General features: G+C 60.1%; 52 protein-coding genes and 1 riboswitch (2 of these 53 running past the window's edge). Of the genes, 17 read left to right on the top strand and 35 right to left on the bottom strand.

All coding sequences use genetic code 11. The features are described 5' to 3' along the window. The 5 genes in view from E4P32_RS17725 to E4P32_RS17745 are tightly spaced (at most 8 nt apart) and all read left to right on the top strand, a layout consistent with a single transcriptional unit that may run on beyond the window. Positions 1-250, top strand: the 3' portion of a protein-coding gene (locus E4P32_RS17725; protein WP_116436530.1) for a class I SAM-dependent methyltransferase. Its footprint begins 761 nt before the window's first position; only the last 250 of its 1011 coding nucleotides appear in the window; its start codon lies beyond the left edge, outside the window; its stop codon occupies positions 248-250. Positions 251-256: 6 nt separating this feature from the next. Beyond that, entirely contained in the window at positions 257-1390 is a 1134-nt protein-coding gene (locus tag E4P32_RS17730; protein WP_116436531.1) for a glycosyltransferase, read from the top strand. Continuing rightward, positions 1387-2205 (top strand): class I SAM-dependent methyltransferase, encoded by an 819-nt coding sequence (locus E4P32_RS17735; RefSeq protein WP_116436532.1) that lies wholly within the window; start codon positions 1387-1389, stop codon positions 2203-2205. The genes E4P32_RS17730 and E4P32_RS17735 overlap by 4 nt, the downstream gene beginning before the upstream one ends. Further along, positions 2195-3175: a hypothetical protein gene (locus tag E4P32_RS17740; protein ID WP_116436533.1), complete on the top strand. Its 981-nt coding sequence runs from the start codon at positions 2195-2197 to the stop codon at positions 3173-3175. Before E4P32_RS17735 ends, E4P32_RS17740 begins: the two co-directional genes overlap by 11 nt. Positions 3176-3183: 8 nt before the next feature. Further along, the gene (locus E4P32_RS17745; RefSeq protein ID WP_116436534.1) at positions 3184-3957 is read left to right on the top strand and encodes a glycosyltransferase family 2 protein; all 774 of its coding nucleotides are present in this window, start codon (positions 3184-3186) and stop codon (positions 3955-3957) included. A 228-nt stretch (positions 3958-4185) separates the two neighbouring features. Here the strand turns inward: E4P32_RS17745 and E4P32_RS17750 are convergent, their stop codons facing one another. The 4 genes from E4P32_RS17750 to E4P32_RS17765 all read right to left on the bottom strand — a co-directional run bounded on the left by E4P32_RS17750 (position 4186) and on the right by E4P32_RS17765 (position 8464). Beyond that, positions 4186-4884, bottom strand: a complete 699-nt coding sequence (locus tag E4P32_RS17750; protein WP_158559758.1) for a glycosyltransferase family 2 protein — start codon at positions 4882-4884, stop codon at positions 4186-4188. A gap of 7 nt (positions 4885-4891) precedes the next feature. After that, positions 4892-6181, bottom strand: coding sequence for a hypothetical protein (locus E4P32_RS17755; protein ID WP_116436536.1), 1290 nt, complete (start codon positions 6179-6181; stop codon positions 4892-4894). Next, entirely contained in the window at positions 6178-7068 is an 891-nt protein-coding gene (locus tag E4P32_RS17760; RefSeq protein WP_116436537.1) for a glycosyltransferase, read from the bottom strand. Before E4P32_RS17760 ends, E4P32_RS17755 begins: the two co-directional genes overlap by 4 nt. A gap of 76 nt (positions 7069-7144) precedes the next feature. Continuing rightward, entirely contained in the window at positions 7145-8464 is a 1320-nt protein-coding gene (locus E4P32_RS17765; protein WP_233526769.1) for a flippase, read from the bottom strand. A 292-nt stretch (positions 8465-8756) separates the two neighbouring features. On the opposite strand from E4P32_RS17765, the gene E4P32_RS17770 reads away from it, so the two are divergent. Then, on the top strand, positions 8757-9575 hold the full coding sequence (locus tag E4P32_RS17770) for a symmetrical bis(5'-nucleosyl)-tetraphosphatase (RefSeq protein WP_116436539.1): 819 nt from the start codon (positions 8757-8759) through the stop codon (positions 9573-9575). Here E4P32_RS17770 and E4P32_RS17775 read toward each other — a convergent pair. The 16 genes from E4P32_RS17775 to polA form a co-directional block, all read right to left on the bottom strand. Beyond that, positions 9505-10314, bottom strand: a complete 810-nt coding sequence (locus E4P32_RS17775; RefSeq protein WP_116436540.1) for a lysophospholipid acyltransferase family protein — start codon at positions 10312-10314, stop codon at positions 9505-9507. The genes E4P32_RS17770 and E4P32_RS17775 overlap by 71 nt on opposite strands. Before the next feature lie 13 nt (positions 10315-10327). Beyond that, positions 10328-11608, bottom strand: coding sequence for a dihydroorotase (locus tag E4P32_RS17780; RefSeq protein ID WP_116436541.1), 1281 nt, complete (start codon positions 11606-11608; stop codon positions 10328-10330). A 41-nt stretch (positions 11609-11649) separates the two neighbouring features. After that, positions 11650-12609 (bottom strand): aspartate carbamoyltransferase catalytic subunit, encoded by a 960-nt coding sequence (locus tag E4P32_RS17785; protein ID WP_116436542.1) that lies wholly within the window; start codon positions 12607-12609, stop codon positions 11650-11652. Next, entirely contained in the window at positions 12602-13120 is a 519-nt protein-coding gene (gene pyrR / locus E4P32_RS17790) for a bifunctional pyr operon transcriptional regulator/uracil phosphoribosyltransferase PyrR (protein WP_116436543.1), read from the bottom strand. The genes E4P32_RS17785 and pyrR overlap by 8 nt, the downstream gene beginning before the upstream one ends. Next, a complete protein-coding gene (gene ruvX / locus E4P32_RS17795) occupies positions 13107-13499 on the bottom strand; it encodes a Holliday junction resolvase RuvX (protein WP_116436544.1) in 393 nt (130 codons plus the stop codon). The genes pyrR and ruvX overlap by 14 nt, the downstream gene beginning before the upstream one ends. 10 nt (positions 13500-13509) lie before the next feature. Continuing rightward, entirely contained in the window at positions 13510-14208 is a 699-nt protein-coding gene (locus tag E4P32_RS17800) for a YqgE/AlgH family protein (protein WP_116436545.1), read from the bottom strand. A 48-nt stretch (positions 14209-14256) separates the two neighbouring features. Then, entirely contained in the window at positions 14257-15672 is a 1416-nt protein-coding gene (locus E4P32_RS17805) for an amidohydrolase family protein (RefSeq protein WP_116436546.1), read from the bottom strand. A 6-nt stretch (positions 15673-15678) separates the two neighbouring features. Further along, complete coding sequence (locus E4P32_RS17810; RefSeq protein WP_116436547.1) at positions 15679-16470, bottom strand: ABC transporter permease; 792 nt, start codon at positions 16468-16470, stop codon at positions 15679-15681. Then, complete coding sequence (locus E4P32_RS17815; RefSeq protein ID WP_116436548.1) at positions 16451-17332, bottom strand: ABC transporter ATP-binding protein; 882 nt, start codon at positions 17330-17332, stop codon at positions 16451-16453. Before E4P32_RS17815 ends, E4P32_RS17810 begins: the two co-directional genes overlap by 20 nt. A 15-nt stretch (positions 17333-17347) precedes the next feature. Further along, positions 17348-18373 carry an aromatic ring-hydroxylating dioxygenase subunit alpha gene (locus tag E4P32_RS17820; RefSeq protein WP_116436549.1) on the bottom strand — a complete coding sequence of 342 codons (1026 nt, stop codon included), beginning with the start codon at positions 18371-18373 and terminating at the stop codon, positions 17348-17350. A gap of 96 nt (positions 18374-18469) precedes the next feature. Beyond that, the gene (locus E4P32_RS17825) at positions 18470-19495 is read right to left on the bottom strand and encodes a 2-oxoglutarate and iron-dependent oxygenase domain-containing protein (RefSeq protein WP_233526770.1); all 1026 of its coding nucleotides are present in this window, start codon (positions 19493-19495) and stop codon (positions 18470-18472) included. Positions 19496-19552: 57 nt separating this feature from the next. Further along, the gene (locus tag E4P32_RS17830; RefSeq protein ID WP_116436550.1) at positions 19553-20542 is read right to left on the bottom strand and encodes an ABC transporter substrate-binding protein; all 990 of its coding nucleotides are present in this window, start codon (positions 20540-20542) and stop codon (positions 19553-19555) included. 39 nt (positions 20543-20581) lie between these two features. After that, entirely contained in the window at positions 20582-21595 is a 1014-nt protein-coding gene (locus E4P32_RS17835; protein ID WP_116436551.1) for a PDR/VanB family oxidoreductase, read from the bottom strand. A gap of 408 nt (positions 21596-22003) precedes the next feature. Continuing rightward, positions 22004-22888: a dienelactone hydrolase family protein gene (locus E4P32_RS17840; protein ID WP_116436552.1), complete on the bottom strand. Its 885-nt coding sequence runs from the start codon at positions 22886-22888 to the stop codon at positions 22004-22006. 180 nt (positions 22889-23068) lie between these two features. Then, positions 23069-24727: a methyl-accepting chemotaxis protein gene (locus E4P32_RS17845; RefSeq protein ID WP_116436553.1), complete on the bottom strand. Its 1659-nt coding sequence runs from the start codon at positions 24725-24727 to the stop codon at positions 23069-23071. A gap of 429 nt (positions 24728-25156) precedes the next feature. Further along, the gene (gene polA, locus E4P32_RS17850; protein ID WP_116436554.1) at positions 25157-27946 is read right to left on the bottom strand and encodes a DNA polymerase I; all 2790 of its coding nucleotides are present in this window, start codon (positions 27944-27946) and stop codon (positions 25157-25159) included. Here polA and E4P32_RS17855 point away from each other — a divergent pair, their 5' ends adjacent. The 6 genes from E4P32_RS17855 (at position 27947) to E4P32_RS17880 (ending at position 33970) form a co-directional block, all read left to right on the top strand. Further along, positions 27947-28693, top strand: coding sequence for a TIGR00730 family Rossman fold protein (locus E4P32_RS17855; protein ID WP_116436555.1), 747 nt, complete (start codon positions 27947-27949; stop codon positions 28691-28693). It abuts the gene before it with no gap. Positions 28694-28900: 207 nt separating this feature from the next. After that, a complete protein-coding gene (locus tag E4P32_RS17860; RefSeq protein ID WP_158559759.1) occupies positions 28901-29953 on the top strand; it encodes a nuclear transport factor 2 family protein in 1053 nt (350 codons plus the stop codon). 145 nt (positions 29954-30098) lie between these two features. Further along, positions 30099-30518 (top strand): DUF2782 domain-containing protein, encoded by a 420-nt coding sequence (locus E4P32_RS17865; RefSeq protein ID WP_116436557.1) that lies wholly within the window; start codon positions 30099-30101, stop codon positions 30516-30518. A gap of 66 nt (positions 30519-30584) precedes the next feature. Further along, positions 30585-31553: a homoserine kinase gene (locus E4P32_RS17870; protein ID WP_116436558.1), complete on the top strand. Its 969-nt coding sequence runs from the start codon at positions 30585-30587 to the stop codon at positions 31551-31553. A 1-nt stretch (position 31554) separates the two neighbouring features. Next, positions 31555-32352: a BPSS1780 family membrane protein gene (locus E4P32_RS17875; RefSeq protein ID WP_116436559.1), complete on the top strand. Its 798-nt coding sequence runs from the start codon at positions 31555-31557 to the stop codon at positions 32350-32352. 55 nt (positions 32353-32407) lie between these two features. After that, entirely contained in the window at positions 32408-33970 is a 1563-nt protein-coding gene (locus E4P32_RS17880) for a PAS domain-containing methyl-accepting chemotaxis protein (protein WP_116436560.1), read from the top strand. Between the two features lie 87 nt (positions 33971-34057). On the opposite strand, the gene E4P32_RS17885 is transcribed toward E4P32_RS17880, so the two are convergent. From E4P32_RS17885 to E4P32_RS24145, 9 genes are all read right to left on the bottom strand, one after another. After that, a complete protein-coding gene (locus E4P32_RS17885) occupies positions 34058-35407 on the bottom strand; it encodes a sugar ABC transporter substrate-binding protein (protein WP_116436561.1) in 1350 nt (449 codons plus the stop codon). 127 nt (positions 35408-35534) lie between these two features. Further along, entirely contained in the window at positions 35535-37016 is a 1482-nt protein-coding gene (xylB, locus tag E4P32_RS17890; protein WP_116436562.1) for a xylulokinase, read from the bottom strand. Between the two features lie 31 nt (positions 37017-37047). Continuing rightward, positions 37048-38460: a D-arabinitol 4-dehydrogenase gene (gene dalD / locus E4P32_RS17895; protein ID WP_199525703.1), complete on the bottom strand. Its 1413-nt coding sequence runs from the start codon at positions 38458-38460 to the stop codon at positions 37048-37050. Positions 38461-38478: 18 nt separating this feature from the next. Beyond that, positions 38479-39594 carry a sn-glycerol-3-phosphate ABC transporter ATP-binding protein UgpC gene (gene ugpC / locus E4P32_RS17900; RefSeq protein WP_116436564.1) on the bottom strand — a complete coding sequence of 372 codons (1116 nt, stop codon included), beginning with the start codon at positions 39592-39594 and terminating at the stop codon, positions 38479-38481. 29 nt (positions 39595-39623) lie between these two features. Then, positions 39624-40319: an HAD-IA family hydrolase gene (locus E4P32_RS17905; RefSeq protein ID WP_116436565.1), complete on the bottom strand. Its 696-nt coding sequence runs from the start codon at positions 40317-40319 to the stop codon at positions 39624-39626. Between the two features lie 12 nt (positions 40320-40331). Then, on the bottom strand, positions 40332-41147 hold the full coding sequence (locus E4P32_RS17910; protein ID WP_116436566.1) for a carbohydrate ABC transporter permease: 816 nt from the start codon (positions 41145-41147) through the stop codon (positions 40332-40334). Beyond that, positions 41144-42109, bottom strand: a complete 966-nt coding sequence (locus E4P32_RS17915; protein ID WP_116436567.1) for a sugar ABC transporter permease — start codon at positions 42107-42109, stop codon at positions 41144-41146. Before E4P32_RS17915 ends, E4P32_RS17910 begins: the two co-directional genes overlap by 4 nt. A gap of 124 nt (positions 42110-42233) precedes the next feature. Continuing rightward, the gene (locus E4P32_RS17920; protein WP_233526780.1) at positions 42234-43442 is read right to left on the bottom strand and encodes a sugar ABC transporter substrate-binding protein; all 1209 of its coding nucleotides are present in this window, start codon (positions 43440-43442) and stop codon (positions 42234-42236) included. Between the two features lie 243 nt (positions 43443-43685). Further along, on the bottom strand, positions 43686-43856 hold the full coding sequence (locus E4P32_RS24145) for a hypothetical protein (RefSeq protein WP_158559760.1): 171 nt from the start codon (positions 43854-43856) through the stop codon (positions 43686-43688). Here E4P32_RS24145 and E4P32_RS17925 point away from each other — a divergent pair. Together E4P32_RS17925 and E4P32_RS17930 are read left to right on the top strand one after the other, a co-directional pair. Then, a complete protein-coding gene (locus E4P32_RS17925; protein WP_116436569.1) occupies positions 43850-44812 on the top strand; it encodes a sugar-binding transcriptional regulator in 963 nt (320 codons plus the stop codon). The genes E4P32_RS24145 and E4P32_RS17925 overlap by 7 nt on opposite strands. Before the next feature lie 53 nt (positions 44813-44865). Continuing rightward, a complete protein-coding gene (locus E4P32_RS17930) occupies positions 44866-45768 on the top strand; it encodes a carbohydrate kinase (RefSeq protein WP_116436570.1) in 903 nt (300 codons plus the stop codon). Positions 45769-46474: 706 nt separating this feature from the next. On the opposite strand, the gene E4P32_RS17935 is transcribed toward E4P32_RS17930, so the two are convergent. Beyond that, a complete protein-coding gene (locus tag E4P32_RS17935) occupies positions 46475-48772 on the bottom strand; it encodes a UvrD-helicase domain-containing protein (RefSeq protein WP_116436653.1) in 2298 nt (765 codons plus the stop codon). A 176-nt stretch (positions 48773-48948) separates the two neighbouring features. Between E4P32_RS17935 and E4P32_RS17940 the strand changes: the two genes are divergently transcribed. Both E4P32_RS17940 and E4P32_RS17945 read left to right on the top strand, forming a co-directional pair. Further along, positions 48949-50205 (top strand): MFS transporter, encoded by a 1257-nt coding sequence (locus E4P32_RS17940; protein ID WP_116436571.1) that lies wholly within the window; start codon positions 48949-48951, stop codon positions 50203-50205. A gap of 101 nt (positions 50206-50306) precedes the next feature. Beyond that, entirely contained in the window at positions 50307-50795 is a 489-nt protein-coding gene (locus tag E4P32_RS17945) for a Dps family protein (RefSeq protein WP_116436572.1), read from the top strand. Between the two features lie 82 nt (positions 50796-50877). Here E4P32_RS17945 and thiE read toward each other — a convergent pair whose 3' ends face one another. Genes thiE through thiC form a run of 5 tightly spaced genes read right to left on the bottom strand, consistent with a single transcriptional unit; the run spans position 50878 to position 55290 of the window. Beyond that, complete coding sequence (gene thiE / locus E4P32_RS17950; protein WP_116436573.1) at positions 50878-51507, bottom strand: thiamine phosphate synthase; 630 nt, start codon at positions 51505-51507, stop codon at positions 50878-50880. Next, complete coding sequence (locus tag E4P32_RS17955) at positions 51504-52322, bottom strand: hydroxymethylpyrimidine/phosphomethylpyrimidine kinase (RefSeq protein ID WP_116436574.1); 819 nt, start codon at positions 52320-52322, stop codon at positions 51504-51506. The genes thiE and E4P32_RS17955 overlap by 4 nt, the downstream gene beginning before the upstream one ends. A gap of 8 nt (positions 52323-52330) precedes the next feature. After that, on the bottom strand, positions 52331-53140 hold the full coding sequence (locus tag E4P32_RS17960) for a thiazole synthase (RefSeq protein WP_116436575.1): 810 nt from the start codon (positions 53138-53140) through the stop codon (positions 52331-52333). A gap of 18 nt (positions 53141-53158) precedes the next feature. Then, positions 53159-53359: a sulfur carrier protein ThiS gene (gene thiS, locus E4P32_RS17965; protein ID WP_116436576.1), complete on the bottom strand. Its 201-nt coding sequence runs from the start codon at positions 53357-53359 to the stop codon at positions 53159-53161. 17 nt (positions 53360-53376) lie between these two features. Continuing rightward, positions 53377-55290: a phosphomethylpyrimidine synthase ThiC gene (gene thiC, locus E4P32_RS17970; protein WP_116436577.1), complete on the bottom strand. Its 1914-nt coding sequence runs from the start codon at positions 55288-55290 to the stop codon at positions 53377-53379. Between the two features lie 90 nt (positions 55291-55380). Further along, a riboswitch (TPP riboswitch) is annotated at positions 55381-55493 on the bottom strand. Between the two features lie 235 nt (positions 55494-55728). Here thiC and E4P32_RS17975 point away from each other — a divergent pair. Beyond that, a protein-coding gene (locus E4P32_RS17975; RefSeq protein WP_116436578.1) for a valine--tRNA ligase crosses the window boundary here: on the top strand, positions 55729-57494 show its 5' portion. The gene runs 1045 nt beyond the window's last position; only the first 1766 of its 2811 coding nucleotides appear in the window; its start codon is at positions 55729-55731; the stop codon falls past the right edge of the window.

The following is a 57494-nucleotide window of genomic DNA, read 5'->3' on the forward strand; positions in this document are numbered from 1 at the left end:
TTGGTCCGTTCTTCAACTCCGTGCGATGGCTGAAAACACAACAGAAGGCCAGGCCTCCGGCGGATGGTCGTCCGGAAGTGTTGCGGCACAGCGCATCAGTTTCGTTACACGCGTCAAAAGGGGTCTCGCGCGCCGTATGAGCAAGCTCCTCACTTTTGCAATGATTGTCGTCAATCGTACCGTGGATATGCTGGGACAAGGTGATAGTCTGCTGGTTGAATTGCGTGCCCGCCCGGATACAAATAAATAACACATCATGCGTATCGCTATACTAGACACCTACTACGCCAAGTTTCTGAAGGCGCACTATCAGCGCAATAAAGGCCTCAAACATCAAAGTGCAGACGCACAGAGAGCCTCCCTGCTAGAGGCCGCTTTCGGCACATCGGATTTCTATTCTCGGCACCTTAACGAGATGGGGCACGAAGTAATCGATGTAATCGCGAATTGCGTACCTTTGCAAGATACCTGGGCCCGGGAGAACGCGGTGCCATTTAGCGCTTTCGCCCTTAAGCTCCCCCACCGCACTTTCCGGCTGCCAGTCATCGGCAGGCGATTGGCAGCGCTACCGGGTCTGATGGAGGTCGCGATTGCTCAAATACGGGCATTCAAACCGGACGTTCTATATTGTCAGGATCTGAGTTTTTTTCCGGGCGACGTTTTACGTGAATTGAAAAAAGACGTTGGTCTCATCGTGGGCCAGATTGCCTGCCCGCTTCCTCCGCAATCATTTCTCGATGGCTACGATCTGATTCTGACCTCATTCCCTCATTTTGTAGACCGGCTCAAGGCGCTGGGAATTGCCTCGGAATACTTCAAGATCGGTTTCGATACACGCGTACTTGATTTGTTGGGTAATGTAGACAAGGACGTGGATATAAGTTTTGTCGGCGGCATCAGTCGACATCATGGGAAAGCGATCCCTCTGCTGGAACATCTTGCAAAAACAACCCCGATCGAGTTTTTTGGTTACGGTGCAAAAACATTGCCACGCAATTCGCTGATTCGCAAGCGGCACAACGGTGAAGTCTGGGGTCTGAACATGTATAAGGCTTTGGCACGCAGCAGAATCACATTGAACCGCCATATCAATGTCGCCGAAAACAATGCCAATAATATGCGACTGTTTGAAGCAACAGGCGTAGGTACACTGCTCCTTACTGACCGCAAGGACAATTTGAGCGAGCTGTTCGAAGTCGGGAAAGAAGTTGTCGCCTACTCTAGCCAAGAAGAGGCGGCAGAATTAATCCGTTATTACATCGACCATCCTGCCGAAGCCAAGGCTATCACCCTTGCCGGTCAGAAACGTACGCTGTCCGAGCATACCTACGCCCATCGAATGAAAGAGCTGGCCCCCATTCTCGAGCGCCACTACCGGAGCAAACGATGACGGCATCGCTTCGAAAAATACTCGGCCGCTTCCCTCGGCTAAAGCAATTTTTGCGTAAAGTGCATCAGCGTTTATTCTCTGGGAGTTCAGTATCTTCGTCGTATGAACAGATTCAAGTGAGTCGCGTCGACCAGGAAACCAGTCGCTTGCGTTCTTCTTGGCAATCTGAATTATTGCCGGCACGGCAACGAGAACTGGTGGAGCGACAGCTAGCGGAATATCGCCGGGGTAAATCCATCGACGTATTCGACGTGATGGTTTCGGCCCTACAGAAAATCGCTGCGCAATCCAGCTGCAGAAGCCTACTGGAAGTTGGATGTTCGAGTGCATTTTATTCAGAAGTACTCAAGATCAAGCAACTACCCTTCGTGTATAGTGGATGCGATTATTCTCCTGCGTTTATTGATCTCGGGAGAAAATGCCATCCCGATATTCCGCTGTCGGTACAGGATGCGACGGCCTTGAGTTTCGGTGATGAGGCCTTTGACGTTGTTGTTTCAGGTTGCTGCCTGCTTCACATTCCAGAATTTGAAAAAGCAATCGCAGAAACCGCGCGGGTAGCGAAGGAATTTGCGATATTTCACCGAACACCTGTGGTCGAAGGCCTTCCCCATCAATATTTTCGAAAACAAGCTTATGGGGTGGAGACAGTGGAGATACATTTTAACGAGATAGAGTTGTTAGATATGCTCCGGCGTTATAGCCTGGAATGCATCGACACATTTACACTCTCTCGTGAGCCTGATCCTGCCACTGCCGGCGCATGGCACGCCAACCGAACCTATGTCTGTAGGAAAATGCACAATGCAAGTTAAGCCTCATTATTTTTGCACTTTGTTTGACAGTGGCTATCTGTTCAAAGGGGTTGCGATGTTGCGCAGCCTAGCTCAGCATTGCCCGGGCGCCAATGTCTTCGTGCTGTGCATGGACGAACAAACCCAACGCGTTCTGGAACGGCTTAACCTAACATTCATTACATGCATCCCGCTGCGCGACATTGAAAACGATGATCTCCGCAAAGCAAAGGCCGACCGGGGCGTAGCCGAGTATTGCTGGACGCTGTCGCCTTGTCTGCCGCACTATGTGCTTGAGAAGAATCCGGATATTGACTTCATTACTTATCTTGATGCAGATCTTCTTTTTTATTCTTCCATTGCACCTCTTTTTGAAGAAATAGGTAGCGCATCGATCGCCATCATCGAACATCGTTTTTCGCCTCGTTTGCAGGACCGAGAGGTCAATGGTCGCTTTTGCGTCGAATGGGTTAGTTTCCGCCGAGACGAGCAAGGCATGGCCTGTTTGAACCGCTGGCGCGAGCAGTGTATCGAATGGTGTTATTACCGCCTGGAAGAAGGCCGGATGGGGGATCAAAAGTACCTTGATGAGTGGCCTGAACGCTATTCATCCTGCCATATCTTACTGCACCCAGGCGCAGGAATAGCTCCTTGGAATTACTCGCAATATTATTTTGATCTTGACGAAGCCGGGCATATCACCGTAGATGGCAACCCATTGATTTTCTATCACTTCCATCAATTTCAGTTGCTGGAGAATCATAAGTTTGACCGGCTGTCGAGCTTCTACACCTCAGAGTGCAAAGAGCCTGAGTTGATCTACGATGCCTACGAACAAGAGCTTACAACCATTATTGGCGAAGTAACTACGCTGTTCCCCTCTTTCAAGGCTGGCCTAAAACCTATATCGACAGTTACCACCCGCCGCTGGATACAGCAATTCGTTCCGATGTGGTTCAAGGAAATCGCGCGAAAATTCATCCGCTATTGAAAACGCCAATGACACCAGTTGCACAAAAACCTCTCACCATCTCTGTCATCACGGTTTGCTTCAACAGCGCACAAACGCTTGAAACGGCGCTTCAGTCAGTCGTCGGCCAGACCTGGCCTCACGTTGAACACATCGTTATCGACGGTGGTTCCAAGGACGGCACTTCAGAAATCCTTGAACGGTTTCGTCCTCATCTGGCGCAGATCGTCAGTGAACGGGACAAAGGGATCTACGATGCGATGAATAAGGGCCTGGCCCGTGCAAGCGGCGATGTCATTTGCTTTTTGAATGCTGACGATCAGTACGCCTCACCGGAGGTGTTGTCTGACGTTGCCCGACTGATGGGCCCGAGCTCGTTGGATGCAGTGATGGGAGATGTGTCCTTCTTTCATCCCGAGAACCCCGACAAGATTGTCAGACGCTACAGATCAGATCGCTTCCATCCCGATCGTCTCGCCTACGGCTGGATGCCGGCGCACCCCGCGTTGTTCCTGCGGCGCAGTGTGACTGAACGCGTCGGGAAATTCAAAGACGACTATAAAATCGCTGGTGATTTTGAGTTTATCGTACGAGCCTTCACGGGTACAAACCTGTCCTATCGTCACGTTCCCGAAGTGATGGTGAAAATGCAGACAGGCGGAGTCAGCACCGCAGGCTTGCGAGCAAAGATTCAGTTAAATAAGGAAGTGTTGCGCGCGTGTCGGGAAAATGGCATCCGCACTAATATGCTGAAGATTCTATCCAAATATCCAGCCAAGCTTCTTGAACTTGTAATGAAGTAGTCCAGGATGCGTCTAGCGACGCTCCCCACCGCCTGCCGTCGCTGAAATACAGCCGCCAGGCAACCAACGATCTGATGTTGTTGGCACCATCAGATTCCTCCATTGCACTGCGTAGTTACTGCGGTTCGCAAACCATACCCTCACACAACCGGCATCCATTCAAGGCATTTATAGCCGTCCTGAACGGGCGTCGTCGTGTCTCGAAGGCGCCGTACCGGCAAGCACTTGCTACCGGAACAGCGACCGGGAAATTCCCAGGAAATAGATAACACGCGCGCGAAAAACCTTGGGCAAGCTGCGGCGGCGTGGGGGTGTCAAGTTACGGCCGTGGATCCGATGAAGAAGCCCGACTTCTTTCACGTGAATAATACGTCCGTGGATACATGCATTGAGCGCAATCCAGACATCATGTGCATCCATGGCCGCAGGAATCGGCAAGATGTATCTCTTGAAATCGCTGCGAAACATGAAGGTGCAGCCGAAATAACGCACGCGCCCCAGGAAAACCAAAAACAGTTGCCTGAACATCCATGAGGGCGACGGCCCCATTGCATGTACGGGTCCGGTCAACTCGCCAGCGTTATTGATTTCCGCGAAATCACCGACGACGAGGGAGAACGTCGGCGATGCCTCCAATGTTTCCAACATCCGGTTCAGCCGGTTTTCGACCCAGACGTCATCCTGATCGCTCAGAGCGATATATTTGCCGCGCGCCAAAGACATCAGCTTGGCGAAATTCTGCACGTGTCCCAGTGTGGAAGGATTCCGTACAAACACAATCCGTTCGTCCGAATAGGACGCGATAATTCCGCAAGTCTCGTCCGTCGATCCGTCATCGGCGATGATGAGCTCATCGTTCGGGCCGATCTGCGCCAGAATCGAGTCAAGTTGCTCTTTGATATACAAGGCACCATTGTATGTTGCCATGCATACGCTAATTCTGATCGCCATAGGTCAACATGAGTAGGTATTTGGTTTCAAGACAGACAAAGATAATAAAAAATGTCCCAAAGAAACTGAAAATGGAAGGATTGAAAAAATTAGCAGCGATGATCGCACAATAAAGCGCGTAGGGGCCTGCTGCAACTGCCATTCGGCGAGGTTCGAGCTTGCCCGCCGCAGCGCGGACATAAGAAAAAAGCAAATACGTTAGCGCAATCATTCCACCTATCCCCATTTTCATGATCAATGCGATGACCGCCAGTTCATAAGAAAACGGCGCCAACGGATCTCTGATATAGACAGCATGAGCTCCGAATCCGCTTCCAAAAAATGGAAACATACCAATATTCTGAAACAGTGATCGTAACTGATCCGATCGGATATTATCGGTTTCGCCACGCGAAAATACGTGCAAGAAGGAGCTATTCAGGTCGATCGTCGGCAAGAACACGAAAACCAATACGAACGGCGCGGCAATCAGCAGCCATAAATAAAAGTCATTCTTTACGCTGATCGGTTTATGTCGCTTAAACAGGTATGTCACAAAAAGAAATACGCCCGCAGCGATAAGCAGGCTGCGGGTCTGCGTAACGCCGATCGCAACGAGGCATACCAATAGCAGTGCAGTGCGCAGAAACTTGTTCCATCCCGACAGGCAAAAGAGCGAGAGATACAAGCTGATCAGCATCAGAAACGAAGAGGCAAAATTCACTCTGGGCCCCCATGGCTTGACACCGGTCAGAACAAACTTGTCTCCGAAAGTTGGCCAGGCAGGATCCCAGAAATCTCTCAGTCTGTTCGACTTGATCCACAATGTCTGCGGATCCATCAATCCGTCGACGTACAGAAAGATGTGAAACAGCGCATACAGCAGCAGCAGGAAAAACAAATACCCGCGGATTCTTTTCCAGAATTCAAGAAGCACTGCATCGTCGAACAAGGCAACGACCAGAGCGGCGCCAATCAGTGGTCCCGCATCGCGTAATGCCAGACCGGCTCCCTGCCCATACAGCCGAGGAATCAGGAATACCCAGACAGCGATGATCACGGCGCCAATCAAACCGGACTTCCAGTTGCCAATCTTGAACTGGTATTCTTTCGCTGCCAGTCGCACAACGCCCAGCGACACGAACGACGCCACGGTCAGCAGGAATAATAAACGGCGAATACCGATCCCTGAAATCATGATCATTTCCCCTGCACCACCCAGCATGATTTCACTCGTAAACAGCAAAAAACATACTACAGACAGCCATTCCAGGCTGCGCCGCATAAGCGTCATTTACCTTCCTCCACATACTTGCCCATGCGCCCCCGGATTGCGTGAGCACAACCTATTGCGATATTTTTGATACTGCTGATTTTTCGTTCATCCGAGACGATAGCCGATGCAGCCGAAAACAGGAATGATTTCACAAGAAAAGCTCTCTGCGCGCGGCTCCAATGCCTGTGAAACAGCAAGTAGGTCGTGTTTCTGGCGATATAGAATCGCCGTATGGGGTCATACGTATTGAATCTGAACTTCCCCAGGAATATTTTCATGCCTTTCGACAAGCGATGAGCCATCACCGCATCCTTCGAAACGTATACCTGATACTTTTCTGAGCCAAGTCGCCAGCACCATTCTATGTCGACCAAGTCGATAAACAGCTTCTCGTCAAAACCTCCGGACTCTCGCCACGCAACAACACTTGCCAGGCAACCTGAAGTGATGATGTACGAACGAGCCGCTCGCTCCGAACCGCCGGCGCCGCTCATGTCTCGCATCGCCTCCCCGCCTTCCGTCGCCGTGCTTCTGGGGTCGTAGAATCGAGGCCCTACTGCGGCAAGCTTGATGCCGGCGCGCTCCAGCACATTGAAGTCATTGATGAGGATTTCGAGCGTCTCCGCTTCCAAATTGCTGTCCTGATCAAAGCTGATCAAATGAGAGAACCCCGACTCTTCCGCCAGTTGAAAACTGAGATTCAGCGCCCTTGCCATTCCGACGTTGACCTGAGGATTGATGATTCTTACCTTATCGGAGAATGGCTTTAATTCTTCCGTATAGGCATCCAGTCCGCCATTATCGACAAGGATGACCATGCCGCACGTCCTCGCAAGAACTTGCAGCAAGCGCGTCATTCCCGTCATTTCCGGGAAATAGCAAATAATCACGGCAGCCAAATTCATGAATTGAGGTTCTCAGTTATTCGATGATGAGCATCACATGGCTGTCAAACCAGCCGGCATACGGTTGAGGCAGAACTCATCGTTCCGCACTACCGAGTCCATAAATTGATCTGGTATACCAATGCAACGCCAACGCATCGATCATTACCCTGATAGTCCATGCGGCAGCAGCGCCGGCAATGCCGAACATTTTGACGGACACCCACAGCAATGGCAGATAGACGACGACTTCAGCGAGGTGCAATTTCGCCGTAATATCGGAGCGTCCCCCTCCCTGCAGAAAGGCGAACGGTATTTGCGCAACGCCGTTGATCAAGACGCCGATAGTCAGAATCTGAAACACAAGCGTGCTCTCTGCCGAAAATTTTCCACCCAGCCAGAGATGCAGTATGTCGCTCGCGAACAGTTCAAAAACAAGAACCGCAGGCAACATCAGGATGACGGCATATTTACAGCTGCGGCCATATAGATTGCTCGCCTCAGCATGCGCCTGGCGCCCCAGCATATTGGCGACGGCAGGAAAACACACTCCGGCGATTGCGGCGGGAATGATCAGCAGTTTGGTGACCATCTCATAGGGCGTCGCGTAGTAGGCAACTGCTGCGACCGACATCATCGCGCCGATCAAAAACCGGTCCATCTGCACCATGATCGGACTCACGATGTTACTGACCGTCATCCAGCCGCCGAACCTGAGCAACTCCGGCAACACCGACTTTGAAAATGCAAACCGGGTAAAGCCGGGTACCGCGCGCCGGCAGAGCCAGAAGAACGCTATCGTCGTCAGCAGGCGTACCAGCAACAGCGACAAAAAGACCATGCCGAGGTCTTGGCTGTAAGGCAGTACACAGACCGGCGCGGCAAACATCAATACGCCCAGAGGAATGCGCACCAGATTGACCGCTTTGAACTCTTGTGTGGCTTCCAGCACGCCGCGCAGGCCCGAAGCGATCACAACCAGAGGAATGGTCGGCGCCAGCACATAAAGCGCCTGCCGGGTTTCGAATTGCAAATCGACCGGAATATTGAGTGCAACATCAACAATCCAGCGACTGGCGCCGACAATGAGCAGACTGGTGACAATTCCCAGTACCAGCATCACTAAAAGGCCGGTCCAGATAAACAAAGGGATGTCGCGACGCGCGCTGGAATCGGAATCGGCAGACAGTTTTGCGGCGATGATCTGCGTCAGCGCGCGGCCGATACCCAGATCGAACAGACTGAAGTAACCGATCAGCATCCAGCCAATCGTCAATATGCCGAACCGGTCAATCCCAAGTCCTTTGACAAGAAGCGGGATCGAAATCAACGCGGCCAACAAGGGCGCGCCTTGACCTATCAAATTCCATCCGATATTACGAACAAACTTTTGATATGGCCAGTTATCCCATTTCAACTTAATTCTCTGCAATTGGTCACCGTTTTGCTTTATGTTCCACTTTATACCGAAGACACAGAGACATTTTTCGCCATGCACACGTTCAAAGCTTATCTTCGTCGAAAATCAATCGACAAATCTGGGTAAGATACGTTATCTCTCAGTTAAATAAGTGTTTTGATAACCAGCGGGCATTTTATTCGCATTAAGCTCTCATGCGCACTAAGTTGTCATTAAAGACGCACTTTTTCTCTGACACCGTGGTCTATTGCTGCACCTAAACCTCATAAATACAAACAAATTCCAGCTCATGCCAACCTACGCAATAGGAGACATTCAGGGTTGCGACGGCCAATTGACGTCACTCCTTTCTCGTATTGATGCAAGTTCTCCGGACGCGCAATTGCGTTTCGTCGGCGACCTCGTCAATCGTGGACCGCAATCTCTTTCAACCCTCCGCCACATCCGCTCGCTTGGCGACCGCGCCCAGGCCGTCCTCGGCAACCACGACCTCCACCTGCTTGCCGTTTCTCAGGGCATCCGCCCGCTGCACGCCACCGACACCTTGCACGACATCCTGATCGCCCCCGACCGCGACGAGTTGCTCGACTGGGTGCGCCATCGCCCGTTGGCGCTGTTCGAGAACGGTCATCTGCTGTTCCATGCCGGCGTCTTGCCGGAGTGGGATGCCGGTAAAGTCATGGCGCTGGCGCATGAAGTCGAAACCATGCTGCGCGGCCCCGACTGGGTCGATTTCTTGCGTCAGATGTACGGAAACGAGCCTGCCGTGTGGAGCGACGACTTGCAAGGCCACGACCGGCTGCGCTGCATCATCAACACGCTCACGCGCATCCGTTTTTGCCGACCCGACGGCGGCATCGATTTCAAGATCAAGGAAGGCGCCGGCGCTGCGCCTGAAGGTTATCTGCCGTGGTTCGACATGCCGGGACGCAAGACTGCCGACGTCACGTGCGTCTTCGGTCATTGGTCGGCATTGGGATTGACGCTGCGTCCCAACCTGATCGGGCTCGACACAGGTTGTGTCTGGGGCGGAAAGCTTACTGCGATACGGCTTGAGGACCGGGCGCTGTTCCAGGTGGATTGTCCGCGGGCGGAGCAGTTTTTGTGAGATCGTCCGGCAAATAACCGAGTCCGTCGGCAACCACCTTGCGCGCCGTCACCGCCAGCTCGCGGCGATGCACACCCTCGGTCGGAATGCTCGGCAACTGCGTCAGCTCCGCCGTGATCGCACCGGCCTGCAACACGGCCAGAATGCTTTCCACAATGGTGGTGTCGCCGATGAAGTCGGCGGCGAAATGGTAATTCCCCTGCGCATCCAGATAGCGCAACGCGTAGGGTTGCACCGGCACTTTGGCGTCCAGCGCCGCTTCGAACAGGTTGGCGTGAAACGGCAGCAGCTTGCCCTGTGCGGCAGTCGTGCCCTCCGGGAAGAAGGCCACACGGTCGCCCGCTTCGATGCTTTCCACGATGCCCTTGAAAATGCGACGCACGTCGCTGGCCTTACCGCGCGAAATGAAGATCGTGCCGGTCTTGGCGCACAGCCAGCCGATGAAGGGCCAGCTGCGGATGTCCGACTTCGCCACGAAGCGGCACGGTTGCATCGAATTCACCACGAAAATATCGAGCCACGAGATGTGGTTGGCGACGATCAGCGCGCGCGGCGGCGCCGGCGTGCCGGGCAGCGCGCGCACCACCAGCTTGATGCCGCAAATGCCCAGCAACTGATGCGACCAGCGGCGGACAAGGCCTTCCCGGCGCGCCGGACCGACCAGGGGAAAGAGGAAGGCGCAGATCGCCATGCCGACGAACAGATGCACCACCATGCGCAACACGCGGAAAACGAGCATGGGACTTCCGTGTTTAACGTTCGAACGCGACGTGGCCCGACACGATGGTCGCCTGGACCTGGCCGCTCAGTTCATAGCCGAGGAAAGGCGTGTGCTTGCCTTGGCTGGCGAGCGCCTTGGCTTCGACGGTCCAGCGCGTCTTCGGGTCAAAAATGCAGACATCGGCGATGTCGCCCACCTTCAGGCTGCCGGCCGGCAGACGCGCCACGCGCGCCGCATCGGCGGTGACCTTGGCGACCGCCTTGCTGATGGCGTCGGTCGCACCGGTGTCTTCCGCCCACTTGAGCGACAGCGACAGCAGCAATTCCAGGCCGGTGGCGCCCGGCGAGGCTTCACCGAACGGCAGCAGCTTCTCGTCGTCGTCGACCGGGGTGTGGTCGGAGCAGATCGCATCGACCGTGCCGTCCAGCAGCGCCGCGCGGATCGCATCGCGGTCGCGTTGCGAACGGAACGGCGGATTGACGCGCGCATTGGAATCGAAGAAGCCGATGTCCATGTCCGACAAATGAATATGATGGGCGCCGACGTCACAAGTGACCGGCAAGCCTTCACGCTTGGCCGCGCGCACCAGTTCAAGCCCGGCGGCCGACGACATGCGGCACAGGTGGACGCGCGCGCCGGTAGAGCGCACCAACTCGAAGATGGTGTAGAGCGCAATCGTTTCCGACATCACCGGCACACCCGACAAACCCAGGCGCGACGCTGCCGGACCGCTGTGCGCGATGCCGTGGCGACCGAGATGCGGATCCTGCGGACGCAGCCACACGGTGTAGTCGAAGGTCTTGGCGTATTGCAGTGCGGACAGCAGCACCGTGGTGTCCAGCACCGGCTCGTCGGCTTGCGAGAAACCGACGCAACCGGCTTCGGTCAGTTCGGCCATTTCGGTCAGGGCTTTGCCCTTGAGGCCCATGGTCAATGCGCCCAGCGGATACACGTGCGCCTGGTTGAGCGACTTGGCGCGATGCTTGAGCATTTCGACCAGGCCGGGTTCATCGAGTACCGGATCGGTGTCGGGCGGGCACAGCAGGCTGGTCACGCCGCCTTGCATTGCCGCCTGCATTTCTGATTCCAGCGTGGCCTTGTATTCGTAACCGGGTTCGCGCAGGCGCGCGCTCAGGTCGACCAGCCCGGGAGCAACCACCAGGCCGCTCGCATCGATGGTCTTGTCTGCCGTGAATCCGGCCGGCGCCTGGCCGATGCCGGCGACTTTGCCGTCGGCCACGAAGACGTCCTGTTGCGCGTCGATGTTGTTGGCAGGATCGATCAGTCTGCCGTTCTTGATATGCAGTTTCATGCGCTCTGTTCCACTCTTGTCCGCGTTGAATTCGTTGTTGCTTAGTTGCCTGCGACGATGCTCATCACCGCCATGCGCACCGCGATGCCGAAGGTCACCTGCGGCAGGATCACGGCTTGCGCGCCGTCTGCCACCGCCGAGTCGATCTCGACGCCGCGGTTCATCGGGCCCGGGTGCATCACGATGGCGTCCGGCTTGGCCAGCGCCAGGCGTTCCGGCGTGAGGCCGTAGCTCTTGAAGAACTCCTGCGCCGACGGCAGCAGCGCGCCGCTCATGCGTTCGTTCTGCAGGCGCAGCATGATGATGACGTCGACGTCCTTCAAGCCTTCTTCCATGTTGTGGAAGACGCGCACGCCCATCTGCTCCAGACCATTCGGCAGCAAGGTGCGCGGACCGATCGCGCGCACTTCCGGCACGCCCAGCGTGGTCAGGCCGTGGATGTCGGAACGCGCCACGCGGCTGTGCAGGATGTCGCCGACGATGGCCACGCGCAAGTTGGTGAAATCCTTCTTGTAGTGACGGATCGTGTACATGTCCAGCAGACCCTGCGTCGGATGCGCATGGCGGCCGTCGCCGGCGTTGACCACGTGTACGTGCGACTGCTTGGTATCGATCAGGTGCTTGGCGATCAGGTAAGGCGCGCCCGATTGCGAATGGCGCACCACGAACATGTCGGCGTGCATCGCCGCCAGGTTGTCGATGGTATCGAGCAGCGACTCGCCCTTGCTGGCGCTGGAGGCGGAGATGTTGAGATTGATCACGTCGGCCGACAGGCGCTTGGAGGCGATCTCGAAGGTGGTGCGGGTGCGCGTGGAGTTCTCGAAGAACAGGTTGAACACGCTCTTGCCGCGCATCAGCGGCACCTTCTTCACTTCGCGGTCGCCGATGCTGACGAAGGACGAGGCGGTGTCGAGGATGTTGGTGATGATGGCTTTGGGCAGACCTTCGATGGTCAGCAGATGTTGCAGTTCGCCGTTCTTGTTCAGTTGTGGATTAAGCATGGACCACCGTCAGGGAAAATCGGCCGTCGTCGGCGCGTTGCAGTTGCAGGGATTGATCATCGGCGAGCGCAATCGTCTCGGCCAGGAAGTCGGCAGCGATCGGCAGCTCGCGGCCGCCGCGGTCGACCAGCGCCGCCAGCAGGATGCGCGCCGGGCGGCCGTAGTCGAACAGTTCGTTGATCGCCGCGCGCGTGGTGCGGCCGGTGTAGAGCACGTCGTCGACCAGTACGATGGTCGCGCCTTCGACGTCGAAGCCGATCTGGCTCGGCTTAACGTCGGCACGCAGGCCCTTCTCGGCGAAGTCGTCGCGATAGAAGGAAACGTCGATGAAGCCGAGTTTATCGGTTAGTTGCAGCTCTTTGGCCAGGCGCTCGGCCAGCCAGGCGCCGCCGGAATGGATGCCGACGATGGCGACCTGTTCGACGCCGTGCAAACCGGTTTTTACCTGCTGCGCCAGCCTGGCGTACAGCGCTTCCGCATCGAGCGGTAAGGAAGGGTTAGTTGTGCTCATGGGTATCGTCAAAATATTGCTGCAAAATGATGGCGGCGGCTTCGTCGTCGATATGCTCGCCGCGGCGCTGTTCGATGACGGCAGACGAATAGCGTTCGTCCACCAGCACCGTTTCGACGCCGAAGCGTCCGTGCAACTGATTGGCGAAGCGGCGGCAGCGTACGGTCATTTCATGCTCGGCGCCGTCCGGATGGCTGGGCAGGCCGACGATGCAGCGCGCCGGCGTCCACTCGCTGATCAGCTTGCCGAGTTCGGCGAACTTGCCGTCGTTGGTGGTCGCGCTGATGATGGTGAGCGGCTGGGCTTGCTTGATCAGGGTATTGCCGATTGCCACGCCGATGCGCTTTAAGCCGAAGTCGAAGGCCAGGAGCGTTTCCACGACGTTTCGCTCAGGCGCGGCCGAAATCGCCGCTGAGCATGACCGGGTCGATGCCCAGCAAGGCCAGCGCGGCGGTGAAGCGCTGCTCCACCGGCAAGTCGAAAATGATGGCGGGATCGGCCTTGACCGTTAGCCAGCCGTTGCGGCCGAGTTCTTCTTCCAGTTGACCGGCGCTCCAGCCCGAACAACCGAGGCTGACCAGCACCTGCTCCGGACCGTCGCCGTGCGCGACCGCTTCCAGCACATCCTTGGAGGTGGTCAGCGAAATGCCGTCGGTCACCTGCAGGGTAGACGAGAACTGATCCATCGCGCTATGCAGCACGAAGCCGCGCTCGACCTGCACCGGTCCGCCGAACATGACCTGGCTGCGGTACAGCTCCGGCTTGGCTTCGGGCGTGTCGTGGATGATTTCCAGCTTGAGATTGATGCGGTCGAACAGGACATCCATGGTCATGTCGGTCGGTTTGTTGATGACCACGCCGAGCGCGCCGTTCTGGTTGTGTTCGCACAGATAGACGACGGTGCCGCCAAAAACCGGGTCCAGCATCGACGGCATTGCTATCAGGAAATGATCCGTCAGGTCGAGTTCGGCCTTGAGCGGCGCGACTTTTTCCTGACTGGCAATAATATCGGAGGATTCCGGCGCGAGGGCTGCAGCGTCGGAACGGTTGGCGGGAGAGGCATTGCGTCGCTTGATCATGCCCGCCATTTTAGCAGTTTTAGCGCTGCGCCCCAAGCCGCCGGCTTGCCCGTGCGGCTAGTCCTCCAGCAGGCGTCGGGTGGCGGCGCGCGCCTCGCGACCCAGCGCCGCCAGATCGACACCCGCGATGACGTCATCCTCGACCACGGCCCTGCCGGCCACGTACAAGGCCTTCAGGAAGGGCCGGCCGCCGCCGACCACCGGCCCGAGCGCCGGGTCGTGCAGACCGAAATAACGCGGATCGTCCAGACGATACAGCGCGATATCGGCCTGTTGTCCGACTTGCAAGCCGTCGAGTCCACCCAGCCCCAGCACTCTGGCGCCGCCGGTCGTGCCCCAGCGCACCACGTCTTCCACCGTCGCCGCGTCGGCGCCGCCTTCGAAGCTGCCGCCGGCATAGGACGGCGTCGCCTCCTGGCCGCGCCGCGCTCGCTGCATCAGCCAGGCCGCATGCGTCTCCGACAGCATGTCGGCCGCCTCGTTGGAGGCCGCGCCGTCGACGCCGATCGAGACCGGCACGCCGGCCTCTTCGAGTTGGCGGATCGGCGCGATGCCGCTGCCAAGCCGGCCGTTGCTTTGCGGACAATGCGCGATGCCGGTGCCGGTCTTGCCGAGCAAAGCGATTTCGGACGGATCGAGTTTGACCAGATGGGCGAACCAGACATCGCTGCCGAGCCAGTCGCAGCGCTCGGCAAATTCCACCGGCGTGCATCCGTGCTTGCCGTGCGCGGTGTCCTGGTAGCCCACGGTTTCCGACAGATGGCTGTGCAGACGCACGCCGGCCCGGCGCGCGAAACCGGCCATGGTGCGCAGCTCTTCCGGCGTCGCCGAATACAGCGGCGTGGTCGGCGCCATCACGACGCGGCGCATCGCCGCCGGCGACGGATCGTGATAACGCTTGATCAGGCGCTCCATGTCGGTGAGGTAGACGTCCAGCGTCTCGGGACGCAATGCCGTCGGCAACTCCGCCTCCAACTGGCGCGTCTGCGTCGCGCCGCCACGGCACAGCACGAAGCGCAAGCCGAGCGCTTCGGCCTCTTCGAACAGAATCGCCGAGGTGTCGTAAGGCATGCCGGGGTAGTACAGATAGTTGTGATCAGCCACGGTGCCACAACCGGAACGCATCAGCTCCACCAGCCCGATGCGCGCCGCCAGGCGGAACAGCTTCTCGTCGAATCTGGCGCGATAGCGATACGGCGTCGCCGCCAGCCACGGCGTCAGCGACGCATCGATGCCTGCGGGATCGCCCTTGAGCATGGACTGGAACAAATGGTGATGCGTGTTCACCCACGACGGATACGCGATGCAATCGGTGGCGTCGACTACTGCCTCCCCCGGCAGGGGCGACAGCTTGCCGATGGCGCCGATGACGCCGTCAACCACGCGGATGTCCGGCCCGGCATGACGGACCGCCGCGCCGGGCAAGCCGGTCATGATGGCGTCGATGTTGCTGATCAAGAAAGAAGTAGTCATTTTTCTCTAACCCATTTCGCTTTCATGCCATCCGGCCAGCGCCACGCGCGACAAGGCCATCATGGCGAGGAACAACACGATCCCGGTCACGGTAATCAGGAACAGCGCTGCAAACAAGCGCGGAATATTCAGCTGAAACCCCGCCTGCAGAATCTGATACGCCAACCCTGACCCGGTGCCGCCGGTGCCGGCGACGAACTCCGCCACCACTGCGCCGATCAGCGCCAGCCCGCTGGAAATCCGCAAGCCGCCAAAGAAGTACGGCAAGGCGCTGGGGATGCGCAGCCGGCGCAAGGTTTGCCAGCGCGACGCCTTGTTCAGCTTGAACAGATTGAGCAACCCCGGATTAACGCTGCGCAATCCCAGCGTGGTATTCGAGATGATCGGGAACAGCGCCATGATCGTCGCGCAAATCACCAGCGCAAAGGTCGGTTCCTTGACCCAGATGATGATCAGCGGCGCGATGGCGACGATCGGCGTCACCTGCAGGATGATGGCATAGGGGAAGAAACTGACCTCGATGAAGCGACTCTGCACGAACACAAACGCAATCGCCACACCCAGCAGCACCGACAGCACGAAGGCCATGAAGGTGATTTTCAGCGTCACCAGCAACGAGTCGGACAGCAAGCCCCAATCCGCCGCCAGCGTCTTGGCAATCACCAATGGCGTCGGCACCAGATAGACCGGCACCTCCAGCGCCGTGCAGATCAGTTGCCACGCCAGCAGCAACACCACGCCGATCGAGAATGGTGCGGCAACCCGCAGAAATGTCGGATTAGTGATGAGCGGTGTCATGTGCTCCTCCTTGATTCTCTTGATTGGCCAGCGTCAGGTAGTCGGACAGTATCTTGCAATAGCCCATGAATTCCGGCGAGATGCGGAACGCATCGTCGCGCATGCCGCCGGCGCCCGGCGCTTCAATCGGCACGTCGGCAATCACGCGTCCCGGCCGCGCCGCCATCACCACCACGCGGCTCGACAGATACACGGCCTCGTAAATGCTGTGCGTGACGAATACCACGGTCAGGTCTTGCTGGCTCCATATCTTGCGCAGGTCGGCGTCGAGCTTGTTGCGCGTGAACTCGTCGAGCGCGCCGAATGGTTCGTCCATCAGCAGCAGATTCGGCTGCGTCGCCAGCGCACGCGCAATCGACGCACGCATCTGCATGCCGCCCGACAGCTCGCGCGGATAGGCATCATGAAAACGATCCAACCCCACCAACTTGAGCGCGTCACGTACACGCACGTCGCTGTCGGTGCGCGGCATGTGCTTGAGGTCAAGCGGCAGACGCACGTTCTGCTCTACCGAGGCCCACGGCATCAGCGTCGCTTCCTGGAACACCATCGCCAGCGTATGATCCGGCGTGCCAACCGTCGCCAGATTCTTGCCCCACCAGCGGATGTGGCCGTGCGACGGCTCTTCCAGCCCGGCAAACATTTTCAGCAGCGTGCTCTTGCCGCAGCCGGACGGCCCGAGCAGCGAGACGAACTCGCCGCGCCGGATATCCAGCTTCACCTCGTCCAGCGCGCGCGTGCCGTTGCGATAAGTTTTCTCCACCCGCTGCGCACTGAGCACCGCATCAATGGCGGATGCAGGATCGGCAGCGCCCTGCTCCCATGCCGCCAGCTGCGGCATCGCGTGATCGTCTCTTTTCATCATTGCTCCCGGCCTCTAGTCTTTGCTGCGAAAAACTTCGGATTCGCCATGCTCTTCCAGCAACTGCAACAGCATGCGACGCATGATCAGACCCGGACGGTCGGACGCCATGTGAAATTCCGCCTTGCGGCGCACGTCGATGCAGGCGTCGGGATCGGTGGCCTCCAGGATCTCGCGGTCTTCCACCAGAATCGGCGCATCCCAGGCGATCAGGTCGGCTTCGGCGCAATCCTCTTCGGTGTCGTTGCGGTACAGCCATTGCGCCAGCATGATGGAACCATCGTCGATCGGCGTGGCGCAGTTGTAGATGATGTGGTGGCGGCCCGAGCTCGGGTACTGGCAGCCGAAGCGACGCGAGAACGGCAGGTACCAGCGGTTGAACATGTGACGCATGGTGGTGTCGTCGGTGGTGCCGGTGACGCGATAGCTGGCCGGCACGTTCTTGATCGGCACCAGGGTTTCCGCTTCGAAGCCGTAGTCGGTTTCGTTGATCTCGTACTTCTCCGGCTTGGGCTGGTCGTACAGGCCGAAAGTGCCACGATGCACGTAGCTGAAGTGCGAATTGTCGAAGGAATTTTCCATCATGCGCAGCGCGCTGGTTTCCCAACGCTCATAGAACTGGAAGATGCGGCGGTAGCCCGGCGTGGTTTCTTCCGGGAAGAACGGGATGTCGCGCAACGGTTTCTCCAGCGCCACCCACACATAGCCGTAGCGCTCTTCGCAGTAATACGACTGCACCATCGCGCCGGCCGGCACCGAGCCATCGGTATTCTGCGGCACGCGCACGCAGGCGCCGGCGCAGTCGAAGGTCCAGCCGTGATAGCCGCAGACGATGTTGCCGTTCTCGACAAAACCTTTCGACAGTTTCGCGGTGCGATGGCAGCACCGATCCTGCAAGGCTGCCGGCTTGCCCGGCGACTTGAGCCAGACCACGATGTTCTCGCCCAGCAGTGTGAAAGGTTTCGGGCCGTCTTCCAGCATTGAAATTGGCATGACCGCGTACCAGAACTTGCGCAAGACTTTTTGTTTCGTAACCAGCATGATGCAACTCCTTTAAAACCAGCCGTGTCCTGCTCCTGCAGAGACATGGCCGAGCAGCCGGCGCGCCATCATGGTCGCCTTCGCCGCAGAATAAATTTACGACGCCGCAGCCAGTACGCTGGCGGCGCCAAAGGTTTCCTGTACTTTTTGTGCGAGGTAGTCGCCGATGGTGCACGGTGCATAGCGCGCGGGATGTTCATCGGAACAGCACGACGGCAGGCACGACACCGTCACCGCATGGTCGCCATCCATGAAAAACGGTAGCGAATAGCGCGGCACTGGATTGTCGTTGCGCACACGATGCGCATTGCTGTGATAAACGTCGTTGCTCCAGCGCTGCAGCAGGTCGCCGATGTTGACCACGAAGCTGCCATGAAGAGGCGTCGCGCGCACCCAGTCACCGTCGGCATTGCGCACTTCCAGACCGCCGATGTCGTCTTGCGCCAGGATGGTGACCAGCCCCCAGTCGGTATGCGCACCGGCGCCGATCTGGTTGTGCTGGGCGTCGGCGGGCTGCGGTGGATAGTGCAGCATGCGCTGTGTCGCGATCGGCGTGCCGAGTGCGAAATTGAAGAAGTCCTCAGGCAGTTGCAGCGACAGCGCAATGATCGCCAGCAGCCGCTGCGACAGCATGCGCATGGCGGCATGATATTGCCGTGCATGCGCGCGCATTCCGGACAACTCTTGCGGCCATAGATTGTGACCGTAGCGCAGCACGCCTTGCTGCACATAGGGATGATCCAGCGGCAGATCGGTGCCGAACTGGAAGCCCTCTTTGAGATCGGTCGGACCGTCATCAAGCGCCTGCGTACCGATGCGTTCATAGCCGAAACCGGCCGGCGACAGCGACATGTCGACTGCGCGCTTGACCGCATCCGACGCAGCAAAGAAACGGCGCGCCCAGTCGAACTGGCCGTCAACCAGGCTTTGCGGCACGCCGTGATTGACCAGATAAAAGAAACCGACGTCGCGGGCGATCTTGTGGATCTCCCAGGCGACGGCTTCGCGCTTGCCGAGGTCGTTTGAAAACGCATCGGCGAAGTCGATGACCGGCAGGCGCTGCGCGGTCTTGGGTGGTGTGTAGAGAATCATGGCGTCCTCACGCAAATGAACTTCGGACATCCGGTCTGCATCAATGAACGACGCAGACCGGCAAGCAATGATCAAATCATCGGGACATCAAGGCATCACATGCATGTCTTTGACGAACTGCGTGGTGTACGCCTTGTGCCAATCGACGTCGGCCTTCAGCAAACCGGTGGCGACCATGGTGTCGTAGGTCTTCTTCCAGCGTTCATCCGTCATGATGCCGATGCCTTGCCTGGCGGCGTCGCCGCCGGTGACGACTTTCAATTCCTTGAGCTTTTTGAGCGCGTAAGCCAGTTGCTCGTCGCCCATTTCCTTGTTGTCTTTCTTGATCAGCGCGTTACCCGCGGACGGATCTTCCAGATAGCTCTTCCAGCCTTCGGCGGTGGCCTTGACGAAGCGCTTCACCAGATCAGGTTTGGTCGCCACCATCTTTTGCAGCGTGATGATGGTGGTGCCGTAAGGCGGATAGCCCTCTTGCGCAAACAGGAAGAAGTTGGCCTTGGCGCCGGACTTCTCGGCCTGGAACAATTCCGACGACGGGTAGGCCTGCTGTACGGTGTTCGGATCGGCGAAGAACGGTTGCAGGTTGAAGGTGTAAGCCTTCGACTGCGCGTCGGTGTAGCCGTACTTGGCTTTCAGCCACGGCCACCAGCTCGATTGTCCGGAGCCGGCCACGAGAATCGTCTTGTCCTTCAGCGCGCCGAGATTGGGCACGTCGGCGTGCGTCATCATGCCTTGCAGATCGGATTGAAAAGAGGTGCCGACCGTCACCAGCGGCAAGCCCTGCTCGATGCCTTTCAATACGGTGAAGTCGTAGCCCATGCTAAAGTCGGCCTGGCCGGCCACCAGGATTTGCATGTTGTTGACTTGCGGCCCGCCCATCTTGATGGTGACGTCCATGCCGTACTTCTTGTAGATGCCCTTGGCGAGGGCCTGGTAGAAACCGCCGTGTTCTGCCTGGGCGTACCAGTTACTCAGGACGGTGACCTTTTCCTGCGCCTGCACGCCGGCTGCTGCCTGCAACGCCAGTGCGCCTATCATTGCTGCGGCAATGCGGATGAGGGATGTTCGCTTGCTCATGGCCTTCCTTTCAGGTGGGTTGTTGTACTTAATCGAAAATCAGATATCCAGCACCAGGCGTTCGCTGCGACAGCGCGATACGCAGGGCATCAGGCATTGGTTGCCCGCGCGTTCTTTTTCCGTCAGTACGCTGTCGCGATGATCGGGCACGCCTTCCAGCACACCGGTCTGGCAGCTGCCGCAAAAACCTTCGCCGCACGAGGTGCCGATCGCCACCCCGGCTGCCGCGGCGGCAGCAACGATGCTTTGTCCCGGCTGCACCATGCAGCGCACGCCAGAACGTTGCAGCACGAGTTCGAATACGCGGTCTTGCGTTGTGGGCGCATCGCTTGCCGGTGTCGTGGCGGCGAACAGTTCGAAGTGCACGTCGGCGTCGCGCCAGCCAAGTTGCGCAGCCTGCTCGCGCACCTGCGCAATGAAGGGCGCCGGACCGCAGATATACAAAGGGGTTGTGCGTGGCAACACGGTCAGCCTGGCGGCAACGACGCCACCGACTTCGTCCGCATTCAGACCGAAACTGAAATGGCAATGCCCGGCCATGGCCGGCTGCGACAACGGGGAGAGAAAGACCGCGTGCTCCACGCTGCGCGCGAAATAGTGCAATTGTGCGGCGCGTCCGCGATGCAGCAAGTCGGTTGCCATGGCGTAGATCGGCGTGATGCCGATGCCGGCCGCAAACAGCGCGACGGCATGTTCACTGTCGTGCAAAGGAAAGGCGTTGACCGGCGCGCCGGCGCTCAGTTGCGTGCCGACGCCCGCTTGTTCGTGCAGCCAGGCCGAGCCGCCGCGCGATGCCGCTTCGCGTTTGACCGCGATGCGATAGAAGCCGTCCTCACCGGGCGTGTTGCACAGGGAATAGCAACGCTCCAGCCCGCCGGGCAGCGACAGCTTGACATGCGCGCCGGGCGTCCACGCCGGCAGGCGGCGCGCATCGTCGGCAGAGAGGTCGAAGACACGGATATCGCGGCCATCTTCACGGATGGCCGCCACGCGCAGGTTCAGCGGTGCAGCGGCTTGCGCCGCCGTCATGAAAGCGTCGCGCACGGTCGTCATCGCGGACCTCCGTGAGGAAGCAACGGCGCAGCACAGCGTGCAACATAGTCAGGAGAAAAGGAATTGCCGCAGAGAGCGGCGAAGGAAATATGGCTTGAGCAGCATGAGTGCGGAGATGGTCGCAGCATTTCTCGTGTCCTATAAATTCACAGGTGCCACCGGTTCATTCCGATGGCGTCACGAGCAATGCCCCACAGTCGATGGTATTTGGATCGACGGCTAGCCGCTTCTACTCAATCTTCAAACTAGCAATCTGCGTGCCATGCCCAACAGGCAAGGGATGCACGCTTTTTGTTGCCGGACAAATAAAAAGAGGACGGAAAAATCCGTCCTCAGTGCAAGCAGTTGATCCAAATCAGTGCGGGCGTCCCCAAAAACTGGCGCGGGCTCGCACTAGCTATATATAGATCAGACCACGCCGTGCGACTTGAACCATTCGACCGCGCGCTTCCAGCCTTCCTTGGCATCCGCCTCGACATAGCTCGGACGATAGTCGGCGTTGAAGGCGTGGCCCGAATTCGGGAACACCACGAACTCCGACTTGTTGCCGGTCTTGGCCAGCGCTTCCTTCATCTGCTCCACGGTCGCCACCGGAATGCCGCCGTCCTTGCCGCCGTACAGGCCGAGCACCGGCGCCTTCAGCGTCGGCGCGATATCGATAGGATGCTGCGGCTGCAGCGCCGACTTCTCGCCGACGATACGGCCGTACCATGCGGCGCCGGCCTTGATCTTCGGATTGCGCGCGCTGTACAGCCAGACGATGCGGCCGCCCCAGCAAAAGCCGTTGATGCCGATCTTGTCCGGATTGCCGCCGTTCTGGCCGGCCCACGCAACGTAAGCGTCGAGGTCGCCGAACACTTGCTCGTCGGGCACCTTGGAGATGATCTCCTTGTTCAGTTCGGCGATGGTCGGATACGCCGCCGGATTGCCCTGGCGCACGAAGAAGTCCGGTGCGATCGCCAGGTAGCCGAGCTTGGCGAAGCGGCGTGCGATGTCGGCGATGTGCTCATGCACGCCGAAGATTTCGGAGATCACAAGGATCACCGGCAAGTTGGTTTTGCCTTCCGGCTGTGCGCGATACGCCGGCACTTTCTGGCCGTTGACGGTCACGCTGACTTCGCCGGCGGTCAGCCCGACGGTGTCGGTCTTGATCATGGTCTGCGCGCAGACCGGCAGCACGGCGGCGGCGAAGCCGGTGCCCAGCGCGGTCTTGATGAAAGTGCGGCGATTGCCGGCGTCGAGCAGGCCGGTCGTGCCCACCAGGCTGTCTACATCGTTCTTCAGATCGTTCATGAGATTCTCCAGGAGTCGGACGTGCGCAAAAAGGGATGAAACCGGCTGAGACAAAAACACGGCCTGCCTGGCAGTGAAGGCAGGCAGGCCGTGTTAGCTGGCGTCTTGGCTAAAGGGTTAACTGGAACTACCGCAGAGCATTCTACAAGATACAAAGGCCGGCAACGTGCGCAACGAATACTATGCCGCCATCGCTCCCGGCAGCTCCGGATGCATCGGCGTGATGTCGATGGTCCGTTGCGTCAGCGTCGGCGATGGCGCACTCAGCTGACGACCGTCCAGCTTGAACACGCTGACCAGTGCAGTCAGGTTGGCGGCCTGGTCTTGCAAAGACTGCGCCGCAGCCGCAGCCTGCTCGACCAGCGCGGCGTTCTGCTGGGTCATGTCATCGATCTGGATGATCGCTTCATTGACCTGCTCGATACCGCTGCTCTGCTCGCTGTTGGCGCTGGTGATCTCGGACATGACGTCGGTGACGCGGCGAATGCTGGTGACGATGTTGTTCATCGTCACGCCGGCCTGCTCGACCAGCTTGCTGCCGTTCTCGACCTTGCCGACCGAATCGCCGATGAGCACCTTGATTTCCTTGGCGGCGCTGGCCGAGCGCTGGGCCAGGCTGCGTACTTCCGACGCCACCACGGCGAAACCGCGGCCCTGCTCGCCGGCGCGCGCCGCTTCTACTGCGGCGTTCAATGCCAGAATGTTGGTCTGGAAGGCGATGCCGTCGATCACGCTGATGATGTCGACCACTTTTTGCGACGAGGCGTTGATCGAGCTCATGGTTTGCACCACCTGCGACACGATGCTGCCGCCCTGTACTGCGACGTCGGAGGCGGCGACGGCGAGCTGGTTGGCCTGCTGCGCATTTTCGGCGTTCTGCTTGACGGTGGAATTGAGTTGTTCCATCGACGAGGCGGTTTCTTCGAGCGAGCCGGCCTGCTGTTCGGTGCGCGACGACAGGTCGAGATTGCCGCGCGCGATTTCGGTGGAAGCGGTGCTGATGGTTTCGGAACCGACGCGCACCTGCGTGACGATGGCGGCCAGCTTGTCGCGCATGCCCTTCATCGCCATCAGCAGGCTGTCCTTGTCGCCCGGTTTGGTTTCGATGTGCACGGCGAGGTCGCCGTCGGCGATCTGGCCGGCGATAGACACCGCGTAGTCAGGCTCGCCGCCGAGTTTCTTGAGCAGGTTGCGCGTGATCCATGCCGCTGCGATCAACGCGGTGATGATACCGACGGCACTGGTGACCAGCATCAGCCAGCGTGCCGCGGTGTAGGCGCTGGTGCTGGCTTGCGAGGCGTCGGCGTTGAGGCGGTCTTCGATCGTCACCAGTGCGGACAACTCGGTCTGCCATTTCTTTTGCACCGGCAGGTATTCGTCCTTGAGGAATTGCGCCAGCTCATAGGCTTCGCGCTTGAGACCAAGGTCGACGGCCTGGTCGATCAGCTTGTGCGCGATGTCGCCTTGCGCCTTGATCTTCTGGATGGCCGCCTTTTTCTCGGCGACCGCACCGGCATCCTTGTCGAACATGCTGCGCAGCTTCTGCTCGGAGCTCTGGTATTTCTGCGTCTGCGCCTTGATGTAGGCGGCTTCTTTTTCGATGTCGTCGGAGCCGCCTTGCAGCATCAGGTTGCGCAGCGAGATGGAGCGTTCCGAAACGGTGCCCATCATTTCATTGACCAGCTTGGTCTCCGGATTGTTGACCTCGACCACGTCGAGGAACCGGCGCTGCATCTGGTCCATGTTGTACAGACCGAACGCCGTCACTGCGATCAGCAGCAACACCACCCACGCGAACCCCAGCCCCAGCCGTGACCCCACCTTCATCCCTGCAACCATTTACGCCTCCTCGTTTCTGCTTGTCCGAGAAGCGGTCGCCCGCGAATGTCCGCCGAATCCGTCGTCTTGCCTATGCCTGTGTTTCCGTCGACGCAACAGCCAACTTCACCGCAACAGCTTCGTGTCTCTACTGCATTTGTATTGGGTCTCAAACAGCATCGGGCGATGCCGTTTTTGCAACTTTATCGTTATTCGTTTTTATCTTGTATTTTCAGCAAGTGTGCCCCTGCTTCCGAAAATGCATTTTGCATCAATCTGCGTTGTCGTGCATCAATATAAATTCATGTGTCATGAAGAACATCTCCGCACGCTAACGGGTCGTTGACGCGTAGCGAGCGGCCCAAGATTTGGCCGAGGAGCGGAGTCGTACGCAAGTACGTCGAGCACCGCAGGCCGAAGCTTGGGCCGCGCAGTAGCGTCAACGGCCCGTTAGTGGGCTTGGTCCCAGTTTTTGCCTGTTCCTACTTCGGCGATCAGCGGCACCTTGAGCTCCGCAACATTTTTCATCAGTTCCGGCAGTTTTTCACGCACCAGCGCCAGCTCGGCATCGGGCACTTCCATGACCAGTTCATCGTGCACCTGCATGATCAACTTGGATTGCAAACCATCCTGCTCGATCCAGCCCTGCACGGCAATCATCGCCAGCTTGATCAAATCCGCTGCGGTGCCCTGCATCGGCGCATTGATCGCCGCCCGTTCGGCGCCCTGCCGGCGCGGGCCGTTGGGCGAGTTGATCTCGGGCAGCCACAGGCGGCGGCCGAACACGGTTTCGACATAGCCCTGCGACTTGGCTTCGAGGCGCGTGTCGTCCATGTATTGCTTGACGCTGGAGAAACGCTGGAAATACTTGTCGATGTACATCGCCGCAGCAGCGCGCTCGATGCCCAGATTGCCGGCCAGGCCGAAGGCGCTCATGCCGTAGATCAGGCCGAAGTTGATGACCTTGGCGTAGCGGCGCTGTTCGCTGGTGACATCGCCGAGGCCGACGCCGAAAATTTCGGAAGCGGTGGCGCGGTGAATGTCTTCGCCGTCTGCAAAGGCCTTGAGCATGTTCGCATCCCCCGAGATGTGCGCCATGATGCGCAACTCGATCTGCGAATAGTCGGCCGACACGATAGTGCTGCCCGGCGGCGCGATAAAGGCCTCGCGGATGCGACGGCCTTCGGCGGTGCGGATCGGGATGTTTTGCAGGTTGGGATCGTTGGACGCCAACCGTCCGGTGACGGCCACGGCTTGCGCATAGTTGGTGTGCACGCGACCGGTGGTCGGATCGACCATCTTGGGCAGCTTGTCGGTGTAGGTCGACTTCAGTTTCGACAGGCCGCGATAGTCGAGCAGGATCTTCGGCAGCGGATAGTCCTCGGCCAGTTTCGCCAGCACTTCTTCATCGGTGGACGGCGTACCGGACGGCGTCTTTTTCACCACCGGCAATTGCAGTTTCTCGAACAGAATTTCACCGAGCTGCTTGGGCGAATTCAGGTTGAACGGCTGGCCGGCGAGTTCATACGCTTGCTGCTCGATCTCGAGCATGCGCTTGCCGAGCTCATTCGATTGCGTGGCGAGGATGGCGGCGTCGACCAGCACGCCGTTGCGTTCGATCTTTTGCAGCACGACCGAGGTTGGCACCTCGATCTTTTCGTAGATGTAGCGCAGCTTGGCGTCGTTCTCGACCTGCGGCCACATGGCCTGGTGCAGCGCCAGCGTGACGTCGGCGTCTTCCGCCGCATATTCGGTGGCACGACCGATCTCGACCTGGTCGAAACAGATCTGCGACGCGCCCTTGCCGCAGACGTCGGTGTAGCTGATCGTGGTGCGGTTCAGATGACGCAGCGCCAGGCTGTCCATGTCGTGCGTGCGGTGCGATTCGAACACATAGGATTCCAGCAGCGTGTCGTGCACGATGCCGCGTAGCTGGATGCCCTGGTTGGCGAAGATGTGGCTGTCGTATTTGAGGTTCTGCCCGAGCTTGGGCTTGCTGTCGTCTTCCAGCCAGGGCTTGAGCTTGGCCAGCACCAGTTCGCGCGGCAGCTGCGCCGGCATGTCCTGGTAGTTGTGCGCGACCGGAATATAAGCCGCACGTCCCGCTTCGCAGCACAGCGAAATGCCGACCAGTTGCGCCTGCATGGGAACCAGCGAGGTGGTCTCGGTGTCCACTGCGGTGAGCGTTGCGGCATTGATCGTCGCGATCCAGGCATCCAGTTGCGCTTCGGTCAGGACGGTTTCGTATTCCTTGACGATGGTTGCGCTGGCATCGAACAGGCCGACTTGCGCGGGACCGCCGGCAGCATCGGCTGAGCCGGTTGCGGGAGACGCCGCTGTCGATTTGGACGCAGCATCGGCGCCGGAGGCTGAAGCTGAAGCTGCATCAAGTTCGCGCAGCCAGGTGCGGAAATTGTAGCGGGTGAACAGTTCACGCAGCACGTCATTGTCGTTCGGTTGCACTGTCAGCGAATCGAGGATGGTGCCCATGTGCGCCGACAGGTCGCAGTCGGTCTTGATGGTCACCAGCACACGCGCCTGCGGCAGCCACGGCAAGGCCTTGCGCAGGTTCTCGCCGACCACGCCGGTGATCTTGTCGGCGTTGGCGATGACGCCGTCGAGCGAGTCGTATTGAGTGAGCCATTTGACGGCGGTTTTGGGGCCGCACTTTTCAACGCCGGGCACGTTGTCGACGGTGTCGCCGATCAAGCTGAGATAGTCGACGATGCGCTCCGGCGGCACGCCGAATTTGCCGATCACACCGGCGCGGTCCATGGTTTCGTTGCTCATGGTGTTGACCAGCGTGACGTGGTCGTTGACCAGTTGCGCCATGTCCTTGTCGCCGGTGGAGACGATGGTCTTGAGTCCTTCTTCGGCGGCGCGCAAGCCCAGCGTGCCGATAACGTCGTCGGCTTCGATGCCTTCGACCATCAGGATGGGCCAGCCCAACGCGCGCACGGCAGCGTGGATCGGCTCAATTTGCAACGCCAGGTCTTCCGGCATCGATTTGCGTGTAGCCTTGTACTCGGCGTACAAGTCATCGCGGAAGGTCTTGCCCTTGGCGTCGAATATACAAGCGATGTAACTTGCAGGATAATCATTACGCAGTCGGCGCAACATATTGATGATGCCGTACAACGCACCGGTCGGCGCGCCTTCCGCGTTACGCATGTCGGGCAGAGCATGGAATGCACGATAGAGGTAACTGGAACCATCAACTAACAACAAGGTTTTTTGCATATGGAACTTAGAGGAAAAAATGTCCCGCGACTGCGGGAAGTGGATGACATCGAGCGCGCCACCGCCAAGAAGGCGCGCGAGTCATGGCATGTACTCACGATTATGGCAGAATTTATCGAGTCCACCGAGCGCCTGTCCGAGCTGCGCCCGGCGGTTTCCATCTTCGGTTCCGCCCGCACAAAACCGGACGATCCGCATTATGCCTTGTGCATCGACATCGCCCGGCGCCTGTCGGACGCCGGCTTTGCGGTGATCTCGGGCGGCGGCCCGGGCATCATGGAAGCGGCCAACAAGGGCGCCTTCGACGGCGCCTCGCCGTCGGTCGGTCTCAACATCGAACTGCCGCATGAACAGCACGGCAACGGCTGGCAGGACATCTCGCTGTCGTTCCGCCATTTCTTCGCGCGCAAGGTCGCCTTCGTCAAATACGCCGATGCCTACGTGGTGCTGCCGGGCGGCTTCGGCACGCTCGATGAACTGACCGAAGCGCTGACCCTGATGCAGACCGGCAAATCGCGCCTGATGCCGGTGATCCTGGTCGGCAGCAAATTCTGGGCGGGCCTGATGGAATGGATCCGCACGCGCCTGGTCGACGACGGCATGATTTCCGCAAAAGATCTCGACCTGCTGCAGGTGATCGACGATCCTGCTGAAGTCGTGGTGGCGGTGCAGAAGTTCTACGATGCGCGCCAAAAGAAACCGGCCGATCCGGAAGACACCGAACGCCAGACCGGCATGTATCTGTAATTCAATCGCCTCACCAAAAACGCCGATCCGCAACAAGTTTGCCGGTCGGCGTTTTTTATGAATGGCATGCAGTAATTTTTCTACAACTCCGCTGTAATCGTCGCATAATCAATGCGACGCCGAACAAATTTCCTCCGTGTCCGTCGAAGCCTGTTCCGCGCAAGCCCTCGTTGCCTGTTGCTCTTCTCCTCTTCGACCGGACCACTCATGATCACCAAATACCTGCTGTGCTGCCTGCTTGCATTTGCCGCGATGCAGACAGGTTCGCTTGCCCGGGCCCAATCGACCGGCGCCAGCGCCGGCGCACTGTCGCCGGCCGTGGCGAAAGTCGCCGACGCTGCCGCAGCCGGCGACGCCGAATCCCAATATACGCTGGCGCAGATGTACGGCAGCGGCAGCGGTGTGCCGCGGGATCCGGCGGCGGCGGCACTATGGCTGCAAAAGGCCGCCAACCAGGGTCACGCCAATGCGCAATTCAGCCTCGGCACCAGCTATCTTCTCGGCGACGGCGTGCCCAAGAGCGCCGCACTGGCGATCGAGTGGCTGAACAAATCGGCACAGCAGGGCAACTCGCTGGCACAGGCCAATCTCGGTGCGATCTATCTGAATGGCGACGGCGTCGCGCAGAATTTCCGCGTGGCCTTGTCCTGGTTCGAAAAGGCCGCCGCCCAAGGCCTGCCGCTGGCGCAATACAGCCTCGGCAAAATGCATCAGAACGGCTATGGCGTGCGCACCGATGAAACGGCGGCGCTGCAATGGTATGCGCGCGCTGCGGCGCAGGACTATGCGCCGGCGCGGCAGGCGCTGGCGGACCTGAAACGCCCGGCGGCGGCGCGCCCGGCAAATGCGGTGACGGCCGCTCCCCCTGCCGCTGCCGCTGCCGTCACCGCAGCGCCGGAACAAGCCGCCGTACTCGCTGCAATCCGCGATTGGGCCGCAGCATGGAGCCGCAAGGATGTCGACGCCTATCTTGGTTATTACGCCGAGGACTTCCGCTCACCCAACGGAGAAAGCCGCAGCGACTGGGCGGCACAGCGGCGGGCGCGCATCAACAGCCGCAAACGCATCGCCATCGAGATCATCGCGCCGCGCATCGCCATGAACGGCGACAACAGCGAAGCGACTGTCACATTCACGCAGAATTACCTCTCCGACCAGCTTGCAGAAACCAGCGCAAAGACGCTGGTGCTGGTCCGCCGTGGCGACGCCTGGAAAATCGTGCAGGAAACTGCCCGCAAGGCCGGAGCGGGCCACAAATAACCGCAAACCAGACCAGAAAACCGGTTGAGTCCCGGCAACATGCCCCCATCTAGATGGCGGAGCACATTCGCAAGGATGCGGGCTCCCCTGATTCGTTTGTTACAATGAACACCTACTGTCAACCTGTCCAGATTGCGAGTTCCCCATGATTACCAGAAGCCGGTCCGCCGTGTCCGCTGTATCGCTTTGCTTCTCCCTGCTGACGCTGTCCTTGTCGTCGTTGGCGCACGCCCAGGCAATTTCGGACAAGCCGGCCCCGCCGCCGCCTGAGCTGCAAACCCTGGAAGAAGGCGAACCACCTGCCGTGACCATCAAGAAGCCGGGCGAAGAGCAAGGCAGCGGCAACAGCATTACCGAGCGTCGCGACCACGGCCAGACCAAGGAAGTCAAAGTCAAATCCGGTCCGAGCACGTATTACCTGAAGCCGACACAGCAACTCGGCGGCTCGACGCCGGGCGATGTCCAAAGCGGCCCGCCGAGCGGCGCCCAATGGCAGATCAAGGAATTCGACTGGGGCGGCAAGAAGAAAGCCAAAGAAGGCGAAGCCGGCGACGCCAGCAAGTAATTTGTATTCATTCTCTCCGGACGGCATCCCGTCCGGATTTTTCATCGTTCTTCATCATTCCCGCACATGGCAGTTTTTACTCCGGTCAGCCTTGACGACCTCTCAGGCTGGATCACCCAGTTTTCTCTCGGCAAAGCGCTGGCCGTCAAAGGCATTTCTTCCGGTATCGAGAACAGCAATTTCTTCATCACGACCGAAAGCGGCGAGTACGTCCTGACGCTGTTTGAAAAACTGAGTTTCGAACAACTGCCGTTCTATCTCGAACTGATGCGCCATCTGGCCCAGCGCGACGTGCTGGTGCCGGCGCCTATCCCCAACAAGAGCGGCAGCATCATCAATGCCCTCAACGGCAAGCCGGCGTCGATCGTCACCAAGCTGGAAGGCGCCTACCAGCCGAAGCCGGAGCCGGTGCATTGCGCCGAAGTCGGCGCAATGCTGGCAAAAATGCATCTGGCGGCGCAGGACTTCGGCATCCGCCAGCCGAATCTGCGCGGCTTGCCGTGGCGACGCGAAACCGCGCCGGTGGTACTGCCTTACCTGAACGCCGAAACACAACAGGTACTGCGCGCGGAAATGCAATTCCAGGAAGACTTCGCCGCCTCCGATATTTACGCACAGTTGCCCAACGGTCCGGTGCACGCCGACCTGTTCCGCGACAACGCCATGTTCGTCGGCACGCGCCTGACCGGTTTCTTCGATTTCTATTTTGCAGGCTGCGACACCTGGCTGTTCGACCTGGCCGTCACCGTCAACGACTGGTGCATCGACCTGGCCAGCGGCGTGCTCGACCTCGCGCGCGTGCAAGCCATGCTGGATGCCTACCACGCGGTGCGTCCGTTTGGCGCCGCCGAGCAGCAAGCCTGGGGCGCGATGCTGCGCGCCGCTGCGCTGCGCTTCTGGCTGTCGCGCCTGTATGATTTCTACCTCCCGCGCGCCGCCGAAATGCTGACGCCGCACGATCCCACGCACTTCGAACGCATCCTGCGCCAGCGCGTGAACGGCGCCATCCCGCCGCTGCCCGGACCAAATGACTGATATGGAAAAACTGCCTGCAAAAACCGGCTGGCTCTGGGTCAAGGAAGGCCTGGCGCTGTTCCGCAAACAACCTGCTGAAGTATCGACGCTGTTTCTGAGCTACATGTTCCTGATGCTGGCGCTGGGCATCCTGCCCGTCATCGGCCAGTTGCTGCCGCTGATCCTGGTGCCGGTGTTCGCGATGTCATTCATGCAAGCCTGCCGCCAGATCGAGGAAGGCAAACGCGTCTATCCTAGCTTGCTGCTGGTCGGCTTCCGCTCGCCGGCCCTGCGTAAGCTGCTGGCGCTGGGCGTGCTGTATCTGCTGGCGGCGTTCGCTGCCGTCGCGCTGTCGACGCTGATCGACGGCGGCGCTTTCTGGAAAGCCATGACCGGGCCCGGCCTGGATCCCAAGGACATCGAAGGCAGCAACTTGCGCCTGGCCATGATCGTGGCCGCGCTGGCATATATTCCTGCGGCGATGGCGTTCTGGTTTGCCGCGCCGCTGATCGCCTGGCACAACATGCCGCTGGGCAAGGCGCTGTTCTACAGCTTCTTCGCCGTGCGCCGCGCCGCCAAGGCGTTCACCGTCTACGGCCTGGCCTGGCTGGTGATCGGCGTGCTGCTGCCGGCCACCATCAGCACCATCGTTGCATTGCTGTTCAACAACATGACGGTGATCGTATTTATTTTGCTGCCATTGTCGATAATATTGACCGTGGTCATGTATTGCTCTTTTTACCCAACTTACACTGCAGTCTTTGGCAAGCCCCCGCGCGAAGAAGCACCTGCTCCAGAGAGCAACGACAGCGCAAGGTAATACTTGCCGAAAAAGCAAGTAAAACCACCACAATGCAGCTGTCACGGGGAAAAAGATGCGCATGAACCTGCCGGTCACCAATGCCGGGTATGAATTACAAGACGGCAAATCGATCGTCTCCAAAACCGATCTGAAGGGCAACATTACCTACGTCAATCCCTACTTCATCGAAGTCAGCGGATTCCACGAAGAAGAATTGATGGGCGCGCCGCAGAACATCGTGCGCCACCCCGACATGCCGGCGGAAGCTTTCGCCGACATGTGGAAAACCGTCAAGAAGGGCATCCCCTGGACCGGCCTGGTCAAGAATCGCCGCAAGAGCGGCGATCACTACTGGGTGCTCGCCAACATCACCCCGGTGCGTGAAAAAGGCCAGGTCATCGGCTACATGTCGGTACGCACCAAGCCATCGCCCCAGGACGTCGCCGGCGCCGAAAAGCTCTACGCCGACATCCGCAAGGGCAAGGCCAAAGGCATTGCGATCGAGCAGGGCAACGTCGTCAGGACCGGCCTCAAGGGCTGGATCGCCAAGCTCGGCAAGATCCAGCTCAACACCCGCATCAACCTGTCCATGATCACGCTGCTGGGCCTGCAACTGGTGGCCGCGAGCGTGAGCTTCTTCAACGATCACAGCATGCTCAACACCGGCATCTGCATCGCCACCATGCTGATCACGCTCTACATCTGGTACGCGCTGCACAGCGCCCTGGTGCGCCCGATCCAGGCGGCGTTGCTGGCCACTTACGCGATCACCGGCGGCGACTTGTCGAATCGCGCCGAATCCGATCGCCACGATGAAATCGGCCGCCTGCTGCGCGCCCTGCGCCAGATGAACATCAACCTCACCGCCATCATCGGCGACGTGCGCTCCAACGTCGAGTCGATCAACGGCGCCACGCGCGAGATCGCCACCGGCAACATGGACTTGTCGCATCGCACCGAGTCGCAGGCCTCCAACCTCGAAGAGACCGCGTCAAGCATGGAACAGCTGGCCGTCACCGTACGCCAGAACGCCGACAGCGCGTTGCAGGCCAACCAGCTGGCGGCATCGGCCTCGGCGATTGCGGTCAAAGGCGGCGACGTCGTCGCCAAGACCGGCAGCACCATGAGCGAGATCAGCGCGTCGTCGAAGAAGATCGTCGACATCATCAGCCTGATCGACAGCATCGCCTTCCAGACCAACATCCTGGCGCTGAACGCCGCCGTCGAAGCGGCGCGCGCCGGTGAACAAGGCAGAGGCTTCGCAGTCGTGGCTTCCGAAGTACGCAGCCTGGCGCAGCGCTCGGCCGGCGCCGCCAAGGAAATCAAGACGCTGATCGAAGACTCGGTGGAAAAGGTCGACATCGGCAACCGTCTGGTCGACGACGCCCGCAGCACCATGACCGAGATCGTCGAGTCGGTCAAGCGCGTGACCGGCATCATGACCGAGATCACCGTCGCCACGCAGCAGCAGAGCGCCGGCATCACGCAAGTGCATCAGGCCGTCACCGACATGGATGAAAGCACGCAGCAGAACGCCGCGCTGGTGGAACAGGCCGCCGCCGCCGCGGGTAGCCTGGAAGAACAGACCGGCCGCTTGTTGCAGGCCATCTCGGTGTTCAAGTTCCAGCACCAATAAACCTTCCGGCAGCGTGAAGCTGCGATAAAAGAAAAGGCAGTCGGAGTTTTCTCCGCCTGCCTTTTTTTCATGCTCGCTGCAGCCGCTTCAGTACTTGATGTAGCGGCCTTGCTGCATCAGACGCGTCGTGATGGTCTGCGACGTCTTCAACGCGGTCTCCACGCTGCTCCGACCTGCCAGCGCACGCGCGATGGCCTGGCCGGTAAAGGTGCCGATGCTCGGAAACTCAGGAATCGTCACAAGCTGGATACCCACGTAAGGAACCGGTTTGAGCGTGGAGTTGGCCGGGTCGGCGCTCTGGATCGCGTCGAAGACGAAATCCGCATAGGGCGAGGCCTGCTGGTAACCGGCCGACGCATAGGTCGACTTGCGCGTGCCGGGCGGCGCCAATCCCCACCCATCCCGTTCTGCAACCAGCTGGATGTACTCTTTCGAGGTAGCCCACACGGCAAATTTCTTTGCCGCCTCCTTCGATTTCGACGAATGAGGCACCGCCAGCGCCCACACCCACAACCATTGCGCGCCCTTTGCCGTGGTCGCCGTCGGTGCCGCCACGAAAGCGGTCTTGTCAAACACCTTGGAATTCTTGCCGTGATACAGCGTACCTGCCGCAACGGTGGCGTCGATCCACATGGCGCACTTACCGGCTGCGAACAACGCCAGGTTTTCGTTGTAACCGTTCTGCACCGCATCGGCCGGGCCGTATTTACGCAGCAGGTCGACGTACTGGCCGACCGCCTGCGCCCACTCAGGCGTGTCGAGCTGCGGTTGCCATTGCTCGTCGAACCAGCGGCCGCCGTAGGCATTGACCATGGTGCCGATCAGGGCCATGTTCTCCCCCCAGCCGGGACGCCCGCGCAGACAAATTCCGGCCACGCCGCCGGCCGGATCATGCAGCTGGGAGGCAAAGGTCGCGATCTCTTCCCAGCTCGGCCGGATCGGCATGACCAGCTTCTTTTGTGCGAACAGGTCCTTGCGGTAATAGGTCATCGAGCTTTCCGCATAGAACGGCAACGCATACAACTTGCCCTTGCTGCTCAGGCCGTCGCGCACCGGCTTGAGCAAGTCGTCGACATCATAGCCCGGCGGCAGATCGCTCATCGGCACCAGCCATTCCTGCTCGGCCCACAGCGGCGTCGACATCAGGCCGATGGTCATCAGGTCGAACTGCCCGCCGCTGGTGGTGATGTCGGTCGTCACACGCTCACGCAACACGCCTTCTTCCATGATGTGCCAGTTGAGCCTGATATCGGGATTGGCTTTTTCAAACACCGACGACAGACGCTGCAAGACCAGCATGTCGGGGTTATTGGTGGTGGCGATGTTGACGATGGTGACCACGTCGGCGCCGGCAACGCCCGGCCAGAGCGGGCCGCTGAGGAGGGCAAGCAGGGACAGCCGACGCGCAAGCGCGCCGCAGCGTGCGTAAGGTTTCATGCAGATCCCCCGAGGCATTGGAATGGATTCCGGCCTGTTCAGGGGATCATCAGACAAGGCCTGCGGCAAGTCAAGCGAGTGTCTTTTTAATGAAAAAAGTCCGCCCTCATTTGCCGCAGTGCAAGGTTCATGCAGAGCTTGAGGGCAACGCTTGCCACGGCTGGTAGATATCCCGATAACGCTGCAAGCGCGGCTGCAACTGCGCGTGACGCGCCGGCCGCGGTTCGTAGCAATCCTGTTGCGGCGGCTTGCGACACACCACGTCTTCACTGCCGCCGTCGGCCAGCCAGGCCAGCCGGGCAGCCCCCAGGGCGCCGCCGGCTTCGCTGCCGACGTGGGTAACGATGCGTACGTCGAGCGCGTCGCTGAGCAACTGCGCCCAGTAAGCGCTGCGTGCACCGCCGCCGACCAGCGACAACTGGCGCACATCGGTGCCGGCGGCGCGCAAGGCGTCGAGGCCGTCGACCATGCCGAAACTCACGCCTTCCAGCACCGCATAGGCCAGTGCGGCGCGCTGGTGTTCGTGCGAGAGGCCGTGGAATACGCCGAGCGCATACGGATCGTTGTGCGGTGTCCGTTCTCCGGACAGGTAGGGCAAGAACAGCGGCGCATTGGCCAAGGCGTCGTCATCGAGCGCGGCGACTTCCTGCAGCAGCGTCTTCTCGTCGACGCTGCACAGGCGGCAGAACCAGCGCAGGCAACTCGCCGCCGACAGCATCACGCTCATCTGGTGCCAGCGCTGCGGCAAGGTATGGCAAAACGCGTGAATCGCGCGCGCCGGATTGGGACGGAATTTGTCATTGACCACGAACAGCACGCCCGAGGTGCCGAGCGACAGGAAACCATCGCCCGGTCGCACTGCGCCGATGCCGACCGCACTCGCTGCGCCGTCGCCGGCACCGCCCGCCACCACCACGTCATCCGCCAGTCCCCAGGCCCGCGCCACTTCCGGCAGCAGGAAACCCGCGGCGGCGCTGCCATCGGCCAGATCCGGCATCTGTCCCCGATGCATGCCGCCTGCGGCCAGCAAGGCATCCGACCAGTCGCGCCGCGCCACATCGAGCCAGAGCGTGCCGGCGGCGTCGGACGGATCGGAGATCTTGCGTCCGGTCATCTGCAATCGCAACCAATCCTTGGGCAACAGCACACAGGCGACTTCAGCGAAAAGTTGCGGCTCGTGGCGCGCCACCCACAGCAGTTTGGGCGCAGTGAATCCCGGCATCGCCAAATTGCCGGCGAGCTGATGCAGGTCGCCGGACTCGCTCCAGCGCCGGGTCAATTCGGCGCATTCATCGGTACTGCGCGAATCGCTCCACAGGATGGCCGGACGCAACACGCGGTCTTGCGCATCCAGCAGGACCGCGCCGTGCATCTGCCCGGACAGACCGATGGCGCGAATGCCGGCGAAACGTTCTTCTCCCAACTGCGCGCGCAGGCTCGCGACGGCGTCGCAAGCAGCCTGCCACCAGTGCTGCGGATCCTGCTCCGACCAGCGCGGATGCGGACGCGACACGGCCAGCGGCGAGCCGGCCAGCGCGAGCAGCTTTCCTTCGGCATCGATGACGACCGCTTTGACTTCCGACGTACCAAGGTCTATCCCCAGATACATGGTGCTCCCTGTCTTTTGATTGTTGTCCGTCTCAAGCGGGCATTTTAGTCGAGGTGGCGAGCCAGGCATTGACACTGACTATCCCTTCGCGCAACAGCCTCTCAAGCTGAATGCTCCCGGCCAGTTCGCCCCAGAGCAAAGGATCATTGCAATAGGCGCGCACCGGATCGGCACTTTCCAGCATCGTGCGGACCGCCGCCGGATCGAACACGCCGTCCTGGTATTCATACGCCAGCTCGCCGCGCCGCCAGCGCTGCAGGAAGGCGAAAAACAGCGCCGCCACCTGCGCCGTGGCGCGCGGCTGATGGCCACGCGCCAGGCTGTCGGAAATGGTCGGCCTAATGAAGCCGGGAATCTTCGAGAAGCCGTCCGCCGCCACCCGTTGGTTGGTGTCCTGGATCGCGGGATTGGCAAAACGCGCCAAGGTAGTGTCGCGATACGCTTCGAGGTCCAGCGGGCTCGGCGTCAGGCACGGAATCACGTCTTGCGTGATGTAGTCGTAAGCCATGCGGCGGATGTCTTCATGCACCGTACCTTCGTGGATGTAGTCGAGACCAATCATGGTGCCGGCCCAGGCGATGCAACTGTGGCTGGCGTTGAGGATGCGGATCTTGGCTTCTTCGTAAGGCAGTACCGACGCCACCATTTCGACGCCGACTTTTTCCAGCGCCGGACGACCGGCCTTGAAATCATCCTCGATCACCCACTGGATGAACGACTCGGCCATCAGCGCGCACGGATCGTCGACGCCCGTGGCCTCCTTCACGCGCTGCCGCACGGCCTCGGTCGGACGCGGCGTGATGCGATCCACCATGGAATTGGGACTGGCGACGTTGGCGCGCACCCATTCCAGCAACTGGTGATGACCACGCAAGGCCAGGAATTGCTGCAGACCGCCGAAGAAGCGTTCGCCGTTGTGGCGCAGGTTGTCGCAGTTGAGCAGCGTCACGCCGCCGGCGTTGCCGTCCTGGCGCGCTTGCAGGATCGCCGTCACGGCACCGTAGATGGTGCGGCGGTCGCCATTGATGTCGGCTGCCAGATCCGGATTGTGCACGTCCAGCAAATGCTCGTGGTCGAGGTAGTAGCCGCCTTCGGTCACGGTAAACGAGATCACGCGCGTGCGCGGCTCGGCGCCTGTCCTGACCAGACTTTTCAGCTGGGCATCCCAAGGCACGATGTCGCGGATGGCGCGAATGGTTTCATACGCACGCTGGCCCTGCGGCGTCACCGTTTCCAGCGTGTAGCGGCCTTCGCTTTGCTCCAGCTCTTTCAGCAGGGGCGCCATGTCAGCGCGGATATTGCCCAGTGCCAGTTGCCAGCGGCGATCATCGTCGTTGCCGCGCTCACGCAGGCGATGCAGGTAGACCGCCTGGTGGGCGCGGTGAAACGATCCGGCGCCGATATGCAGCCAGATCAGGTCGTTTTTTGAATCACGGTTCGTCATCATGTTCTCGCTTGCTTTTCAATGTACCGCCATCGCCGGATCGCGCAACAGGCGCTGCACGGCGCTGCCGTCCTCACGGAACAGATGGCAGCGGTGCGCCTCGGCGCCGACCCCGATGATGCTGCGGGAGGCGATCTGCAAGCTGTCCGGCACGCGCAGGATCAGCGACTCTTCGGCAGCATCGCTGGCGGCGTACAGATAGGAGAAATCGCCCAGCAATTCCAGCGCGGTGTAACGCGCCTGCAGCATCGGCTGTTCATTGACGATCGTCAGATGCTCTGGACGGATGCCCAGCGTCACCTTGTCGCCGACCTTGAGGGTGCCGGCTTCGACCGCCGCCAGCTGACGCCCACCGCCCGCCACGTCCACCAGCGCGCCGTCCGCACCGACCTCGGCGATGACGCCGTTGATGAAATTCATCTTGGGCGAACCGATGAAGCCCGCCACGAAACGATTCGCCGGATGGTGATACAGCTGCTGCGGCGTGCCGACCTGCTCGATCCGTCCTTCCGACAGCACGACAATTTTGTCAGCCAGCGTCATGGCTTCGATCTGGTCGTGCGTGACATAGATCATGGTGGTCTTGAGATCGTCATGCAGCTTGGAGAATTCCAGCCGCATCTTCACGCGCAAGGCTGCATCGAGATTCGACAAGGGCTCGTCGAACAGGAACACGCTGGGCTGGCGCGTGATCGCACGGCCGATGGCGACGCGCTGGCGCTGGCCGCCGGACAAGGCGCGCGGCTTGCGATCAAGCAGATGATCGATGTGCAGGATCTTGGCGGCGTGCTGCACGGCGCTGTCGATCTCGGCCTTGGACTTGCCCGCGATCTTGAGGCCGAAGGCCATGTTGTCGTACAGCGTCATGTGCGGATACAGCGCATACGACTGGAATACCATGGCGATGCCGCGCTTGGCGGCCGGGACGTCATTCATGCGACGCTCGCCGATGTTGAGTTCGCCGGCGCTGATGTCTTCAAGGCCAGCGATCATGCGCAGCAGCGTCGATTTGCCACAGCCGGAGGGACCGACGAAGACGACGAACTCGCCGTCGTCGATGTCGAGATTGATGTCGCGCATCACTTCGTTGTCGTCGTAGCGCTTGGCGAGGTTGCGGATGGTGACGGCTGCCATGATGATCTCCTTGTTTCGTGGTTTTTTGCTTATGCAGCGCGTTCGGCCAACAAGGCCGCGATCAGCGCAGGCAATTCCTGCATGTCTTCAAATACCAGTTCGGCGCCGGCGTCGAGCAGCTTCTGGCGCATGCCGTGGCGGTCATGCGCCACACCGGTGAAGCCGAGCACATGCATGCCCGCGCTGCTGGCGGCGCGCACGCCGGTCACGCTGTCGTCGACTGCGACGCAGTGCTGCGGCGCCACGCCATAACCGGCTGCGGCGGCGAGATAGACATGCGGCGCCGGCTTGGGACGGCCGACGTCATGCGCGCTGTGGATGTGACCGTCGAACAGGGCGAGCAGGCCGCAGCGCTGCAAACCCCTGACGATGCGGTCGGTGCTGCTGTTGCTGGCGACCGCCTTGGGCAAAGCGATTTTTTGCAACGCTTCGGCAATGCCCGGCACCAATTGGACTTCGTCGCCGCAGGCAATGCCGACGGCGGTATTGATCCCGGCGTATTGCGCGACATTGAGGCCGAAGCCGAACTCGACGTCGAGTTCATCGAGCAGCAATTCGGTAAACATGCCGAGACGGGAAGCAATCGCGTGATGCAGCTTGTCGCCGTCGGCAGGATTCTTCAGCAGCGGCAGCAGATGTTCGTGCAGCACGCGCAACGCAATGCTCTCGCTGTCTAGCAGCACGCCGTCGCAGTCGCAGACCAGGTGGGTGATTTCCGGCTTCATGTTTCCTTTCATTTACTTCACGGCGCCGAAGGTCAGGCCGCGCACCAGTTGCTTTTGCGCCAGCCAGCCGAGCGCCATGATGGGTGCAATCGCCAGCAGCGAGGCAGCCGACAGCTTGGCCCAGAACAGCCCTTCCGGATTGGAGTAGGAGGCGATGAACACCGTCAGCGGGGCAGCGTCGACGCTGGTCAGGTTGAGGCTCCAGAACGCCTCGTTCCAGGACAGGATGATCAGCAGCAGCGCGGTCGACGCCAGTCCCGGCATGGCGGTCGGCAACAGCAGGTAAAGCATCTCTTGCCAGGCGTTGGCGCCGTCGATGCGCGCGGCCTCAAGAATCTCCTTCGGCACGTCGTTGAAATAGGTGAACGCCATCCACACTGCAATCGGCAGGTTGATCAGCGTGTAAATCAGCGTCAGGCCGGTCACCGAATCGAGCATGCCGCTGTTCTTGGCCAACAGGTAGATCGGCACCAGCACGCCGACGGCCGGCATCATCTTGGTCGACAGCATCCACAGCAGCAGCTTCTGCGTGCGGCCGGTCGGGAAGAAGGCCATCGAATACGCCGCCGGCACCGCAATCAGCAGCGACAGCAAGGTCGATCCCAGCGACACGATCATGGAGTTCTTGACGAAGGCCAGGTAGTTGCTGCGTTCGAAGACTTCGCGGAAGGTATCCAGCGTCGGCATGAAAATCAGGCTCGGCATGTAGGCCTGGTGCTCGGTCTTGAACGCCGTCACGGCGACCCAGAAAATCGGGAAGAACAGGATGACGGCGCAGGTCCATGCCAGCAGACCGACCCAGAGCGGACTCTTTTTTTGATCGTTCATTTTTCGTTCGCTCCTTTCAAGTTCTTCGCCAGCATGCGCACCAGGAAGAACGAGACGATGTTGGCCAGCACCACGGCGAAGATGCCGCCCGCCGACGCGATGCCGATGTCGAATTGCTGCAAGCCGATCGAGTACACAAGGTAGGTCAGATTGGTGGTTTCGGTACCGGGACCGCCCGCCGTGGTGGTGAAGATTTCCGCGAATACCGACAGCAGGAAAATGGTTTCGATCATGATCACCACGGTGATCGCGCGCTTCAGATGCGGCAGCACGATATAGAAGAAGATCCGGATCGGTCCGGCGCCATCCAGCTGTGCAGCCTCCTTCTGGTCGACGTCCAGCGACTGCAGCGCGGTCAGCAGGATCAGGAAGGCGAACGGGATCCATTGCCACGAGACGATGATGATCACCGACAGCATCGGGTATTCGGCGAGCCAGTCGATCGGCTCCATGCCGAGGTGGCGCATGACGAAGGCCAGCATGCCGTAGACCGGATGCATGATCATGTTCTTCCAGATCAGTGCGGCCACTGTCGGCATCACGAAGAATGGTCCGATCACCAGCAGCCGCGCGATGCCGCGACCGCGGAACGGTTGATCAAAGAGCACCGCCAGCAAGGTGCCGCCGATCACGCTGATGCCCAACACCGAACCGATCAGCAAGGCGGTGTTGCCGATCGACGGCCAGAAGGCGGGATCCTCCAACAGGAACTGGTAGTTTTCCAGTCCCACGAAACCGGTCTGGTCCGGCGACATCAGGTTGTAGCGATTGAAGGAGAAGTACACCGTCATCGCCAGCGGCACGATCATCCACAAGAACAGCAAGGCCACCGCCGGCGTCTGCAGCAGGCGGATCGGCAGGAAGCGTTCGCCCGCGCGTTTGCCGCGGCGGGATTTCTGTGTCGGTGAGAGTGCAGCGCTGGCTTTGGAAGGCATGGGAGAAGTATTCGATATCGACGACATGGCGGCCTCGATGCAATCAGGTTCGGGCCGGCGTCATGTTGCGACGTTCCGGCGTAAATCGGCAGAGCAGTGTCATGCGCCGCCCGGCGTCAGGCCGGGCGAACGCACAGGAGTACGCGCGGAATTACTTGATGTAACGCCCCTGCTTCATCATGCGCACGGTCTGCGCCTGCGCCGTCTTCAGCGCAGCGTCGGCAGTGCCCTTGCCCGCCAGCGCACCGGCAATCGCCTGGCCGGTGATGGTGCCGATGGACTGGAACTCCGGAATCGTCGCGAACTGGATGCCGGTGTAAGGCACCGGCTTGACAGTCGGATTGTTGGCGTCGGCCTTCTGGATCGCGTCGAGGACGAAGTCGGAGAACGGTGAAGCCTTCTTGTACTCGGCGGAAGCGTAAGTCGAGGTGCGTGTACCCGGCGGCACCAATGCCCAGCCGCTATCCTTGGCGACCAGCTTGATGTAGTCCTTGGAAGTCGCCCACGCGGCAAACTTCTTGGCGGCGTCCTGCGACTTGGACGACTTCGGCACGGCCAGCGACCAGATCCACAACCAATGCGAACCCTTGTCGGTGGTTGCCATCGGCGCCGGTGCGAATGCGACCTTGTCGGAGACCTTGGAATCCTTGCCGTGGTACAGCATGCCGGCGGCAACGGTGGCGTCTACCCACATGCCGCACTTGCCGCCCGAGAACAGCACCAGGTTTTCATTGAAGCCGTTGGAGCTGGCGCCCGGCGGACCGGATTTGCGCATCAGGTCGACGTAGAAATTGACGGCCTGCTTCCATTCCGGCGTATCGAGCTGCGGCTGCCATTTTTCATCGAACCAGCGGCCGCCGTAAGCATTGACCATGGTACCGACCAGCGCCATGTTTTCACCCCAGCCGGCACGTCCGCGCAGGCAGATGCCGTAGACGCCCTTGGCCGGATCATGCAGTTGCGCAGCCAGCTTGCCGATCTCTTCCCAAGTCGGTTTCTCGGGCATCTTCAGATTCTTTTGCGCGAACAGGTCCTTGCGGTAATAGGTCATCGAGCTTTCCGCGTAGAACGGCAGCGCATACAGCTTGCCGTCGCTGGTCAGGCCTTCGCGCACGGTCTTGATCAGGTCGGCTTCGTCGTAGTCGGCGGGCAGGCCGGTCATCGGCGCCAGCCAGCCTTTCTTGGCCCAGATCGGCGCTTCATACGCGCCGATGGTCATCAGATCGAACTGGCCGCTGTTGGTGGCGATGTCGGTGGTCAGGCGTTGACGCAGCACGCTCTCTTCCATCGTGACCCAGCGCAGCTTGATGTCGGGATTGGCTTTTTCGAACTGCGGCGACAGCTTTTGCAGTTCGATCATGTCGGGGTTGTTGATGGACGCGATGTTGATTGTGACGGGTTCTGCGAAGGCAAAACCGGCGGTGCCGAGGATTGCGATGGCAGCGGCAAGACGTGCCAAAGGACGTGCGGGGGCGCGAAGTTTCATGCTTGTCTCCAGTGTGTACGGGCTGAGGATTAGCGTTGCCGCCCTCCTCGCCTCGATGTAATTTTCTGAGCAAAAAATCTGTTTGCGAGCAAATAATCAAACATTGACGAAAGATTGTCAAGCATTTGCTTTTTTGTTGAGCAAATGTTCAATCTTGATAATAATGGCTGCCTGACCTGCTGCCAAAACACGTGACCAAAGTCCGTACAATGCCGGATCAACCGCCGCAGTACACAAGGTGATGTACAAGGGGAACGGCAGGTTCACAACAAGGAAAACCGATGTCATCCAGCTCATCCAAACTCGACCTGGCGGCGCGCGCCGCGTGGATGTATTACGTCGCCGGCAACACCCAGAATGAAATTGCCGAGCGCCTCGGCATCTCGCGCCAGATGGCGCAGCGCATGGTGGCTTACGCCGGCGCGTCGAACCTGGTCAAGGTGCAGATCACCCATCCCATTTCATCCTGCCTCGAGTTGGCGCAAGGTCTGCAACAACGCTACGGACTGGAAGTTTGCCGGGTGGTGCCGAGCAACGCCGGCGCGGCCGTCGAGGATGATGCACAAGGTGTGCAGCAGATGCTGGCGGTGGCCGGCGCCGAGCTGATGGAGCAATACCTGCGGCAGGAAGAGCCATTGATCGTCAACGTCGGCTCTGGCCGCACGCTCAAGGCCGCGATCGAGAAAATAACCGACATGGAGCGGCCGCAACATCAGATCGTCTCCATGATCGGCGCGTTCGCTTCCGACGGTTCGGCCAACCGCTACGACGTCGCCCTGCTCGCCGCTGAAAAAATGCAAAGCCGCTTTTATCTTTTGCCGGCGCCGCGCGTGGCGGAGAATGAAGCCGATCGCAAGCAGTGGTGCAACCATCGCGCCTATCAGATCGTCACCGGCCTGGCGCAACGCGCCGACGTCACCTTCCTCGGCATCGGCACGATTGCGCTGCAAGGCGCGATGCATGAAGACGGCTTCATCGACGACGACGAAGTGGCGCAGCTGCAAAAACAGGGCGCCGTCGGCGAACTGATCTGCCACGCCTTCGACGCCGCCGGCAACATGCTGCATTCGCCCCTGGCCGCGCGCATCACCACACCACCGCTCAGTTCACCGCCGGCCAAGCCGGTGATTGCGCTGGCCGGCGGTCGCAAGAAAGCCGAAGCAGTGCGCGGCGCCTTGCGCGGCGGCTGGCTGACCGGCCTCGTCACCGACGAGTACTGCGCGCAGTTTGCGTTGCAGGACTGAATTTCAGGCAGCACCAGAACAACAATTTCAGCATCAGCATTACGGAGACACTCATGCCCCATCCCATTGAATTCGTCGTCTTCGGCGAAGCCCTGACCGACTTCATCCGCCAACCCGGCGGCGAGTGGCGCGCCCTGCCCGGCGGCGCCTGCTGGAACGTCGCGCGCGTCGGCGCCCGCCTGGGCGTTGCGACCGGTTATGCCGGCAGCGTCAGCAGCGATGTGTTCGGCGAAGAGTTGCGCGTGCTCACGCAGGAAGCCGGCCTCGACATGCGCTACCTGCAGCAGGTCGACAAATCACCGCTGCTGGCGATGGTGACCTCGACCACGCCGCCCAATTATTTCTTCGTCGGCGACGACAGCGCTGACTTGCATTTCGATCCGGCGAAATTGCCTTCCGGCTGGATGGATGAGGCGCGTGTATTGCACTTTGGCTGCATCAGCCTGACGCGCGAACCGCTGGCATCGCGTCTGCTGGCGATCGCCACCGAAGGCGCCCAGCGCGGCAAGCGCATCGCCTTCGATCCGAACTGGCGCAAGCTGATGGATCAGCCCGGCTATCACGTGCTGATGCGCAAGCTGTTGGCGTTGTCGCATTACGTGAAGGTGTCGGATGAAGATCTGGAGAAATTATTCCCTGGCGATGCGCAACCGTTGGCGACGTTGAAGGCTTTGGCGCCGCAAGCGGAGATTTTGTTCACGCGCGGAGCTGATGGTTTGTCGTGGATAAAAGGGGAAAGCATTATCGACCAGCCGGCTTATCGGGTTGAGGTGATCGATACCGTTGGCTGCGGCGACGCGTCGATGGGTGGGTGGATTGCGAGTATTTTGCGTCAGGCGGACGCGCCGGTGATTCAGCATTTGCAGTGTGCTGCTGCTGCGGCGGCATTGTCGGCGGCGCGGGCGGGGGCTTATGCGGCGACTTGGGATGAGGTGCAGGAGCTGGTTAATCGCTGAGCGCGATGGCTTGGATTATTTGTCCCGACTTGCCCGCTGAGCGTTGATGAATGCTGTTCTTTCTTCGATCAACCCTTCGCCGGGGGTAGCCCGGCAGCTACTCACTTTTCTTGTCTCGCCAAGAAAAGTAAGCAAAAGAAGCGACCGCTGGTTCGTAGCCCCTTCGGGGTCCCCGGCGTCGGCAGGCACAAATCGGGAGGGGAAACAAACTCGCTGCGCTCAGACAAGTTTCCCCTCTTTATCCGATTTGCACCTGCCGCCACCGGCTACTCGCAAGCGGACTTCCAGACTGGCTCGCTGCGCATCGCCAGGGGACAAAGGTGGAGCCGCGGTCCTCGTTCTCCGCTATCACTAAAAAAAGCGATGAGAGATGGCAATCACGATGCCGAAGGCAAGCCACCCAAGGCAATGCGAAGCGAGCCGAAGAAGAATTCCGCTTATGAGTCGCCGTTGGTGACGTGCTCAAATCGGATAAAGAAGGGAAACTTGTCTGAGCGCAGCGAGTTTGTTTCCCTTCCCGATTTGAGTGCGGCGCCAACGGGAACCCCGAAGGGGCGGCGAATCGCGGTCGCCTTTCTTTGCTTACTTTCTTTGGCGAAGCAAAGAAAGTGAGCGGCTGCCGGGCCGCACCCGGCAACCACGGTCGTCCGAAGAGCAAACAGAATTAGCTACCGACGAACCAAAGTCGAAACAACCGACAAGACGCTCAGCCAACCTTATCCAGCTTAGCCACACTCAAATCCAACAACTTCATCCCAAACTTCCCGAAGTTGATATGCGCCCGCGTACTCCCGCCCCCACCTTCGATATTGACGATCACACCCTCACCAAACTTGGCATGCGCCACGTTCTGCCCAATCCGCCACCCCGAATCCGGCCGCGAAAAATTCTGCGCAATTTTGTTATTACCTGACTCAGGCGCAGCATCCCAAGCCGATTTCGGCTGAGCAAACCAGCTATGCTGTTGCTGCTGAATCTTCGGCGACAACCACTTGATCGATTCGTCCGGCAATTCATCAAAGAAGCGTGAGCGCATGTTGTAGCGCGTCTGGCCATGCAACATGCGTGTCTGCGAAAAGCTCATGTACAAACGCTTGCGCGCGCGCGTGATGGCGACGTACATGAGGCGGCGTTCTTCTTCCACGCCGCCCTCTTCCTTGGCGCTGTTCTCATGCGGGAACAAGCCTTCTTCCAGACCGGTGATGAACACCGCGTCGAACTCCAAGCCCTTGGCCGAGTGCACCGTCATCAGTTGCAATGCGTCCTGCCCGGCCTGCGCCTGGTTGTCGCCGGCTTCCAGCGACGCGTGCGAAAGGAAAGCCGACAGCGGCGACATGATGGTCGTCAGCGCGGCGTCGGCGTCGATGATCTCGATACCATCCGCAGTGGTGATGGACGTACCAGCAACGGCTTGCGCCTGCGGCCCGAGGAAGGCCGGCGCATCGAGGCCATAACCTTCTTCCGAAACGAACAAGGTCGCCGCGCTGACGATTTGCTCCAGATTCTCGATGCGGTCTGCGCCTTCTTTTTCGTTGCGATAGTGCGTCAGCAAACCGCTGCTGTCGAGCACCACCTGCACCATTTCCTGCAAGGGCAGATTCTGCGTTTCAAAACGCGCGGCTTCGATCAGCTTGATGAAACCGTTGAGCGTCGAGCCGGCCTTGCCGGCAACATAAGGCACCGCCGCATACAGCGAGCAGTTGTACTGGCGCGCGGCGTCCTGCAATTGCTCCAGCGCCTTGGCGCCGATGCCGCGCGTAGGGAAGTTCACCACGCGCAGGAACGCCGAATCGTTGTTCAGGTTGTCCATCAATTGCAGGTAGGCGATCGCATGCTTGACCTCGGCGCGCTCGAAGAAGCGCTGGCCGCCGTACACGCGATACGGAATCGCCGATGAGAACAAGGCATGCTCCAGCACCCGCGACTGCGCATTGGAGCGATACAGCAAGGCGATCTCGCTGCGCGCCCAGCCTTCGGCGATCAGGTTCTTGACCTGTTCGATGATCCATTGCGCTTCCTGCAGATCGCTGCTGGATTCAAACACGCGCACCTGCTCGCCATGGCCGGCGTCGGTGCGCAGGTTCTTGCCGAGGCGCTTGCTGTTGTTGGCGATCAGGATATTGGCCGCGTCGAGAATGTGGCCGTGCGAGCGATAGTTCTGCTCCAGCTTGATCAGGTTCTGCACGCGGAACTCGCGCTCGAACGACGTCATGTTGCCGACGTTGGCGCCGCGGAACGCGTAGATGCTCTGGTCATCGTCGCCCACCGCAAACACCGCGCCGCTGTCGACCTGGCCCTGGCCGGACATGATCTTGAGCCATTTGTATTGCAGGTCGTTGGTATCCTGGAACTCGTCCACCAGCACATGGCGGAAGCGACGCTGGTAATGCTCGCGCAGCGGCTGGTTGCGCGACAGCAGCTCATACGTGCGCAGCAGCAGTTCGGCAAAATCGACCACGCCTTCGCGCTGGCATTGCTGGTCGTACAGATCGTAGAGCTCGACGAACTTGCGGTTGTAATCGTCATGCGCCTCGACGTCCTTGGCGCGCAGGCCCTGGTCCTTGGCGCCGTTGATGAAGTACATCAGGTTGCGCGGCGGATACTTCTCGTCGTCGACGTTCATCTGCTTGAGCAGGCGCTTGATGGCCGACAACTGATCCTGCGAGTCGAGGATCTGGAAGGTCTGCGGCAAGGCGGCGTCGCGGTGATGCGCGCGCAACAGGCGGTTGCACAAGCCATGGAAGGTGCCGATCCACATGCCGCGCGTGTTGATCGGCATCATCGCCGACAGGCGCGCCGTCATTTCCTTGGCCGCCTTGTTGGTAAACGTCACCGCCAGGATGCCCGACGGCGACACTTGCCCGGTCTGGATCAGCCACGCGATGCGCGTGGTCAGCACGCGCGTCTTGCCCGAGCCGGCGCCGGCCAGGATCAGTGCGGATTGTGCGGGAAGGGTGACGGCGGCAAGCTGCTCGGCGTTGAGATTGTGAAGAAGATTTTGCATCCCGCGATTATACGTCCGCGCGTCATTAGGGACGCGCGCGGCCTGCATATTCCTGTCCCGTTTGCTCTCGCCAATCGGGCGATCTCCCGCGCCGCCTGCAGGTTTCCGCCAAACGGCGTAAAATTCTGCACTGCAACATGGCATTGAGGCCGGTTGCATTCTCTCTTTTCCCTATCATGTCCAAAGAAGCACTACGCCCCGCTCCCGCCGCCGCCGAATGCGCGTCTGCCGTCACGCCTGCACAACCCCATTCCCAAACCGCCGTCATGGCCCAGATCCTGTCGACGGTGCTATTCACCTTCCTGGCCTACATGACCATCGGTATCCCGCTCGCGGTGCTGCCCGGCTATGTCCACCTGGATCTCGGTTACAGCTCGTTCATCGCGGGCCTGTCGATCAGCGTGCAATATCTCTCGACCTTCATCACGCGCGCCCAGGCCGGCCGCATGGTCGACACCATCGGCCCGAAGAAAACCGTCATGCGCGGCATGCTGGCCTGCGTCGCCAGCGGCGCCTTCCTGGTGCTGGCGGCGTGGTCGGCTGAATTGCCCTGGCTCAGCCTGTCCATGGTCCTGGTCAGCCGCTTCTGCCTCGGCATCGGCGAGAGCCTGGCCGGCACCGGCTCCATCATCTGGGGCATCGGCCGCATCGGCGCGACGCACACCGCGCGCATGATTTCGTGGAACGGCATCGCCACCTATGGCGCGCTGGCCATCGGCGCGCCGCTGGGCGTGGCGCTGCTGCACGTGGGCGGCTTCGCCGCCATCGGCTTCCTGGCGCTGGCATTGCCGCTGATCGGTTACGTGATCGCGCGCCGCCGCCCTGCCGTACCTGTCGTGCGCGGCGAACGCCTGGCCTTCCGCCTGGTGCTCAACCGCGTGCTGCCCTACGGCATCGGCCTGGCGCTCGGCACGGTCGGCTTCGGCGCCATCGCCACCTTCATCACCTTGTATTACGCCAGCCATCAATGGTCCAACGCGGCCTTCTCGCTGACGCTGTTCGGCGGCTGCTTCATCGGCTCGCGCCTGCTGTTCGCCAATGCCATCAATCGCTTCGGCGGCTTCAAGGTGGCGATTGCGTCCTTCATCGTCGAAGCGGTCGGCCTGAGCATCTTGTGGCTGGCCGGCTCTGCTGAAGTCGCCATGCTCGGCGCAGCACTGGCCGGCTTCGGCTTTGCGCTGGTGTTTCCGTCGCTGGGCGTGGAAGCGGTCGGCCTGGTGCCGGCGCCCAATCGCGGCGCGGCGCTCGGCGCATATTCGGTGTTCCTGGATCTGGCGCTGGGCATCACCGGTCCGCTGGCGGGACTGATCGTGGGGCAGTTCGGTTATGAAGAGGTGTTTTTGTTTGCCGCCATCGGGGCGCTGTGCGCCGTAGCGCTGACCTTGTCGCTGTATCGCCGCGCACAAAATTACAAAACAGACAACGCCAGCTAACGCCTTGTGATGAGGGCTATCATCCCCAAGTGTTATTCATGAGCTTGTGGTTTTGACATAAAATCGCAGCGTTGCATTCCATCACACCAAGGAGCGAAACAATGGCAAAGAAAAACGTCGCAGCAATCAACATCGGCATCAACGACAAGGATCGCAAGAAGATTGCGGACGGCCTCAGCAAGCTGCTGGCCGATTCCTACACGCTCTACCTGAAGACCCACAATTTCCACTGGAACGTCACCGGCCCGATGTTCAACACGCTGCACCTGATGTTCGAAGGTCAGTACACCGAACTGGCGCTGGCCGTCGACCTGATCGCCGAACGCATCCGCGCACTGGGCTATCCGGCGCCGGGTTCGTACAAGGAATTCGCCAAGCTGTCGTCGATCCCTGAAGCCGAAGGCGTACCTGCCGCCGACGAAATGATCCGTCAACTGGTGGCCGGCCAGGAAGCCGTTACCCGCACCGCGCGTTCGATGTTCCCGGCAGTTGACGCAGCCGCCGATGAACCGACCGCCGACTTGCTGACCCAGCGCATGCAGCTGCATGAAAAGAATGCATGGATGCTTCGCAGCTTGCTGGAAAGCTGATCTCCGGCATCTTCCGCGCATGAAAAAATGCCGCTGACATCATAACGATGCAGCGGCATTTTTCATTTCTGCAAGTGTGCGTTCAGAACAAGTCGGCAAACCGGCGTGCCGCCGCTTCCGGATCATCGGTCATGTAGACGCTGCTGATGGCGGCCACCATGTCGGTGCCCTGCGCAATCAGCGGCAGGCAATTTTCCTGCGTCATGCCGCCGATGACGACCACCGGCAAGGGGATTTCCTTCTTCGACTCGGCGACGATTTCCGGCGCGGTCTTGAAGTCGTATTTCTTCACGCGCGACGGATAGAAGCCACCGAACGCCACGTAGGTCGCACCGGCCACATGCGCGTCGCGCGCCAGTTGCAAGGTGCCGTAGCACGAGGCGCCGACGATCTTGTCCTTGCCGACTTGCGCGCGCACCTCGGCCACCGAGGCGTCGGTGCCGCCGACGTGGATGCCTTCGGCGTCGAGTTCGATGCAAAGGTCAACGTAGTCGTTGATGATGAACGGCGTATTGTGGCGACGGCAGACTTGCAGCAGCGCACTCGCCTGCTCTTTGCGCAGCGCTGCATCGGCGGTCTTGTGGCGGTACTGCACCAGCGTCGCGCCGCCTTTGATCGCCTGTTCGGTCGCGCCGACCAGCTTGTCCGTGTCATCCCAGTCGGGGGTCACGATGTACAGACCGTGCAGGGACCATTGTCTGGCTTCACTCATTTCTTTTCTCCGAAAAATAACGGCACGCGATTGGGAATGCGCTGTCCGTCCGCGATCGCGTAGGAAGTTTCCAGCGCATGCTGGCAGTACCTCTGCGCCGCTTCGATGGCGTCGCGCATGCCGAGACCTTGCGCCAGCTGCGCCGACAAAGCTGCCGCCAGTGTGCAACCGCTGCCATGGAATTCATCCTGAAGGCGCGGCCAGCTCCACGACGCAAAGGCGCCGTCGGGGCCGAACCAGCGATTGACCACATCCTGATGCTGCGGACCGTGGCCACCCTTGAGCAATACGTTCTCGCAACCGCGCTGCATCAGGATCGCGGCCTGCCGTTCCGGCGCATGCTCGCTGCCGCACAGCCGGTTGGCTTCGTTGAGATTGGGCGTGATGACGGTGGCGACCGCATATAAAGATTCAATCGCCAGCGCCGCATCGTCGGTCGACAACTGATCGCCCTTGCCGTTGGCCAGCACCGGATCGAACACCACCGGCAAATCCGGCCGGCGTGCGCGCAATTGCAAAATCAGGTCTGCAATCGTCTCGGCATTGCGGCGGTTGCCGGCGATGCCGAGCTTGACGGCCCGGATGTCGAAACGATCAATCAGCACCTGCGCCTGATGGCGAATCAATTCCGCATCGAGCGGATGTACGGCGAACACGCTGACGTTGTCCTGCACCGTCAACGCGGTCGGCACCGACAGCGGATGGCAGCCGAGCGCGCTGATGGCAGGAATATCCGCCTGCATGCCGGCGCCGCCGCTGGGGTCGGAACCGGAAAATACCAGCACGCAAGGCGGCGACGAACGATACGAAGACATGACCTGGCTCAGACGACCCGGCCCGCCATCGGCGACGATGGCGACGCCGCAAAGCGCTTCGGCACACGACCGGCGAGGAAGGCTTCACGACCGGCTTCCACCGCCAATTTCATCGCCCGCGCCATGCGGATCGGATCGCGCGCACCGGCAATCGCGGTATTCATCAGCACGCCGTCGCAACCAAGCTCCATTGCAATCGCGGCGTCCGAAGCCGTACCGACGCCGGCATCGACCAGCACCGGAATCTTCGACTGTTCGATGATCAGCGACAGGTTCCACGGATTCAGGATGCCCATGCCGGAGCCGATCAGCGACGCCAGCGGCATCACCGCCACCACGCCGATGTCTTCCAGCATGCGCGCCTGGATGGGATCGTCGCTGCAATACACCATCACGTCGAAGCCGTCCTTGACCAGTGTCGCAGCGGCCTTCAGGGTCTCCGGCATGTTCGGGAACAGGGTCTTCTCGTCGCCCAGTACTTCCAGCTTGACCAGCTTGTGGCCGTTCAACAATTCGCGCGCCAGTTGCAGCGTGTAAACCGCATCTTCGGCGTTGTAGCAGCCGGCCGTATTCGGCAGGATGGTGTAGCGCGAAGGCGGCACCACGTCGAGCAGACTCGGCGCATTCGGATCCTGACCGATGTTCACGCGGCGAATCGCCACGGTGATGATGTCGGCGCCGCTGGCCTCGGTGGCTTCGCGGGTTTCGTTGAGATCCTTGTACTTGCCGCTGCCGACCAGCAGGCGGGAGTTGTAGGTTTTTCCTGCAATCGTCAGTCCCGCGTCCGCAGTCAGCGCAGGAGTGTCGTTCATGTTCATGTCAATTCCTTTCAGGTTTTAGCCGCCGCCGATGGCGCGGACCACGTCGACGCGGTCCGCATCGGCCAGCACGCGTCCGGCCCAGAGCTGCGACGGCACCACTTGCCGGTTCACGGCGACCGCGACGGCCTTGCCGGTCAGCTCCAGCGCAGCAATCAGCTGCGCCAGATCCGCCCCGTCAGCGATTGCATGCGGCTTGCCATTCAATTCAATCTGCATCGCATTCACCGCAACGCTCAGGTCTTGGAATAAATCTCGGCGCCCATCTTCACGAACTCCACCGACTTCACTTCCATGCCCTTCTTGAGCGCCGCGATTTCAGAGATGCCTTCCTTGGCGGCGTATTCGCGCACTTCCTGCGTGATCTTCATCGAGCAGAAATGCGGGCCGCACATGGAGCAGAAATGCGCCACCTTGGCTGAATCCTTGGGCAAGGTTTCGTCATGGAATTCGCGTGCTTTGTCCGGGTCGAGACCGATGTTGAACTGGTCTTCCCAGCGGAATTCGAAGCGCGCCTTCGACAGCGCGTTGTCGCGGATCTGCGCGCCCGGATGGCCCTTGGCCAGATCGGCGGCATGCGCAGCGATCTTGTAAGTGATGATGCCGTCCTTGACGTCGACCTTGTTCGGCAAACCCAGATGTTCCTTCGGCGTGACGTAGCACAGCATCGCGGTGCCGTACCAGCCGATCTGCGCGGCGCCGATGCCGGAAGTGATGTGGTCGTAGCCCGGTGCGATGTCAGTGGTCAAGGGGCCCAGCGTGTAGAACGGCGCTTCGTGGCATTGCTCCAGTTGCAGGTCCATGTTTTCCTTGATCAGGTGCATCGGCACGTGGCCGGGACCTTCGATCATGACCTGCACGTCGTGCTTCCACGCGATCTTGGTCAGCTCGCCCAGGGTCTTCAGCTCACCCAGTTGCGCTTCGTCGTTGGCGTCATAGATCGAACCCGGACGCAAGCCGTCGCCGAGGCTGAAGCTGACGTCGTAGGCCTTCATGATTTCGCAGATGTCTTCGAAGTGTTCGTACAGGAAGGATTCCTTGTGATGCGCCAGGCACCACTTGGCCATGATCGAGCCGCCGCGCGAGACGATGCCCGTCATGCGTTTGGCGGTCAGCGGCACGTATTGCAGGCGCACGCCGGCGTGGATGGTGAAGTAGTCGACGCCTTGCTCGGCCTGCTCGATCAGGGTGTCGCGGAAGATTTCCCAGGTCAGGTCTTCAGCCTTGCCGTTGACCTTTTCCAGCGCCTGATAGATCGGCACGGTGCCGATCGGCACCGGCGAATTGCGAATGATCCATTCACGTGTTTCGTGGATGTTCTTGCCGGTCGACAGGTCCATGACGTTGTCGCCGCCCCAGCGGATGGCCCAGGTCATCTTTTCGACTTCTTCGCCTATCGACGAGGTCACGGCCGAGTTGCCGATGTTGGCGTTGATCTTCACCAGGAAGTTGCGGCCGATGATCATCGGTTCGACTTCCGGGTGATTGATGTTGGCAGGGATGATGGCGCGGCCGCGGGCGACTTCGTCGCGCACGAATTCCGGTGTGATCATGGCGGGGATAGAAGCGCCGAAAGATTGCCCCGGATGCTGGCGGCCCATCAGGTCAGCCAGTTTGTTGCCCATCGGGCCGGAGGCTTTCAGCTCTTCCAGGTATTCCTGGCGGCGCAGGTTTTCGCGGATGGCGATGTATTCCATCTCCGGCGTGATGATGCCTTTGCGCGCGTAGTGCATCTGCGAGACATTCCCGCCTTCTTTGGCGCGGCGCGGCTTGCGATGCAAGTTGAAGCGCAGCTCGGCCAGCGCCGGATCGTTCAGGCGCTGCTGGCCGTATTCGGAACTCGGACCGTCCAGTTCATCGGTATCGTTGCGCTCCAGAATCCACGGCAGGCGCGGCGTCTCCAGACCATTGCGGATGTCGATTTTGGCGTCCGGATCCGTGTACGGACCAGAGGTGTCATAGACGTAGATCGGCGGATTCTTTTCCGAGCCGAACATGGCCGGCGTGTCGGACTGGCTGATCTGGCGCATCGGCACGCGGATATCAGGGCGCGAACCGGTGACGTAGATCTTGCGGGAATTCGGTAAAGGCTGGACGGCTGCTTCGTCTACCGTGGCGGTAGCGGAGAGGAATTTTGGATTGGCGTTCATTTTGGCTCCTTTGCTTGAAATTACTTGGCTTGGAGCCAGCAAAGGAGGATTCGGAAAGAGACCAGTTGCGTGCTGAAGAGGCAATGCAATACGGTAGTTCCGGCGCTTCCCTTCGCTGGCATTACCCAGATCAGGTTCAAGGGTATTTCTCACCCGTTTGCCGAACTTGCGTTCATTGGCATTCAGGACCCCTAGCATTTGTTTCTCTTACTACGTTCGGTTTCAAACGTCGTGGGCCGGATTCTACTCCAATAATTTTGGAGCGGCATCACTAATTTCCACTACTTGTCATGCGCGCAAGGACATGTGCCCGCGGCTGCAAGATATTGCCAAACAACAATTTTCCCTCTGTTTTCGAAACCACAATTTCGGGCTGAAAGCCTGTTTGGGCGGCGACTCCTTTATAATGATCGGTTTCGCAAAAACACACGTCAAATCATGGAATTAGCCAAGTCGTTCGAGCCTGCCGATATCGAAAAATTCTGGCGCGAGGAGTGGGAAAAGCGCGGATATTTCGCCGCCACCACCGCGCCCGAAAAGCCGTCGTTCAGCATCCAGCTGCCGCCGCCGAATGTGACCGGCACGCTGCACATGGGCCACGCCTTCAATCAGACCATCATGGACGGCCTGACCCGCTACCATCGCATGCGCGGTTTCAACACCGCCTGGATCCCGGGCACCGACCACGCCGGCATCGCCACGCAGATCGTGGTGGAGCGCCAGCTCGATGCGCAAAAGATTTCGCGCCATGACCTCGGCCGTGAGAAGTTCGTCGAGAAGGTGTGGGAGTGGAAGGAGAAATCCGGCTCGACCATCACCGGCCAGATGCGCCGCATGGGCGCCTCGACCGACTGGGACCGCGAGTACTTCACGATGGATCCGAAGATGTCGAACGCCGTCACGGAAGTCTTCGTGCGCCTGTTCGAGCAAGGCCTGATCTATCGCGGCAAGCGCCTGGTCAACTGGGATCCGGTGCTGGGCACGGCGGTGTCCGACCTGGAAGTGGTGTCGGAAGAAGAAGACGGCTCGATGTGGCATATCCGCTATCCATTGGTCGACGGCAGCGGTCACATCACGGTGGCGACGACGCGTCCGGAAACACTGCTGGGCGACGTCGCCGTGGCCGTCGATCCGACCGACGAGCGTTATGCGCACCTGGTCGGCAAGATGCTCAAGCTGCCGCTGACCGACCGCGAAATCCCGATCATCAAGGACGAATACGTCGACAAGGAATTCGGCACCGGCTGCGTGAAGATCACGCCTGCGCACGACTTCAACGATTATCAGGTCGGCGCACGCCACAACCTGGAGAAAATCAGCATCCTGACGCTGGACGCCAAGATCAATGAAAACGGCCCGGCCAAATATCAGGGTCTGGATCGCTTCGAGGCGCGCAAGCAGATGGTTGCCGACCTCGATGCGCAAGGCCTGCTGGAACTGGTCAAGCCGCACAAGCTGATGGTGCCGCGCGGCGACCGCACCGGCGTCGTGATCGAGCCGATGCTGACCGACCAATGGTTCGTCGCCATGAGCAAGCCGGCGCCGGAAGGCACTTACTTCCCGGGCAAGTCGATTGCCGAAGTGGCGCTGGAAAAAGTCGCCAACGGCGAGATCAAGCTGATTCCGGAAAACTGGAACAACACCTACAACCAGTGGCTCAACAACATCCAGGACTGGTGTATCTCGCGCCAACTGTGGTGGGGCCATCAGATCCCGGCGTGGTACGACGAAGACGGCAAGGTCTACGTGGCGCGCACTGAAGCGGAAGCCCAGGCGCAAGCCGGCGGCAAGACCGTAACGCGCGACAACGACGTGCTCGACACCTGGTTCTCGTCCGCGCTGGTGCCGTTCTCGACACTGGGCTGGCCGGAAGAAACGCCGGACTACAAACTGTTCCTGCCGTCGTCGGTGCTGGTGACCGGCTTCGACATCATCTTCTTCTGGGTGGCGCGCATGGTCATGATGACCACGCACTTCACCGGCCAGGTGCCGTTCAATACCGTCTACGTGCATGGTCTGGTGCGCGACGCCAGCGGCCAGAAGATGTCCAAGTCCAAGGGCAACACGCTCGACCCGATCGATCTGATCGACGGCATCGGCGTGGATGAACTGGTCGCCAAGCGCACCGTCGGCCTGATGAACCCGAAGCAGGCCGCCAGTATTGAAAAGGCGACCCGCAAGGAATTCGCCGACGGCATCCCGGC

Origin of the sequence: Herbaspirillum sp. 3R11 (genome assembly GCF_004563925.1) — a bacterium.
In the GTDB taxonomy this organism is placed as follows: Bacteria; Pseudomonadota; Gammaproteobacteria; order Burkholderiales; family Burkholderiaceae_D; genus Herbaspirillum.

What these genes read in the sequence shown, in the direction of transcription:
- E4P32_RS17835 (WP_116436551.1), bottom strand. Translation starts at nt 21,595, where the DNA reads ATGACGACCGTGCGCGACGCTTTCATGACGGCGGCGCAAGCCGCTGCA.
- E4P32_RS17925 (WP_116436569.1), top strand. Translation starts at nt 43,850, where the DNA reads ATGTCATCCAGCTCATCCAAACTCGACCTGGCGGCGCGCGCCGCGTGG.
- E4P32_RS17855 (WP_116436555.1), top strand. Translation starts at nt 27,947, where the DNA reads ATGGAACTTAGAGGAAAAAATGTCCCGCGACTGCGGGAAGTGGATGAC.
- dalD (WP_199525703.1), bottom strand. Translation starts at nt 38,460, where the DNA reads ATGACGAACCGTGATTCAAAAAACGACCTGATCTGGCTGCATATCGGC.
- E4P32_RS17840 (WP_116436552.1), bottom strand. Translation starts at nt 22,888, where the DNA reads ATGAACGATCTGAAGAACGATGTAGACAGCCTGGTGGGCACGACCGGC.
- E4P32_RS17915 (WP_116436567.1), bottom strand. Translation starts at nt 42,109, where the DNA reads ATGTCGTCGATATCGAATACTTCTCCCATGCCTTCCAAAGCCAGCGCT.
- E4P32_RS17905 (WP_116436565.1), bottom strand. Translation starts at nt 40,319, where the DNA reads ATGAAGCCGGAAATCACCCACCTGGTCTGCGACTGCGACGGCGTGCTG.
- E4P32_RS17865 (WP_116436557.1), top strand. Translation starts at nt 30,099, where the DNA reads ATGATTACCAGAAGCCGGTCCGCCGTGTCCGCTGTATCGCTTTGCTTC.
- E4P32_RS17885 (WP_116436561.1), bottom strand. Translation starts at nt 35,407, where the DNA reads ATGAAACCTTACGCACGCTGCGGCGCGCTTGCGCGTCGGCTGTCCCTG.
- E4P32_RS17805 (WP_116436546.1), bottom strand. Translation starts at nt 15,672, where the DNA reads ATGACTACTTCTTTCTTGATCAGCAACATCGACGCCATCATGACCGGC.
- E4P32_RS17750 (WP_158559758.1), bottom strand. Translation starts at nt 4,884, where the DNA reads ATGGCAACATACAATGGTGCCTTGTATATCAAAGAGCAACTTGACTCG.
- E4P32_RS17960 (WP_116436575.1), bottom strand. Translation starts at nt 53,140, where the DNA reads ATGAACATGAACGACACTCCTGCGCTGACTGCGGACGCGGGACTGACG.
- E4P32_RS17955 (WP_116436574.1), bottom strand. Translation starts at nt 52,322, where the DNA reads ATGTCTTCGTATCGTTCGTCGCCGCCTTGCGTGCTGGTATTTTCCGGT.
- E4P32_RS17770 (WP_116436539.1), top strand. Translation starts at nt 8,757, where the DNA reads ATGCCAACCTACGCAATAGGAGACATTCAGGGTTGCGACGGCCAATTG.
- E4P32_RS17825 (WP_233526770.1), bottom strand. Translation starts at nt 19,495, where the DNA reads ATGTCCGAAGTTCATTTGCGTGAGGACGCCATGATTCTCTACACACCA.
- xylB (WP_116436562.1), bottom strand. Translation starts at nt 37,016, where the DNA reads ATGTATCTGGGGATAGACCTTGGTACGTCGGAAGTCAAAGCGGTCGTC.
- thiS (WP_116436576.1), bottom strand. Translation starts at nt 53,359, where the DNA reads ATGCAGATTGAATTGAATGGCAAGCCGCATGCAATCGCTGACGGGGCG.
- E4P32_RS17780 (WP_116436541.1), bottom strand. Translation starts at nt 11,608, where the DNA reads ATGAAACTGCATATCAAGAACGGCAGACTGATCGATCCTGCCAACAAC.
- thiE (WP_116436573.1), bottom strand. Translation starts at nt 51,507, where the DNA reads ATGAGTGAAGCCAGACAATGGTCCCTGCACGGTCTGTACATCGTGACC.
- E4P32_RS17860 (WP_158559759.1), top strand. Translation starts at nt 28,901, where the DNA reads ATGATCACCAAATACCTGCTGTGCTGCCTGCTTGCATTTGCCGCGATG.
- E4P32_RS17815 (WP_116436548.1), bottom strand. Translation starts at nt 17,332, where the DNA reads ATGAAAAGAGACGATCACGCGATGCCGCAGCTGGCGGCATGGGAGCAG.
- E4P32_RS17830 (WP_116436550.1), bottom strand. Translation starts at nt 20,542, where the DNA reads ATGAGCAAGCGAACATCCCTCATCCGCATTGCCGCAGCAATGATAGGC.
- E4P32_RS17760 (WP_116436537.1), bottom strand. Translation starts at nt 7,068, where the DNA reads ATGAATTTGGCTGCCGTGATTATTTGCTATTTCCCGGAAATGACGGGA.
- E4P32_RS17910 (WP_116436566.1), bottom strand. Translation starts at nt 41,147, where the DNA reads ATGAACGATCAAAAAAAGAGTCCGCTCTGGGTCGGTCTGCTGGCATGG.
- E4P32_RS17755 (WP_116436536.1), bottom strand. Translation starts at nt 6,181, where the DNA reads ATGACGCTTATGCGGCGCAGCCTGGAATGGCTGTCTGTAGTATGTTTT.
- E4P32_RS17880 (WP_116436560.1), top strand. Translation starts at nt 32,408, where the DNA reads ATGCGCATGAACCTGCCGGTCACCAATGCCGGGTATGAATTACAAGAC.
- E4P32_RS17870 (WP_116436558.1), top strand. Translation starts at nt 30,585, where the DNA reads ATGGCAGTTTTTACTCCGGTCAGCCTTGACGACCTCTCAGGCTGGATC.
- E4P32_RS17800 (WP_116436545.1), bottom strand. Translation starts at nt 14,208, where the DNA reads ATGGCGGGCATGATCAAGCGACGCAATGCCTCTCCCGCCAACCGTTCC.
- E4P32_RS17785 (WP_116436542.1), bottom strand. Translation starts at nt 12,609, where the DNA reads ATGCTTAATCCACAACTGAACAAGAACGGCGAACTGCAACATCTGCTG.
- E4P32_RS17945 (WP_116436572.1), top strand. Translation starts at nt 50,307, where the DNA reads ATGGCAAAGAAAAACGTCGCAGCAATCAACATCGGCATCAACGACAAG.
- E4P32_RS17735 (WP_116436532.1), top strand. Translation starts at nt 1,387, where the DNA reads ATGACGGCATCGCTTCGAAAAATACTCGGCCGCTTCCCTCGGCTAAAG.
- E4P32_RS17820 (WP_116436549.1), bottom strand. Translation starts at nt 18,373, where the DNA reads ATGCTGGTTACGAAACAAAAAGTCTTGCGCAAGTTCTGGTACGCGGTC.
- E4P32_RS17775 (WP_116436540.1), bottom strand. Translation starts at nt 10,314, where the DNA reads ATGCTCGTTTTCCGCGTGTTGCGCATGGTGGTGCATCTGTTCGTCGGC.
- E4P32_RS17810 (WP_116436547.1), bottom strand. Translation starts at nt 16,470, where the DNA reads ATGACACCGCTCATCACTAATCCGACATTTCTGCGGGTTGCCGCACCA.
- E4P32_RS17930 (WP_116436570.1), top strand. Translation starts at nt 44,866, where the DNA reads ATGCCCCATCCCATTGAATTCGTCGTCTTCGGCGAAGCCCTGACCGAC.
- E4P32_RS17940 (WP_116436571.1), top strand. Translation starts at nt 48,949, where the DNA reads ATGTCCAAAGAAGCACTACGCCCCGCTCCCGCCGCCGCCGAATGCGCG.
- E4P32_RS17740 (WP_116436533.1), top strand. Translation starts at nt 2,195, where the DNA reads ATGCAAGTTAAGCCTCATTATTTTTGCACTTTGTTTGACAGTGGCTAT.
- E4P32_RS17920 (WP_233526780.1), bottom strand. Translation starts at nt 43,442, where the DNA reads ATGATCGAACTGCAAAAGCTGTCGCCGCAGTTCGAAAAAGCCAATCCC.
- thiC (WP_116436577.1), bottom strand. Translation starts at nt 55,290, where the DNA reads ATGAACGCCAATCCAAAATTCCTCTCCGCTACCGCCACGGTAGACGAA.
- E4P32_RS17730 (WP_116436531.1), top strand. Translation starts at nt 257, where the DNA reads ATGCGTATCGCTATACTAGACACCTACTACGCCAAGTTTCTGAAGGCG.
- E4P32_RS17935 (WP_116436653.1), bottom strand. Translation starts at nt 48,772, where the DNA reads ATGCAAAATCTTCTTCACAATCTCAACGCCGAGCAGCTTGCCGCCGTC.
- ugpC (WP_116436564.1), bottom strand. Translation starts at nt 39,594, where the DNA reads ATGGCAGCCGTCACCATCCGCAACCTCGCCAAGCGCTACGACGACAAC.
- polA (WP_116436554.1), bottom strand. Translation starts at nt 27,946, where the DNA reads ATGCAAAAAACCTTGTTGTTAGTTGATGGTTCCAGTTACCTCTATCGT.
- pyrR (WP_116436543.1), bottom strand. Translation starts at nt 13,120, where the DNA reads ATGAGCACAACTAACCCTTCCTTACCGCTCGATGCGGAAGCGCTGTAC.
- E4P32_RS17845 (WP_116436553.1), bottom strand. Translation starts at nt 24,727, where the DNA reads ATGGTTGCAGGGATGAAGGTGGGGTCACGGCTGGGGCTGGGGTTCGCG.
- E4P32_RS24145 (WP_158559760.1), bottom strand. Translation starts at nt 43,856, where the DNA reads ATGACATCGGTTTTCCTTGTTGTGAACCTGCCGTTCCCCTTGTACATC.
- E4P32_RS17875 (WP_116436559.1), top strand. Translation starts at nt 31,555, where the DNA reads ATGGAAAAACTGCCTGCAAAAACCGGCTGGCTCTGGGTCAAGGAAGGC.
- E4P32_RS17745 (WP_116436534.1), top strand. Translation starts at nt 3,184, where the DNA reads ATGACACCAGTTGCACAAAAACCTCTCACCATCTCTGTCATCACGGTT.